Consider the following 56,790-nt stretch of genomic DNA (forward strand, 5'->3'; position numbering starts at 1 on the left):
GTCGCGAGGGGTGCGTCGATGGCCTGGATGAGCGCCGCGCCCGCCGGATCCGGACTCGCCTCCCACATCCGCGCGACCCAGGTGAAGAGCTTCGGTGCGCGCTGGCGCATGAGCTCCGCGGGCGTCGGGTCCTGCGCGAAGTGGCGGAGCATCGGCCCGACGAATCCGAAGTCGGCGATGGTGCGTCGCTCGCCGAGCAGGAAGGGCCGCTCTTCGAGAATCGCTTCGAGCTGGTCGTAGGACGCCATCGCGGTTGCTTCCACGTGCCCGCGCGTCGCGTCGGTCACGCCGTCCCGCAGGACGAAGCCGCCATGCTGACGCTCGACCATCATCGCGCGGAGCTCGTCGCGCGGCGTCGGGACGCCGGCCAGCATCTCGTCGACGAGGTGTCCGCTCGCGTGATCCCGGTCCTGAAGGAAGCTCCAGCGGTAGTGCATCGCCGGCCGCCACAGCCACTCGTCCGCATGGTCCTCGAGGAGCAGCGCCACGAAACGGAGCGCCGGGTCCTCGGGAAAGATCGACGGCGTTCCCGTCTCGGCATACTCGGTTTCGAACCAGCGGAGGATCGGCGTCGTGTCCGAGGCCCAGCGTCCGTCTTCGAGGCGCAGGACGGGGCTCTGCACGGCCCCGGCGCCTTCCCGGATCAGGGCTTCGTGCGGCGCGTGCGGCAGCAGCGCGTAGGCGTGTCCCCGATAGCGGAGGTACGCCTCGAGCTTGCCCGCGTAGTAGGAGATCGTCGAGCCGTAGAGCGTGTGCATCGCGACAGCCTAGCGGCTCGCGAACGGGTTCAGCGCTCGTCCGTATCCCAACGATAGACGCGCATGGGCGGCACGTTCAGCAGCTCGAGCTGGACGCTGGCCTTGCCGAAGACGCGCTTGCCGAGCGTGTGGACGACGTCGCGGAACTGGTACGCGACGAAGCGGCCGCCGGGTGCGAGGCTCTCCTTGACGGAGTGGAGGATCGCGAGCCCGACCGCCTTCGGCATCGTCGAGAAGGGGATGCCCGAGAGCACCGCGTCGGGAGCGTCGAGGCCGTTCTTCTCGAGCGCCTCCGGGATCTCGGCCGCGCTGCCGTGATGGACGATCAGGCGCGGGTCGTCGATCGTCGAGCGGAGCAGCTCGCAGAAGCCCGGGTTGATCTCGATTGCGAGGAGCTTCGCGTCGGGAGCCATCGCCTGGAGCAGCGCCTTGGTCGTTCCGCCGGTGCCCGGGCCGAGTTCGACGACCACGTGGGCGCTCGCGATCTCGGCGGTCCGGGTGATCCGTCGCTCCATCCAGCGGGAGCTCGGAATGATCGAGCCGACTTCCTTCGGTCGATCGAGGAAGCCCTTGAGGAAGGCGATCGGGTGGTCGGGCTGGGGAATCAACGACTGGGGGGGCTCGGCCCGCTCGGACCGACGAATCTCGGGCAACGTTCTCTCCTCGTTCCTTCGTGACGAAGGAAAAAGTCGACTCGCAGTCTAGTCGTACAACCCGTCGATCTGCCAGCGCTTCGTCTTCCAATCGAAGGCCAGCCGGAGGACCGTGCCGTCGTCGAGTTCGACGTCGTAGTGGTCGACGGCGAAGTGTGCGGCCTCCGACCACCAATGGCCGGTCGTTCGCCACGGCCCCGCCGTCTTCACGATCTCCCCCTGTCCGAGTCGGCAGCGGAGATGGGCCGGGCGTCCGTTCACGAGGTGGACCTGGGCACGAACGGCGGGGCGAAGTGCCCGCATCGAGAGGCGGGGCCCCCGCCGCGGCGGCGCGGAACGCGCGGGGGTGGCCTCGGACCTCACCCGCCGTGCGGGGCGCGCGCGCTTCGGGGCCGCGACGCGCGCAGGCTTTCGGAAGGGCTTCAGCCCGAAGGCGTCCGGGCGATGGGTGTCGACGATCTCCGGGGCGCCGACGCGACCCTCGCCACAGATCGAGGCGAGCTCGGCGAGGGTCTGGTCGAGATCGCTCGGGCTCGGTCCGCGCGGCAGGAAGAGGTCGAGCTGCTCCCGACGAAGCGGGAGCCCTTCGCAGAGCAGCGTCACGCTCTCGATGGGCGCCATCGGCGGGGCGCGCTCGACGGTCAGCCGCAGCAGGCGCAGGAGGACCCGTTCGTCCTGGGAGGGCGTCGCGACGCCGATCCGTCGGCTCTGCCGCGCGCCGTTCTCGAGCTGGAGCCCGAGGCGGAGCTCGGTGCAGCCGAGACCGCGCAGGGCGAGGCGTTCCGTCATGCGCGAGACGAGCCCGCGCAGGACGAAGGTGAGCGGCTCGAGGGAAGCGATCGGGGCTTCGAGGTCCTGCCCCTCCTCGAGGGTCGTCGTCCGGGGCTCCGGAATCGGGGGCTCCTGCTCTTCGCCGCGCGCGCGGGCGACGAGTTCCAGCAGCTGGGGGCCGACCCGCGCGGCGAGGTCGCGGCGGGGCAGGCGCAGCAGCTCGCGGACCCGGCGTACACCGAACCGTGTCAGTGCCTCCGCCGTCCGGTCGTCGGGATCGAGGAGGTCGATCGGAAGCGGTTCGAGGAATGCGACCTCGCGCTCGTGGGGGAGGACGCGCGTGGTCGGGACTTCCGGGGTCTCCGGGGTCTCCGGGGTCTTCGAGGTCTCCGAGGTGTTGGAGGCGAGCCGGCGATGCATCGCCGCGAGCGCGAGGTGTCGCGCGGCGAGGCGGGAGACGCCGCGGGTCGAGGCGATCGCGACGAAGCCCGGGATCCCGGCGCGCTCCGCCCGGGCGTGGAAGACCGAGGCGAAGCTCGACTCGTCGCCGTGGAGCGCGGTGGTCCCGCTGGCATCGACGAAGACGACGCCTTCGGAGGCGAAGATCCCCGAGGCTCTCGGCGCCGCTTCGGCACGCGGCGCGAGCGAGAGGGCGACGTCGAGCAGCGCTTCCCGGGCCGTGCGTTCGAGAACGGGAGAAGCGACCCGGACCTCGATGTCGGGACACACGGCCCGGGCCTGGGGCAGCGTCTGCCCGGGACGGACGGCCTGCTGCGCGGCCCGCTCGGCGACGGCGACGATCTCCGCCCGGTTCCCGGGACCGCTCGTGATCACGAGCGGCCGTTCCCGGAGCTCGGGCTCCGCCCGCAGTGCGGCCTGGAGGGGGAGGTCGGGGACGAGGAGACAGCCGACGCGCACGCCTAACGATCTCCGAGCGGAGAGGAAGCGAACGTCGCGCGGAGGGCGACCTTCTCGCCGGTCGGCCGGCTGCGGTGTCGTCGCAGGACCGCCTCGGTCTCGATCGATTCGAGGAGGTGGGGAGGCTCGCTCCAGCCGACGCGACGCGGGCGCATCTCGAGGACGAGCTCGGCGCGGGAGCCCGTGGAAGGCGCGTCCGAGAGGGCGACGAGGGTCGTCCTCGTCCCCGCGGCGAGGCGTGCGAGGCGCAGCCAGGTCACGTCCTTCGGAGCGGGCCGGCCCTCCAGGCGGAAGAGATCGAAGACCACGAGCTCGAAGCCCTCGGTCCGCATCACGCGTTCGCACGCGCGCAGAGCCTCGTTCTCGTCCCGCGCCCGGACCCAGAGCAGGCGGTCCAGGGTCCCGTCCTCGTCGCCGCGGGCGCGGATCGTCTCCAGGGCCGAGTCGGGATCGAAGGCGTCCGCCAGGTCGATCCAGGCCGCGAGAACGCCGCTCGCGAGCGCTTCCGCGACCAGCGCCTGGGCGACGGCGGTCCGGCCGGAGCTGGGCGCGACGGCGGCTCGAGGGGCACCCGGAGAGACCTCCGTCGGGCCACAGATCTCCGACAGGCGCCCGATCGGGAAGCCGCCTCCGAGCAGCCGGTCCAGGGGCGCCACGCCGGTCGGCTGCCAGCGCGGGGCGTCGGCGACCGCGCGTGCGGAGCCTTTCTGGATCTGGGAGCCGAGGTCGACGAGCAGGGCCTCGAGGGCTTCGCTGCGTCGTTCGGGGAGTGCGTTCAGGCTTCGACGGGCGGACTCGACCGACGACTCGGTCGATCCCTCCCGATTTCCTTCTCCTCGCCTTCTCCCTCCCTGCCTCCTCCGACCCGGGGAGAGACCCTCCCGACCTGCCGCAGTGGCAGCGCCGGGGTGGAGGGGGGCGGCGGAAGAGAGAGGGTCGGCGGAAGAAAAGAAACGGGGCCTGGGGGCACTCCTTCTCCGATTCCGATCACGGGGGGAGCCTTCGGGACCTCTGACCCGTCCGACCGGGGAGTCGGAGGGCGCGGGGGGCATGGCGCTATTTTCGCTTCGTTTTCGCCCCCGTCAAGGCCAGCAGGTAGAAAGCCAAGGCCAGGAGGTAGAAAACCAAGGGGAATGCAAGGCGTGAACGGCGGTGCTCAGCCCTCCGCGATTCGGGTCCGCCCGTCCTCGATCGTGACGCGTCCTTCGGCGATCAGCCGGATCGCCTGGGGGACGAGCTCGCGCTCCTTCGCCTGGACCCGGGCGGCGAGGGTGTCCGGCGTGTCGTCGTCGCGGACCTCGACCGTGCCCTGGAGCAGGATCGGTCCCTCGTCGTACTCCTCGCTCGCGTAGTGGACGGTCGCCCCCGTCAGCTTCACGCCCTTCGCGAGGACGGCTTCGTGCACGTGATGACCGTAGAAGCCCTTGCCCGAGAAGGCGGGGACGAGCGCGGGGTGCACGTTCAGGCACTTGCCCTCGTAGCGTCCGCGCAGCTCGAAGATCGAGAGGAAGCCGAGCAGGCAGACGAGGTCCGGGTCGTAGGGCGCGAGCGCCTCGTGGAGCGCGTCGTTGAAGGCGGCCCCGTCCGCGTACTCCCGTCGCGGGACCGCGATCGCCGGCACGCCGCGGCGTTCCGCCCGCTCGAGGCCGAAGGCACTCTTCTTCGAGGACACGACGCAGACGACCTCGGCGGGGAGACCGGCGTCGATGTGTTCGAAGAGGTTCTCGAGGCTCGTGCCGCTGCCGGAGAGCAGGACGGCGAGCCGCAGCGGAGGCGTCGCAATTCCAGCCACGGTCACCACTCCAGACGACGGCGCCACGCTAGTCGAAGAGGTTGTGGTGGATCTCGCGGGAGGCGGGAGATCGGTTCAGCGTGAAGAGGTGGATTCCGGGCACGCCGTGCTCGATCAGCTCGCGGCACTGCTCCGTCGCCCAGCGCACACCGAGGGCATAGGTCGCCTCGTCGTCCCCGTCGACGCGGTCGAGCTCGGCGTTCAGCTCGTCCGGGAAGGACGTGTTGTTGACGCCGGCCATGCGCCGGATCCCCGAGACCGTCGCGATCGGCATGATGCCCGGGATGATCGGGCACTCGATCCCCGCCGCGCGCGCCGCCACCTCGAAGTCGAAGAACTTCTGGTTGTCGAGGAAGAGATTGCTGATCACGAACTCGCAGCCGGCGTCGACCTTGCTCTTCAGGTGGATCAGGTCGGTCGCCAGATCCGGCGCTTCGGGGTGGATTTCGGGGGAGCAGGCCCCGCCGATCGTGAAGCCGCCGCGCGCGGCGATGAACTCGACGAGCTCGTTCGCGTAGTCGAAGGCCTCCGGCGGATTCACGAAGTCCGGGTCGTCCTTCGGCGGGTCGCCGCGCAGGGCGAGGATGTTCCGGACCCCGCCCGCTTCGAGCTGGTCGAGGATCGCGGTGACCTGTTCCGGGCGGTAGCCGGTGCAGGGGAGGTGACACATCGTGACGAGGCCGATGTCACGGGTGATCTCGATCGTCAGATCGACGGTCTTCTCGCGGGTGGTGCCGCCGGCGCCCATCGTGACCGAGACGAAGCCCGGATCGAGCTGCTTCAGCTCCTCGATCGTCCGGAAGAGGGAGCGGTAGCCGGCGTCGGTCTTCGGAGGGAAGAACTCGTAGGAAAGGATCGGTCCGCTCGCAGTGGCGTAGATCTCGGTGATGCCCATCCGGGAACCGTAGCATCGCTCTCGCCCGCGGTTCGCCGACCGTTGACGCCCCGCGCCCCACCGGCGAGACTGCCGCCCCTCGCGACGGTCCCGTCGCCGCTTCCCAGCCCATCCGATCGCCCTGGAGCCCCGCCCATGTCCGTTCTCGTCACCGGATCCGTCGCCGTCGATCACATCATGGTCTTCGAGGACCATTTCCGGAACCACTTCGTGAGCGACAAGCTCGAGAAGCTGAACGTCGCCTTCCACGTCCCCGAGATGACGAAGAAGTTTGGCGGGACCGGCGGGAACATCGCCTACAACCTGGCGCGGCTCGGAATCGATCCGTTGCTGCTCGCCGCGGTCGGTCCCGACCTCGGCGCCTACGGCGACTGGATGGATCGGAGCGGCGTGCGCCGCGACCACCTCTACGTGATCGAGGACGAGTACTGCTCGGCGTGCTTCATCACGACGGATGCCGGGAACAACCAGCTGATCTCGTTCCATCCCGGCGCGATGGATCGCGCGCACGAGAAGAAGATCGCGGACGTCGACGAGGACTTCTCGGTCGGCATCGTCTCGCCCAACGGTCGGCAGGCCATGATCGACTACGCGCGGGACCTGAAGGCCGCCGGCAAGCTCACGGTCGTCGATCCGGGGCAGGGCCTGCCGATCCTCGACGAGGACGACCTGATCACGGCGCTCTCCGGGGCCGCGGTCTACATCGTGAACGAGTACGAATGGGAGCTCACCCGCGAGAAGACGGGCCTCGACGAGGACGGTGTCGCGGAGAAGGTCGGCGCGCTGATCGTGACCCGGGGCGAGGACGGATCGCTGCTCCGCAAGGGCGGCCTCGACTGCGGGATCGTCGTCGAGAACGAACGGACGGAGATCGCGCCGGTCAAGGCGGCCGAGGTCGTCGACCCGACGGGCTGCGGCGACGCGTATCGCGCCGGCCTCCTCTACGGGATCGCGAACGGGCTCTCCCTCGAGACGGGCACCCGCCTCGGCAGCCTGATGGGCGCGCTCAAGGTCGCGCGCAGCGGGCCGCAGGGGATCGAGCTCGACCTCGCCGGGATCCGGAGCGAGTACCGGAGCGTCTTCGGCGAGGACTTCTGATTCGCTCTCCTCTCGCTCCTCTATTCGCTCTTCCGCGGGATAGGGTCCGGGCATGGCCGAGGACGGATTCGACGTCGTCGTGATCGGAGCCGGGGTGGTCGGCCTCGCGATCGCCGCGCGCCTCGCCTCGGAAAGGCGGTCGGTCCTCGTCCTCGAACGGGAGACCGGGATCGCGCGCGGGGTCACGAGTCGCAACAGCGAAGTGATCCACGCGGGGATCTACTATCCGGCAGAGAGCCTCAAGGCCTTGTCCTGCGTGGAGGGGCGTGAACGGCTCTACGCGTGGTGCGAATCGCGCCGCGTCGATCACCGCCGGACGGAGAAGCTGATCGTCGCGACGGCGCCCGCCGAGGTTCCCACCCTCGAGTCGCTCCTCGACAAGGGACGCACCAACGGCGTCGTCGGCCTCGAGCTGATCGACGCGTCCGCGTGTCGGGCGCTCGAGCCGAGCGTGCGCGCCCATGCGGCGATCCGCTCGCCGGTGACCGGGATCGTGGACGCGCACGGGTTCTGCGCGAGTCTGCTCGCCGAGGCGGAGGCGAAGGGCGCGATCCTCGCCGTGGCGAAGAACGTCGTCGGCCTCGCGCGAGGGTCGGCGGGCTGGCGAGTCGAGGTCCGAGCCGAGGGCGAGCCGAGCGTGGAGACGATTTCCGCGGGGAGCGTCGTCGACGCCGCAGGTCTCGACGCGGATCGGGTCGCCGCGCTCGCCGGTATCGACCTCGATGCCCACCGACTCCGGCAGCATCCCTGCAAGGGGGACTACTTCGTCCTCGGACCGGGCAAGGCCGTCTCCACCTCGCGGCTGATCTATCCGGTCCCGCAGCAGGCCGGCCTCGGGATCCATCTCACCCTCGACCTCGCGGGGCGGCCTCGCTTCGGGCCGGACGCGACCTATGTCGAGAGCCGGGACGACTTCGAGGTCGAAGCGACGAAGGCGCCGCGCTTTCGAGAGGCGGTCGCGCGCTACCTGCCGGACCTCGCCGACGCGACGCTCTCGCCGGACTACGCCGGCATTCGTCCCAAGCTGGCGGGCCCGGGGGAGGCGTTTCGCGACTTCGTGGTCGAGGAAGGCAGCGACTGGGGCGCCCCGGGATTCATCGGATGTCTGGGGATCGAGTCCCCGGGACTCACGGCCGCGCTCGCGCTCGCCGAGCGCGTGGCCGGCCTGCTCTCCGCTTGACGGCCTCGAGACGGGACCGTCCCGCTTCGACGCTCATTCCGTGCCGGCGGTCGGCCGATCCGGTCACCATGACGTCCGACGCCAGGGAATCCATTGTTCGACGGGCGCTCGGCGCCGACTTCGAGAAGCTCCATCCCGAGCTCCGAAAGCGACATGCGTTCGCGAGCGCCGACGGGGTCTACTCGGTCGGGACCGGAGTGATGGACCGGATCTGGACGGGGTCGATTATCTTCAGGCCCTTCCTGCTGATCGGTTCGATGCGGAACATCATGTTCCCCGAGAGCGGCGAGAACGTTCCGTTTCGGATCGAGTGTTGGGCCTACCGAGATCGATTCGATCGCGAGACGATCTCGCTCAACCGGAGCTATGGCCTGCGACGGGCCCGGCGCTTCGACGAGTACGTGGTCGACGTCCCCGATTCGCCCTCGCTGATCATCTACGTCGGCAGCCACCAGCACCTCGCCGTCGACATCGCGGTGTCCTCGAGCGAGCGAGGTGGAATCGAGTTCAGGACCGGGCGACAACGCTTGATGCTCGGGCCCTTCCGGCTTCCCTTTCCCCTCTTCGCCTCGGCGGAGGCCGTCGTCCACGAGTGGTACGACGAAGAGGCCGCCGAGTTCCGGATCGATGGGCGCGTCCGGAATCGTCTCTTCGGTGACGTGTTCGGAGCGGTGGGTCGATTCCAGGCCTCGGTCGAGGCGATTCCTGCGGAAGGCGTCCCGGCGCGGATTCGACCCGTGCGTGAGGAAGCGCGCTGGTAGGGGATCTCGCTCTACGAGCGGATCGGACGCCCCGCTCGGCGTCTAGCCCTCCAGCCAGAGCACCGAACAGCCCATGTTGTCGCCGGCCTTCTGGCTCCGGTGGGCGTGCATCGCGGTCTCGACGACCGTGCGGCAGGTGTCGACGGCGCATCGATCGGCCGGTGCCTCCAGGGCGACGTGGCCGACCGCCGTCTGCACCGCCGAGGCCGGGTCGGCGACGCCGATCCCCGGCTCCGAGAGGCCGTCGGTCGCGAGCACGACCGCGCGCAGGTCGGAGAGGCTTCGCATTCCGATCTTCGCGTACTGGTCGAGGAGCTCCGGACGGGCTTCCTCGTACCCGAGGAAGGGCGTGAACTTCCAGGACGGGTCGCGGCCGCCGAGCTCGATCGCGTAGCCGCTGTCGACGGCGAAGAGGTGGCTGTCGCCGACGGAAAGGTGGAGCAGGAGATCGTCCTGCGGCCGGACGAGGGCGGCGACGAAGGTCGTCGGGGCCGGCGGGAGCTGGTTGCGACCGGCGACTTCGAGGATCGCGCGGTTGGCGGCCATCAGCGCTTCGATGCCCTGTTCGCGCCAGGCGGCTTCCCCGACCGCCGGAGACGAGCCGCTCGTCCATGCGGACGCGAAGCGTTCGAGCAGGATCTCGACCGCCGCCTCCGAGCCGAGCTCGCCGTGGTGTCCGTCCGCCGCGATCGCGAGGCTCCCGCCTTCACCGAGCGCGAAGGCGACGCAGTCCTCGTTCGGATCGGTATGCGAGTAGGTCTTACGCGCGCCGCCGCGCGAGAGCGCAACGGCGGCGCGGGGCAAGCCTTCGAGCTCGAGTCGGCCGATCTGTTGATGGTCGCGTCCACGAAGGAAGGCGGTCTGCATGGTGGGGGTCGGCTCTCTCGAATCCATGTCGGTCGTGAGGAAGTCGGTTGCGAGCGAGGTAGTCGGTCGTGAGGAAGTCGGTTGCGAGGAAGTCGGTTGCGAGAAAGCGGCGCGAGGCCACGATGAACCGATCGGATCAGAGGCGTTCCTCTCGGGTCCATCGGGAGATTACCCCCGATGACGTCGATTGGGATCGCGCGACGCGGGATGCATCGGATATGTTGCGTCCACCGCCGCGCCGCCTCCCTCGCGCGCCGGATCGAGGAGCATCCCATGGGTGGCTCGAGCGACGCCGGAGTCGAGCTCGCTTTCGCGATTGCCCACGAGGTCGGCAACCACCTCGGCGGTATCCGTCTCCAGGCGCACATGCTCGACGACGAGCTCGGCGCGCGGGAGATGGCCGAGGCGTCGGTGCTGATCGACGCATTGGCGGGGCGATCCGGGCCGCTCCTCGCGTTGCTCCGGCCGCTGCTCTCCGACGATTGGCGCAGGGCAGGGGGAGACTCCTGGGCCGGCGTACTCGGTCGTGTGGCACGGCAGATCGAGGCCGAGGGGACGCGTGGCGTTCGTTTCGAAGTCGCGGGTGTCCTCGAGACCGAGGTGGCTGCTCCGGACTTCGACTGGGTCCACCCGCTCCTGATCGCCCTCGTCGAGTCGACCCTCGCCCACGTCGCGGATCGCGGCGCCGACGCGAGCGTTCGACTCGAGCTCGTCACCGAGGGGGACGGCGTCCGGCTGGACCTCGTCGACGATGGGGCGGTCGAGGATCTGTCGGCAGCCGCTGCACGACGAGGACGTCCGCTCGCGGTTGCGATCGCGCGCGAGCTCGTCGGTCGCAGCGGCGGTCGCGTCGAGACCGACACGAGTGAAGCGAGCACGCGCGTCGGCATCCATTTCTGAACCCGCCTGCGGCGGATCAGGCGGCGAGCGAGGTCCGGGCGGGCTTCTGCCTGGGGTGGACGACGCTCGTCGGGGGCTCGCGGATGTCCCAGACGAGGCCGACGGCCTGGAAGGCGCGCAGCACGTAGTAGGTGACGTCGATCTCCCACCAGAAGAAGCCCTGGCGTGCGGAGGCCATGTAGTGGTGGTGGTTGTTGTGCCAGCCCTCGCCGAGGGTGAGCAGCGCGAGCCAGAGGTTGTTGCGCGAGTCGTCGCCGGTCTCGTAGCGCTGACTGCCCCAGCGGTGGGCCAGCGAGTTGATCGTGTACGTCGAGTGCCAGAGCAGCACCGTCGAGACGCAGAAGCCCCAGACGAGTCCGGCAAGGCCGTCGATCGCATAACAGAGGAGCGCGAGGGAGATCGGCACGACGATGTGCCAGCGGTTCAGCCAGACGAGCTCCGGGTAGGCGCCGAAGTCGCGGATGCGATCGAGCTCGGTTTCCTCGAACTCCCCCGAGAAGATCCAACCCTGGTGGGACCACCAGAAGCCCTTGCGCGGGGAGTGGAGGTCGCCCTCCTGATCGGAGTACCGGTGGTGGCGGCGATGGCCGCCGGCCCACCACAGGGGTCCTTTCTGGACGGCGGCGCAGCCGAGAACGGCCAGGCCGAACTGGAAGGCGCGGCTCGTCTTGAAGGTCTTGTGTGCGAAGTACCGGTGGTAGCCGGCGGTGATCCCGAAGAGGCGTGCCCAGAAGAGGCCCAGGCAGAGGGCGATCTCGAAGGCGCCGACGCCGGTGTAGAGCGCGACCAGACAGCCGGCGTGGATCGTCCAGTACACCATCGACGGGATGGCACCGAGTCGGCTCCAGAGGCCCTCGGTCTCGACGTCGCCTTCGGGGCGCGGCGGGGCCTGCGGCGCGCTGCGCTTCTGCTCTTCATCGGAGATCGGGATCGAGGCGATCGCGGATTCGCTCACGGAAGCTCCTTCGGGGGCGAGCAGAACCTACGAATCCCATCGGGCGACAGCATCGCGGAGAGGGTGAAAGTTCCGTCAAAACGGGCTTTCCCGAGGCTTTACGCTACTTTGCCGCCGCCTCGACCGGGGGGACGAGGCCCACCCCGAAAACACTTCGCGCGCGACTCCGAGTCGATTCCCGTCCGAGCGGCGGCATCGACGAGCTTCGCCTTCGACCGCCTCCGACTCGGCCGCGCGTCCATCGCCCACGGCTCGCGCCCCCGCACGGGGCGCGTGCACCCTGCGAGATCCAACCATCATGTCCGAGTCCGGTGTCCGAGAGGACCTGCGCAACGTCGCGATCATCGCCCACGTCGACCACGGCAAGACGACCCTCGTCGACGGCCTGCTGAAGGCCTGTGGCGCCTTTCGCGAGAACGAGTCCGTCGAAGACCGGGTCATGGACTCGGGCGACATCGAGAAAGAGCGCGGGATCACGATCCAGAGCAAGAGTACCGCCGTCGTCTACGAGGGTGTGCGCATCCAGCTCGTCGACACCCCCGGCCACGCCGATTTCGGGGGCGAGGTCGAGCGCGTGCTCGGAATGGCGGATGCGGCGTTGCTCCTGTGCGACGCGTACGAAGGCGTCATGCCGCAGACGCGCTTCGTGCTCCGCAAGGCCCTCGACCACGGGCTTCGACCGATTCTGGTCGTGAACAAGATCGACAAGCCAGAGGAACGCGCCGAGCAGGTGGTCGACGAGGTCTTCGACCTGCTCGTCGAGCTCGGGGCCGACGACACGCAGCTCGAGTTTCCGGTCGTCTACGCCTCCGCCAAGCAGGGACTCGCGACGACCGAGTACGGTGGCGAGATGAAGGACCTCGTCCCCGTGCTCGAGACGATCCTCGAGCACGCCCCGCCGCCGAAGGTCGACGAGACCGCCCCGCTCCAGTTCCAGGCCGTGACCCTCGGCTACGACTCGTTCGTCGGCCGTCTCGTGATCGGTCGCGTGGTGCGCGGGAAGATGAAGCGCGGTGCGCCGGTGGTTCGCGTGGGCGAAGAAGGCGTCCTGGACAATTTCCGGATCACCAAGCTCTTCGGCACGCTGGGCACCGACCGCGTCGAGATCGAGGAAGCCCGCGCGGGCGACATCGTGATCGTCGCCGGCGTCGACTCCATCCAGGTCGGCGACACCGTCTGCGAGCCGAACCAGATCGACGCGCTGCCGCGGATCGCGATCGACCCGCCGACGATCCGGGTGAGCCTCTCGGTCAACAACTCGCCCTTCGCCGGGCGAGACGGCAAGTACGTCACGAGCCGACAGATCGGCGAGCGCCTCGAACGGGAGGGCATGTCGAACATCTCGATCGTGATCGAGCGGACCGACAAGCAGGACACGTTCGCGGTCTCGGGCCGTGGCGAGCTCCAGCTCGCGGTCCTGATCGAGACGCTCCGTCGCGAGGGCTACGAGTTCGCGGTCTCGCGTCCCGAGATCATCGTCCAGGAAGTCGCCGGCAAGCAGTGCGAACCCGTCGAGGAGGTGGTGGCCGATGTGCCCGAGACCGCCGCCGGCTCGGTCATGGAGAAGCTCGCCCAGCGCAAGGGCCGCATGGATACGATGGAGCACCACGGCGATCGTGTGCAGATGCGCTTCATCGTCCCCAGTCGCGGCCTCTTCGGCTATCGCGGCGAGTTCCTGACGGACACCCGAGGCGAAGGCATCCTCTACCGAACGGTCCAGGGATTCGAGCCCTTCGCCGGCGACCTGCCGGGCCGGAACGTCGGCCCGGTCGTCTGCACGGACCTGGGCAGGACGACGCCCCACGCGATCTTCAAGATCCAGGAGCGGGCGACGCTCTTCGTGCCGCCGGGCGTCGACGTCTACGAGGGCCAGATCGTCGGCGAGAGCCGCCGCGCCGGCGACCTCAACGTGAACCTCACGAAGGCGAAGAAGCTCGACAACATGCGCGCCTCCGGTCGCGACGAGAACGTGATCATCACGCCGCACAAGAAGCTCACGATCGAAGAGGCCCTCGGCTGGATCGAGGACGACGAGCTCCTCGAAGTCACGCCGGTCGATCTCCGCCTTCGAAAGAAGGTGCTCTCCCAGAGCTTCCGGAAGCGCTGAGGCGAAGCGGCCCGGGCTGGTCGTCCGACGACCGGAGCGCCGTCGCGAGGGCCGGAGGAGATCCGTCTCGGTGACGATCGCCTCGAGGCGCTCGGCGTCGTCGAGGATCGGCAGGCACCCGAAGCGTCCCTGCAGCATCCGGGAGACCGCTTCCTCGAGCGGCGCCTCGGGCGCCGGCGTGCTCTCGGGTCGCCCGCCGAGCGCCGGTCGTCCGTGCCTTGACCCCGGCCCGCGCCCGCGATTCACTCCGGGCCCCGGAGCCCCATTGGACACGCACCTCCTCGAGCTGACCGACGACGAACGCAAGCGCTACGAAGAAGACGGCTTCTTCGCGCGCGCTTCCGTGTTCGGTCCCGAGGATCTCGAGCGGCTCCGGGCGGCGGCCGAGCGCGTCGCCGCGAGCGCGAAGCGGGCGGCTCTCGCCAAGGCCGAGGCGGTCGAGCGCGCCGAGGCGTCCGAGGGCGACGACTATCGGATCGACGGCAACCGCTACGTCGAGGCCGCCGATGCGACGGTGCAGTACGAGCACGACGAAGGCAGCGAAACGATCCGCGTGATCGAGCCCTTCCACCACCTCGACCCGGTCTTCGAGACCCTCGTCGAGGATCCCCGGCTCGTCGTACCGCTCTGCGGCGTGCTCGACGCGGATCGGATCGCGCTCTGGACCGACAAGCTCAACCTGAAGCGTCCGCGCGAGGGCTCGGGCTTCCGCTGGCACCAGGACTCACCGTACTGGAGCCACGTCTGCTCCCACTGCGACCAGCTTCCGAACGTGATGATCACCCTCGACGACGCGGATCGGGGCAACGGCTGCTTTCGCGTGATCCGCGGGAGCCACGCGAAGGGCTTCCTGCCCGGCATCCACGACGGCACCGCCCTCGGCCCGCTCTTCACGGATCCCGAGGTCTTCGACGAGCGCGACGAGTGGCTCGCGGAGCTGCCGGCGGGCAGCCTCGTCGTGTTCAGCGCCCACACCGTCCACGGCAGCCAGCCGAACGAGTCCGACCGCGCGCGGCGCGCGATCGTCCTCACCTACCAGCCGGCGGACGAGTCGATGTTCAAGCTCGAGGGCGTGAAGAACTTCGAGAAGCCTGCCGCGCGCACCTGAGCGGGACGCGCGGCCCCTGACTCAGAGCAGCTTCCGGAGGTCCTTGAGGCCGGTCTTGATCTCATCGACGAGGAGCTCGGCGGCCTCGCCGATGTCTTCCAACGCCTCCGCGCCTTCGCGCCCGAGCCGTTGGAGATGGGCCTCGAGCTTCTGCCACTTCTGCTCCGCCTCGTGCCAGGCGTCCTCGGCGTCCTTCTTGCCGAGGTCGAGCTGTACGCGCAGCTCGTCGCGTTTCGTCTTGAGGTCTTCGAACTCCTGCTGAAGGCGTTCACCGAGATCCGACATGCTTCGCTCCTTTCGTCGCGGGACCCAGGGGCCTTCGCGTGGTCGCAGCATCGTTCCGGTCGGGCGGGCGTCAAGGGCCGTGCGATGGATCTTTCCCGGTGCCGAGGCGCTAGCCGCCGTCGATCTCGCGTCCGTGGAGCGGCTGCACCGGCCGCGCGTTGCCGCCCTCGAGGACGAGCAGGCGGACCACCTGCTCGGGCGAGACCGTCGGGTGCTCCGAGAGGATCAGCCACTGGATGCCTTCGTCGTAGGGCGCGGTCGTGAGCGATCCCTCGTAGGAGTAGAAGTGCGTCTCGTCGGGGAACAGCTTCGAGACGTCGAGATGGCCCTCCAGGTCGACGCGGCCGATGTCGCGCGGGGCGTCCTGCAGGATGCGCTCGAGGAACGGGTTCGGCGGGCCGACGTCGAAGAGGAGGCCGAGGACGAGCGCACGGCCCTCGCCGTCGTGGTGAACCAGATGGAGTTCGACCGGGAAGCGGCGGTGGGCGATCAGGTGCTCGGACGGCGTGTGGAAATGGAGCTGCTCGAGGGCGTAGTGGCGGCCGTCGAACTCGACCTCGCTCCCCGGGTCGTACTGCATCTCGATCGTGTGATCACGGTGGATCAGGTGCTCCGCCGTGTCGGCGTAGTGGATCGCGATCTCGTGCTGCTTCGCGCTCTTCGGGGGCGTCGCAGGCAGATCGATCGGAGACTGGAGATGGATCCCGTCTCGCGGCTCGATCGTCGCGGCGGCGAAGAGCGTCTCTTCGGCGAGGCTCGGGGTCGCGAGCGCCGCGCAGGAGAGGGCGAGGGCGGGGAAGAGCCGGCCGGGACGCGGCAGGCGGTGGCTTCGAGTCGGATTCGGCATGGATGGACTCCGGCGCGCGGACCCGGCGACTTGCATGGGCGCTCGCGCGACAGGCGCATCGCGACGGCATGAGCCGCACGCGAGCGAGGTCGTTCTGGGCGTGTTCCTGGCTGGGTGGGGCTCGCCGATCAGGCGAGGGGCGGGGCGCGCGGGATCATCCGTCGCAGGTGGCGACGGTCGATCAGGGTGCACACGCGGGCGAGGAGACTCGTCGCGCGGACGCGGACCAGGCGCTCGCTGAGACTCCGGTCGACGTGGCCGTCGTCCTCGAGCTCGACTTCGAACTTCTCGGTCTCGTCGTCCTCGGCGAGGACGTTCTCGGGCAGGTCGCTCGTCGCCTCGTCGGCGGCGAAGACCGGCGCGGCGAAGGCCAGCGAGAGCAGGAGGATCAGCCCGACCAGCAGCGGACGATCGGTGCGGAACCGTCTCTCGTCTCTCTGCATCCTCGTCTCCTGCCTCGACCCGCCCCGGCCCTAGAGGTCCCGGAGCGACGCCTTCGCGAACTCCGCCTGGAGCTCGTCGTATTCGCGCGCGACCGGGAATTGCGGGAACTCGTCGATCACGTTCTGCGGCGGTCGGAAGAGGATCCCGGCCTCCGCTTCGGAGAGCATCGTCGTGTCGTTGTACGAGTCGCCGGTCGCGATGCAGCGGAACTTGAGCGAGTGGAAGGCCTTCACCGAGGCCCGCTTGGGGTCGGGCTGGCGGATCAAGTAGTTCGTGATCATCCCCTCGCCGTCGATCTCGAGCTTGTGGCAGAGGATCGTCGGCCAGCCGAGCTTGCGCATGAAGGGCTCGGCGAACTCGTAGAACGTGTCCGAGAGGATCACGACCTGGAAGCGCTCGCGCAGCCAGTCGAGGGCCTCGGCGGCACCGGGAAGGGGATCCATCCCGTCGATCACTTCCTGGATGTCGCCGATCCCGAGCTTGTGCTCGCGCAGGATCTCGAGTCGCTGGGTCATCAGCTCGTCGTAGTCCGGGATGTCGCGGGTCGTCGCCTTCAACGCGTCGATTCCCGTTCGCTCGGCGAAGTTGATCCAGACTTCGGGGATCAGGACCCCTTCGAGATCGAGGCAGGCGATTTCCATGGGCCGGGTTTTAGCAAGCCGCTGGGGATTGCGCTTGAAAAACGCCGCCGGCCAACCGATTCGGTACGCTCGGCGTCGCGCCTCCCCCCGGCTGCGTTCCTGCCGCAACGATCCGTGGCAGATCGCCCCGTGCCTCGGCCGCGGCCGACCGGACGGACTGGAGAGAGGGAGAACGCTTGGACCCGATCGAAGCCCTGCTGCTCGGCCTCGCCCAGGGACTGACCGAGTTCTTTCCGGTCTCGAGCTCCGGACACCTGGCGATGCTGCAGGCCCTCTTCGGGGGGCGCGAGTCCGGCGGGCTGCTCTTCGAGGTCGGGGTCCACGTCGCGACCCTCTTCGCGATCGCGTTCTTCTATCGCGCCCGGATCGCGGAGCTCCTCCGCGGGTTCTTCGCGCGGGAGCGGGAGACCCTCGAGTACGTGGGGAAGCTGGCGGTCGGGACCGTGCCCGCCGTCGTCGTCGGACTCGGCGCGAAGGACTTCATCGATGCGCAGTTCTCGAACCCGTCGAGGGTCGGGGGGCTGCTCCTCACCACCGGCGTGATCGTGATGAGTACCCGCTGGACGGCGCCGAAGGCGACCGCGGAGGTCCCGTCCTGGGGAGCGGCGCTCCTGATCGGGTGCGCGCAAGCCTTCGCGATCCTGCCCGGGATCTCGCGCAGCGGCTCGACCGTCGCGATGGCGCTGCTGCTCGGCGTGGCTCCGCTCGCCGCCGCCGAGTTCGCGTTCCTGCTCGGGATCATCGCGATCGCCGGGGCGGCGGTCCTGATGCTCCCGGACCTCCAGAGCGCGGACCTCAGGGCCATGACGGATCTCGCGATCGGCGGTGCCGCGGCGCTCGCGTCGGGCCTCGTCGCGATCTGGCTCTTCGTGCGGATGCTCGATCGGAGCCTCTTCCACCACTGGGCCTGGTACTGCTGGGGGGTCGGCGGGGCGTTCGTGCTCTGGTCGCTCGGCTAGACCGGCCGCCTAGCGTCCCAGATACCGCGATTCCGAGGGCCGTCCCTCGGTCGGGAGTCCGGCGTCCCAGGCGGGCTCCCCGCCGAACTCATCCACCAGCCAGTCGATCATCGCGCGCACCTTCGGCGAGAGATGCCGGCTCTCCGGATAGACGGTGTAGACCGCGCTCGTGCGCGTGGTCTCCTCGGGCAGCACCGGGACCAGTCGTCCCGCCCGGATGTCGTCGGCGGTCAAGAACGTCGGCAGGTAGACGAGCCCGAGATTCGCGAGCGCCGCGTTGCGGAGAGCATCGCCGTTGTCGGCGTAGAACGTGCCGCGCGTCTCGATCCGGCGGCCGTTCCGGAAGGCCCAGGTCTCGCTCGGGCCGTGGTAGCCCATGCAGTTGTGGTGGGCGAGATCGTCGGGGCGCTCGATCGGCGCCGCGTTCTCGAGGTAGGTCGGAGAGGCGACGATCAGGCCGCGCATGGGGCAGACCTCGCGGAGGACGTAGCTCGGGGTCCGCGGGCGGCCGATCCGGATCGAGAGGTCGATCCGTTCGTGGACGAGATCGACGCTCCGGTCGGTCAGCTCGAACTCGACCTGGACGGCGGGGTAGCGAGCGAGGAAGCCCTCGAGCCGGGGCGCGACGACCATGTGCCCGAAGGACATGGGGGCGGCCAGGCGGATCACGCCGGAAGGCGCCGCCTCGAGGCGGCGGATCGAGAGCTCGGCGGCCTCGGCCTCCTCGCCGACGCGCTGGCAGTGGGCGAAGAAGATCTCGCCCACCTCGGTCAGGCTCATCGTCCGCGTCGTGCGCCGCAGGAGCTGGGCTCCCAGACGGGCCTCGAGACCCGAGATCTCCCGGCTGACGGAGGCCTTCGAGAGACCGAGACGGCGCGCGGCGGCCGTGAAGCTGCCTTCCTCGACGACGCTCGAAAACACGAGCATGGCCGCGACGTTGGCGACGGGGTTGCGTTCGATCACATTGTTGCTCAAGGGAAACAACCTTGTTCGAAAGGGCGCATTGTCTCGGGTGAAGACTAGGCCGAAATTCTTCCCCACGCGCCCCTTGATTCAAGGGGACCCCAATGAACCTCCAAAGCGAAATCCGATTCGCCTCCTATCCGGGCATCCGCCCGCCGCGCCTCCCGAAGCGCAGCCGAGCCCGGATCCGCCTCGCGACCGTCGCCCTCGTGGTCGGTCTGCTCGCGAGCCTCGCCAGCGCGGCCTCCGCCGGCGATTCGCTCTGCCCGATGGCGGAGACGCCCCACGCAGAGCCCGGCGCGCTCTTCGAGACGATCGAAGCCGCCGCCGTCGACGCGCTGGCCCACGCCCACCACACGGCGCGGCCCGGCGACCGCGGGCGACTCCTGCTCGGAACGATCTACCGCGTGGGGGAGGCCTACGCCTACAGCCCGCCGATCCGCTCGGACGGCACGGTCTGGTCGTCGCGTCCGCCGGTCCTGCGCTTCGCGCTCCGCCCGGCCGACGTCGCCAGCTACGTGCTCCATCCGCGCTCCGGCTCGACCCGGATCGACCGCGCCAACGAGGCGCCGAACGCCAGCGAGCGTCGCGTCGTCGACGTGCTCGATCCACAGGAACGTCCGCTCTTCGTGCTGACGCCGAGCCGGCGAGTCGTCCGCTACGGAGACCGGGTCACGACCGAGGTTGCGATCCGACCGGTCGAGCCGGTCCTGGTCGCCGCGGCGCGTTAGTCGAAGCGACGTAGCGGAGCCGATCGTGCGGATTCCCCCTGACCGGCTGTTTACCCGGTCGGGGGGTGTTCCGGCCTGCCTGGATGGCGGTCTTCGTCTCGTAAGGCGGGAAAACAGTGCCACGAGCGGCCGATCCTGGTCACTTCCTGGGGAGCGTTCCACCCCAGGAGACCGAGTCGACGTGCGAGTGATCCCCTCCCGCAGCCGAGCCAGGCTGCCGAGTACTCGATCCGCTTCCGGACGAACCGGTCGAGGGTGGAGCAGGACCGCTCTGCTCCCTGCCGTTCTCGTTGGACTGCTCATTTCGTCGGTCGCTTCGGCGCAGATTTCGAACGTCTCGTTCGCGATCAATACAGATCCCGCAGGTTCGGCTCCGCCCGAAACGGAGCTCGGCTCTCACAATGAGCATCTGTCTGGACTGGCCCCTCCCGTGTCCTACCAGAACCTGCTGACGTCGACGAACGGCTCCGGTGCCTTCATCAGCGGGTCGATCGACGCCTTCGCGGGGCTCTCGAGCGCGGGTGGCACCGGCAGTGCCAACCTGACCAACTCTGGACCGAGCTCCTACGAGTTCTACTCCGGCCTGTCGATCTTCGATTTCCTGGTTACGCCGACGGAGGACACCCTCACCCGTCTCCGGGGCAGCCTCGAGGTCTCAGGAGGGACGGGGGATCCGATCCACGGCAATCGACAGGTCGCTCGATACCAGGTTCACCAGGTCATCGTTCCCGACGTCTTCGAGACGCTCGTCGAGGAGCAGGAGATCACGGTTCCCGGCCAGCTCGCCTTCGATCGGCAGGTCTTCATGCAGGCCGGAAACACCTACAAGGTGACCGGCTACGCGTGGGTGTTCGCGGGGGCTCTCGTCAACTCGTTCGCGACCCACGCGACTGCGAGCTGGGACCTCACGTTCTCGGTGGTCCCCGAACCGTCGACGGCCCTCCTGCTCGGGCTCGGACTCGTTGCGCTGTCGAGCCGGCGACCTTCGGCGGGCGCGCGAATCCGCTGAGCGGAGTACTGGATCACCGGGGCAGGGCCAGTACTCTCGTGTGCATGCCTGCAAAGTCGAGCCCGAACGGAGGAACGGCCCCGCTCATCCGAGCGGGGGCCTTCATTCGTTAGGAGCAGGTCGGCGGCGGCCTCGACTCGTGGCGACGACCGCAACGATCGTGATCCACAGGGCGTGCCCGACCCGGGGCTCCGGTACGGTCAGCACGCCGTAGCCGTTCGCGTCCGCGCCCGTTCCGAGCGTCGGCCCGGTGCACGAGAGGGACGCCCAGGTCGTGCAACCGCTGATCGGCGTGCGTGCACCGGTCAGCGCGTCCACCCGGAAGATCCGATCCACTCCCCCGTCTTCCGACGTCACGAAGTCGAAGGAGGGCAGCGCGGCGAGCGCTTCGAGGTTGGCGAACGGATCCCCGACCCCGATCGGAGCGCAGGTCGGGTCGTCTCCGGAGAGCACGGCGCGATCGCCGGTCGCGCGATCGATCTCCATGACCGTCCCGCCGAAGCACGGAGCGCCGACGTGCGGCATGCGGGAAGCGACGGTCGTCTCCCCGGCGTCGAGGGGGACGACGCTGTGGGCGAAGCCCGGGACGGGTCCGCTGCCCACGATGCTGCCGATGCAGGCCCCACCGGACGTCGTTTCACAGCCGCTCAATACGGTCCGATTTCCGGTGGTCGGGTCGACCTCGATCAGCCGGCCGATTCCCGAGTCGCCGTCTGCGACGAGGAGGGTGCCGTCCCGGGTGGCGAAGAGGCCGTTGATTTCGACGAAGGGGTCGCCGGCGCCGCTGATCGTCTGGCAATCGATGTCGTAGCCGGAGAGGACGGTCCGGTCGCCCGTCGTCGGGTCGATCTGGAGCACTCCCTCGGCGGCGAATCCGCAGCCGGAATAGGACACGCCGACCACGAAGTCGCCCGCCTCGAGGGCGGGGGGATTCGCCGTGGCCGTCGTGATGGTCACGACGTCGCCGAGGAGCGTCCCGAGCGGTCCGGAGCCGATGACGCTCCCGCTGCAGGTTCCGGTGCTCGTGGTGTCGCAGCCCGACACGACGGTCCCCACGCCGTCCGGGAACGAGAGGCGAAGCAGGCGGCTCGGGAGTCCGTTGCCGTCCGCCACCAGGACGCTCCCGGTACTCGGCTCCCAGCCGAGTCGGTAGATGAAGGTCGGGAGCTCTCCGCTTCCGATCGACGTGCAGACGCCGCCGTCGTCGACGAGTCCGACGAGGATCCGACGATCGCCCGTCGTCGGGTCGACCTGCATCACGCCGTTGGAGAACGAGCCGCCGCAGCTGAAGGACGATTCGACGAAGACGAGCGGCGTCGTCTGGGCCCGCGCGGCGCCCACTGGAAGCAGCGCGAAGGAGAGCGACGCCACGCCCAGAAGGAGCAGAAAGTTGAATCGCATCCGCCTAGCGTGAGCCCTCCGACCTTCCGCTGTCAAGCAGATCCTCCACTGCTCCAACCCCATCCGATCCGAAACAAAGAACGCCCCCGCTCATCCGAGCGGGGGCGTTCGTTCGTTCTGGCTTCCGAGCCCTCAGCGCAAGAAGCGCCGCCGCCAGGCGGCGCTTCGAGAGGCGCGCAGCGCCGATCGGTAGATCAGGGCTCGAGAATCGGATGAAGCCGCTGCGCCGGCTGCGTCTCGCGCAGCTTCTTGAGCGCTCGCGCCTCGAGCTGCCGTACGCGTTCTCGAGACAGCCCGAGGGACTGGCCGATCTGCTCGAGGGTGTGCTCCTCCTCGCCGCCGAGGCCGTAGCGAAGGCGGAGGATGAGCTGCTCGCGCGGGGTGAGGCTGCCGATCAGGGAGCCGACGCCCATGCGCATGCGGTCGCCGTCGATGTCGCCGTCGGGGCGATCCGCGGTCGCGTCCGGCACGAAGTCCTCGAGGCGCTTCTCCGTCCCGGCCACGTTCGATTCGAGGGAGATCGCCTCTCGGCTCAGCCGGTCGAGGGCCTCGAGCGAGTCCGTGTCCGTCCCGAGCGCCGGAGCGAGCTCCGCCGGGGTGGGCTCACGACCGAGCTTGCCGGTGAGCTCCGCACGCACGCGCTGGCTCCGCTGGAGCCGGTCGTGCACGTGAGAGGGCAGGCGGATCGTGCGCGAGTGGTTCTGGATCGCCCGGACGAGCGCCTGACGGATCCACCACACGGCATAGGTCGAGAACTTGAAGCCGCGGCGGTGGTCGAACTTCTCGACCGCGCGGATCAGCCCCAGGTTGCCTTCCTGGATCAGGTCGGGAAACGACAGACCCAGGTTCCGGTAGTCCTTGGCGATCGCGACGACGAGCTTCAGGTTGTGCTCGATGAAGCGGTTCTTGACCGTCGACATCTGGTCCTGCGCGTCCTGGACGGCATTCGTCAGCTCGATCATCCGCTTCTTCTCGACGCCGGCTTCGACCTCGAGCTCCGCGAGCTTCTTCGTGCGCTTGCGCGCCCGTCGCATCTCGCGCGTCAGATCGATCGACTTCTCGCGAAGCTCATGCAGGACCGCCAGCGAGAGCTGCGCGGAGTGCATCTCCTTGGCGATCTTCACGTCGACCTTCTCGAGGGTCGCCGTATAGGCGAGTCCGGACTTGTCGATCTTCTTCTCGCGGTCGTTCAGCTGGGTCCGGAGCTTCTTCACAGCGCGCTCGACGCGTGCCGCGATCTCGCCGGTCTCCTCGTCGCCGACCGACTCGGAGAGCTTGGCACCGGTATGGGAGAGCGCGCGCAGCGCGTCCCAGCGCGCGACCACGTGCTTGGCCGAGACCGGAATCGCGTACAGCGCATCACGCAGCGCGGCCGTCGCGGCCTCGAGATCCTTCGCGAGGACGACTTCTTCTTCGCGCTTGAGCGTGCGCGTGCCGCCGATCTCCTGGAAGTAGGACTCGAGCGGGCGCCGCTCGCGGCCGGGATCGAGCTCCTCGGCCGAGACCACGGCCTGCGCGCCCATCGTGGGCTGCGCCGCCTTCTCGTCCTTCTTCTTGCCGTCGTCTTCGGTCGCGGCGGCGGCCGCTTCCTTCTTCGTCACTTCCTTCTTCGCAGCGGCCTTCTTGGGGGCCGCCGCCTTCGACGAGGCCTTGGCCTTGGCCTTGGTCTCGGCGGCAGGTGTGGCCTTCGCCTTGGCGGCCGCCTTCTTGGCCGGAGCCTTCGAAGCGGAAGTGGTGCTCTTCTTCTTCTGGGTTGCCAACGGGGATCCTCTCAGTCCGGTGTGGCTCTCTATGGATACCACCCGGAGGGGTCTGGTTCGACACATCCGTCATCGGGAAGGGCGCGTGGTGCCATTTTGGCAGGACGCGACCGGTGCGGGTGCATTTTCTGCAGGTTCGAACGCGCGAAACGCCTGTTCGGGAATGAGTCACGTCATACGAGTGCGCAACTCGGTTGAAGTGTCCGACTTCAGTCGGGCCCGCTTCGGTGCTCCGGGTCTTTGCTTCCGCGCGGTCGGTGATGTCGCGCCGGGAGAGCAGAGGAACCGTCGAGAGCAGAGTGCTCCGGAGAGCGGGGCCTGGGGGAAGTTGGGGTCCGGGTCGATCGAGAGCGGCCCGCAAGGGGTCGACTCGCCGCTCGAGCCCTTCCTCAGAGGATGTCTAAGTAGCCTGATAATGATTGAATTTCACCTATTTAGCCAGCGAATTTCTTGTCTGGGCCCGGATTGATTCGTTCGATCGTCGAATCCCGGGGCGGGACCCTCGCGCCTCAGAGCGCAATCTCGAAACCCATCCGGAAGGTCTCGCCCAAGTCAGTGCGCCAGAGCGGCTCGGAGGTGATGGGGGACGCCCTCGATTGCCGACACCGGACCACCGCGGAAGACGATTTCCTTTGATTCGGTGTGGTTCCCCGATCAGCGATGTGGCGGATTCCCCGACGAGACGGCTCGGCCTGCGCCGGGGCTGCCTGTCCGGCACGCCTCCGCTGCCTGAGTCGGCACCCGACCGGCAACGGTTCCGCCCGAATCGCCCGTTCGAGACCCCGATTCGCCCGAATCGCCCCCGAAGAACCCCCGACGACCTGATCTGCACCCTAGCCGCCGATCCGCGCGCAAGAAGTGCAGTCGGGCCTCTCGGCGCCCCAGCGTTTCGAGCCGTCCCTTCCCGAGCGCTCAGCGCGAGCGGCCACGAATCGCCCCTCCAGAGCCTTCAGCGCAACACGAGTCCCATGGAGGGACTCGTCGAGAGGCGCCCCGCGCCGACCAGGAAGGCGCGCCCCGCGCCGACCCGCCTCAGAAAGGCCAGATCCGCGGGATCGCCGTCAGGGCGACGGCCATGCAGACCAGATCGAGGGGGATCCCGATCCGCAGGAAGTCGCCGAAGCGGTGGGCGCCGGCGCCGTACACGATCAGGTGGGTCTGGTAGCTGATCGGGAAGGCGAAGGCGCAGGCGGAGCCGATCGCGACGGTCATCACGAAGGGCATCGGGTCGACGCCCAGCTGCTGCGACGCGGCGAGCGAGATCGGGAACATGATCGCCACGGCGGCGTTGTGATGCAGCGTTTCGGCCATGACGAGGCAGAGCGCGTAGATCGCGATCAGGGTCGCCATCGGTCCGACCTGGCCGACGAGCTTCACGAGACCCGACGCGACGAACTGGGCGGCGCCGGACTTGTCCATCGCGTTGGCGACGCCGAGCCCGCAGCCGATCGTGATCAGCACCGACCAGTCGACGGCTTCCCGCGCCTCCGAGGCGGAGATGCAGCGCGCCCCGATCAGCGCCGCGACGGTCACGAAGGCGGCGATCGAGATGTGGATCCCGCCGACGCTCACCGCGAGGACCATGGCGACGAGGATGCCGAGGGCGGTCCGGGCGTGCTCGAAGGCCGGGGCCGGGGCGCCCGGGAGCTCGCTCGCGAGATAGAAGTCGCGGCTGTTGCGGTGGAGCTCCATGAACTTCGGCGCGCACTGCATGAGCAGCGTGTCGCCCGGACGGAGCTGGATGTCGCCGATCTTGCCCTGGACGCGCTCCGCATTGCGGTGGACGGCGATCACGACCGCGTCGTAGACCGCGCGGAAGTTGCTCTGCTTGACGGTCTGGCCGATCAGCGGCGACGAGGCCGAGACGACGGCCTCGACCATCGGCCGATTCCGGCCGCCGGGGAGGCTGTCGAGCAGCTCCTCCTTCGCGGCCGGCTCGAGTCCTCGCGTGCGCTGGAGGTCGAGGATCGTGGACACCACGCCCGCGAAGACCAGGATGTCGCCGCTCTGCAGGATCTGATCGGGTGAGACGGGTGTGATCAGCCGGTCGCCGCGGTCGATCTCGACGAGGAAGAGTCCGGGCAGGTTCCGGAGGTTCGCCTCTTCGACGGTCTGGCCGTCGAGCGGGCTGTCGCCGGTCACGCGCATCGCCGCGGTGTACTCCCGGGTGCGATCGTTCAGCTCCTCCGGCGCGTCCATCCGGTTCGGCAGGAGCGAGGGCGCGACCAGGACGAGGAAGAGCAGGCCGACGGTGGCGATCAGGATCCCGACCGGGGCGGGCTCGAAGAAGCTCCAGCGCGGCAGGCCGGCTTCGTGGACGAGGCCCACGATGGTCAGGATCGTGCTCGTGCCGATGATGGTGCAGGTGCTGCCCAGGATCGAAGCGTACGACAGCGGGATCAGGAACTTCGTCGCCGGGCGCTGATTTCGCTGGGCCCAGTCGATCACCGTCGGCGTCATCATCGCGACGATCGGCGCGTTGTTGAGGAAGCCCGAGAGCGCCGCGACGGGGATCGTCATCCGGCTGAGGGACCGCCGCGTGCCCTTGAAGCGGCCGAGCACCCGGCCGAGGGTCATCTCGAGGGCACCGGTCTCGCGCAGCGCGGCGGAGACGATGAAGAGGGCGCCGATCGCCGCGACGACCGGGTTCGCGAAGCCCGCGAAGGTCTCGACAGGGGACAGGATTCCGGCGGCCCCGAGACAGATCAGCGTCGCCATCAGCACCAGATCCGGTGCGGCGAGTTCGCGGACCATCGCCGTGAGGGCCAGCGCGACGAGCCCGAGGGTGAAGACGATCTGCCAGTCCATCCGGCCCGCACGATACCGCAGTTGCCCCCCGCGGAAGGCCAATCTGGCGCGGCGGGCGGATCTCCCCGGCGCCCAGAGCGCGGGCTCCGGGGATCCGTCAAACTCCCGCCGTCATGCGCGACGTCCTTCGAACCTTCAGTGAGCGCGAGTTCTATCTCGGCGAGTTTCGGGGGCGGACGATCGGGATCGCGTGGCCCGCGACCGAGGTGCCCGCCGAGCAGCCCCTCGCCGGGGTGGTCGAGGAGCTGTCGTCGAACGGGTCCCGGGTCGTCGTGCTGAGCCCGGTCGAGGAGGTCTTCGTGGTGGCCGGGCTCGGGGCGCCGGTCGATGCGTCGGCTTCCGCCTACGCCCCGGCCGTATGGCGCGACCTGCGCGAGCGCGGCGCGGCAGGGCTGCGGGTCGCCGCGGAGGGATTCGCATCGAGCTGCGTGGAGATCGCGCGGACGCTGCGGCTCGCCAAGGTGGTCTGGATCCAGTCGAGGCCGCCGGTCGAGCGGATCGCGGGCGACGGGCGCGTGTCCGTCGTCGATCTCGCGCATCTGGCGCCGCTGCTCGATTCGGAAGCGGGGGAGATCGACGGGACTCCCGTGCATCGCGCCGGGGAGGACGCGCGGGAGCTGCTGGTCTCGATCCGCGACCTGATCGACGGGGGCGTGCCCTCCGTGAACGTCTGCGCGGCGGCGGACCTCGCCCGCGAGCTCTTCACCTACAACGGGGCCGGGACCTTCTTCACGCGTGATCGCTATGCGGAAGTCCGGCCGCTCGCGATCGACGACTACGATCTGGCGAACGACCTGATCGAGCGAGGGGAGGCGGATGGCTACCTGGCGCCGCGCAACGCGACCGCTCGGGACGCCGTGCTCGCCCACGGCGTCGGCGTCTTCATCGAAGGACGCTACCTCGCCGGGATCGGCGCGATCCTGCCCCATGCCGCCGACAACGCGGCGGAGCTCGTTTCGCTCTTCGCGCTCACCCGCTACGTCGGCGAGGGCGCGGGCGGCCAGATCGTGCGATACGCGATCGAGCGCGCGCGGGAGCAGGGCCTCGACTACCTGTTCAGCTGTACGACTTCCGAGCGGGTCGTGACCTTCTTCGAGCGGCACGGCTTTCGGCGCGTCGAGCCCGACGCCGTCCCGAAGGCGAAGTGGGACGACTACGACCCGGCGCGGCGGGCCCGGGTGCGTTGTCTCCGATTCGATCTCGGCTGATCCTTCGCCTGCGGGCGCGCGGCGGCGGGCGGGTTGCCTGCGCGCGCATCCGGTGCGGCTTCGATGCCCGTCGAAGCGCTCCGGGGATGGCCGAAGCTTCCTCCCGGAGGTCCGGTCGAGGACCGGAGCGGCCTGTAAGCCGGGTTCTGTCTCCGCGTCGGGTTGCCCCGACGCGGGAGAAGGTCATTCCTCTAGGCCGTCCATTGCTGGGCGGCTCGAGCACTCTCACCCGGACACCGCGCGAGACCGAGGCCTCGCGATCGGGCGGACCGCCCTCGACGATGTCCCTATTCGAGCTTGCTCCGGGAGGGGCTTGCCCCGCCGCCGGTCACCCGGCTGTCGCGCGTGGGCTCTTACCCCACGATTTCACCCTTACCTGTGACGGTCCCTCCCGTGAAGGAGGACGACGTCCATCGGCGGTGTGGTTTCTGCGGCGCTTTCCCTCGGGTCACCCCGGGTCGGCGTTACCGACCTCCCTGTCCTGCGGAGCCCGGACTTTCCTCCCGTGAACGTTCCGTGTTCACCGGCGACCTTCCGGCCACCTTCGGCGGGCGGCCGCATCCTATCTCGGGGTTGGAGGCTCGGCACCCGCTGCTCGAGGACGGGAGGCTCGGACTGACGCCGGTCCCGCACTGACTCGGAGTTTTCTGTGGCAAGTCTAATCAGTATCCATAAGATACTGCCCGCGATGTCGGAAGCGCTCCCCGAACAGACAGCCGAGACCCGCGAGACGGAGACCCCCGCCCGCCGAGGCGAGATCCTGCGGCCGAGCCAGATCTTCGATCCGGTGGCCCGGGCCCTCGACGTGCTGGGGGACCGCTGGACCCTGGTCCTGGTGCGCCAGCTGCTGAACGGGCCGAAGGGCTTCCAGGAGCTCCGCGTGCGAACCGGGATCGCGCCGAAGGTGCTGTCCAGTCGCCTCCGTCAGCTCCGCGCGGACGGCTTCGTCGACACCGAGGAACAGGGCAGCCGCTCGCTCTACCGCGTGACCCACAAGGGCGAGACCCTCGCGCCGATCATCGCCTCGATCGCGCGCTGGTGGGTCCGTGAGGGCATCGCCGTCCGCGACGTCGACGCGACCCAGTTCACCGAGACCTCGGCGCTCTCGGTCCTCGAAGTCCTGCCGAACCTGCTGCGCGAGGACCGCGCGCGGGACGCCCACGTCGTCTTCGAGATCCGGCTGACGGGCGAGGGCGGCGGCGTATGGACGGTCGAGATCGACGATGGCGTCTGCAGCGTCCGCGAGGACTTCGCCGCCGGCGCCGACGTCCGGTACACGGCGACCGCCCGCGACTGGTGCGCGGTCGCGATCGGCCTCCTCGACGCGAAGGAGGCCGTCAAGCGCGGCCTGCTCCACAAGGAGGGCGGTCCGCAGGCGATGGACGAGTTCTTCTTCCAGGTCGCGCGGCCCGCGGGCGCGGCGAAGGATTGATTCTGCGCCCGGCGTTCGGGCGAGAGCGATGATCAGAACCGGGTCGACCCATTCCGGGCGGCCACGAAGAGGAGAATCCCCCGTGATCTCATTTGGAATGTCCGAAGAGCAGGAGCTCGTGCGCGACGCGATGCGCGAGTTCGCTGCCGACGCGATCCGGCCGATCGCGCGTGAATGCGACGAGGCGGCGGCCGTCCCCGCCGACTTCCTCGAGACGGCCTGGATGCTGGGCCTGACCAGCACCCAGATCCCGGAGCAGTACGGCGGCGCCGGTGAAGAGCGCTCGCTCGTGACCAACGCGATCCTGCTCGAGGAGCTCGCCCACGGCGACGCCTCCCTCGCGATGGCGGCTCTCGCGCCTTCGCTCTTCGCCAACGCAATCCTCGACCACGGCACCGACGAGCAGAAGGCGGCGCTCCTGCCGCTCTTCTGCGGCGAGTCCTACGCCACCGGCGCGGTCGCGCTGACCGAGGCGGGGCCGCTCGCCGACGCGTCCCAGCCGCGCACGGAAGCCGAGCAGAAGGGCGAGAGCTTCATCCTCTCGGGTCGCAAGACGTTCGTCGCGATGGGCGACCGGGCGAGCCACTTCCTGGTGACGGCGCGCCTCGGCGACGACGTCGCCGCCTTCATCGTGCCTCGCGACGCCGCCGGCCTCGAGGTCACGGACGTCGAGCGCAAGATGGGCCTGCACGCGCTGCCGACGACCGGTCTCGAGCTCGAGCGGGTCGAGGTCGGGCAGGATGCGCTCCTCGGTGGAACGGAAGGCGCGGACGTCCAGGCGATCCTGAACGCGTCGCGGGTCGGCCTGGCGGCGGTGATGCTCGGCATGTCCCGCGCGGTGCTCGAGTACTGCGTGCCCTACACGAAGGATCGCGTCGCGTTCGACGAGCCGATCTCGAAGAAGCAGTCGATCGCGTTCCGCCTCGCCGAGATGCACGTCGAGCAGCACGCGCTTCGCCAGCTCGTCTGGCAGGGCGCGAGCCTGCTCGAGCACGGAGAGGACGCGACGAAGGCGGCCTGGCAGGCGCGGGCCTACGCGGCCGAGAAGAGCATGTGGATCGCCGACAACGGCGTCCAGATCCTCGGCGGCCACGGGTTCATCCGCGAGCACCCCGTCGAGATGTGGTTCCGCAACGCGCGAACCCTCGGCGTCATGGAAGGACTGGTTTCTCTCTGACGAGGCGGCGCGTGCGCGCCTCTTTCGGTCGGTGCTGACGCACCTCTCGACGCGTCCCTGAGCGGGACACGTCTTGCGCTGAGGGCTCATCTCAGGACCGAGGACCAATGATCCAGATCGCGACCGAGCGTCGCGATGGAGAAAGACATGATCGATTTTCGACTGACTGAGACGGACGAGGCGCATCTCGCGCGGACCTTCGCGGAGGGCGAGATCATTCGCCGCTACGCGCGCGAGGTGGACGAGAACGAGGCGGAGATGCCGCCGAACGTGCTGCCCGAGGCGGACGAGTTCTACGCGAACGCCCCGGCGCTGCCGGAGGTGGGCCCGGAGGACACCCAGGGGCCGGTGATGATGCTGCTGCAGATCATGGCCGGGAACTGGGGCGACTACTCGGTCCGCCTGCGCCGCAACACGAGCGGCGGTCTCGGAAACGCGGCGCTCTCTGCCGCCGGGACCGACGAGCAGAAGGAGAAGTGGGGCGGCCTGCTCCTCTCGATGGCGATCACCGAGCCCGGCTGCGGCTCCGATCCCTCGCGTGTGTCGACGACGGCGGTGCTCGACGAGGAGACCAACGAGTGGGTCCTGAACGGCGAGAAGATCTTCGTCACGACGGGCATCCGTGCCGACGGCGTCGTCATGTGGGCGACGATCGACAAGAGTGCCGGCCGGGCCGGCATCAAGTCGTTCCTCGTCGAGAAAGGCACGCCCGGCTTCGAGGTCCCGCACAAGGAGAAGAAGCTCGGCATCCGCGCGGACGACACCGCGGCCTACGTCTTCAGCGACTGCCGCATTCCGCGCGAGAACCTGCTCGGTCTCGACGAGACGATCCCGAAGGCGAGCTCCGGTGGCTTCCGCGGCGTCATGAAGACCTTCAACATGACGCGGCCGGCGACGGCGGCGATGGGTCTCGGCTGCGCCTGGGCGGCCATCGACCTGACCCGGGAGGCCCTCGAAGAGGCGGGCGTCGTGCTCGACTACACGACGGGTCCCGGCGGCCTCGGTCGACTCTCCGCGGCGGCGGAGAAGTTCATGCGCCTCGAGGCGCTCTTCGAAGCGTCGAAGCTCGCCACGCTCCAGTGCGGTTGGATGGCCGGCAAGGGTCTTCCCAACAACATGGAATCGTCGGTCTGCAAGGCGCACGCAGGCGGCGCGGTTCGCCAGATCACCCAGGGCTGCATCGAGATCCTGGGCTCGATCGGCGCTTCGCGTGAGCTGCTCCTCGAGAAGTGGATGCGCGACAGCCGGATCACGGACATCTACGAGGGCACGGGCGAGATCCAGCGCCTGATCATCGCCCGCGGTCTGCTCGACTACACCCGCCAGGACCTCAAGTAGAAGCGCTAGGCTCCCTACAGGCGAGTGTGTCAGCGGGCCTCGTGTCTACTGACGTGCGAGAGACCCCGTCCGGATTCCGGGCGGGGTCTTTGCGTCGTGAGTAGAGCGTCGTCCGCGCCACGCGCCGTCCTCGTGGCGAGCGTTGCTCGCCTGGGCGTCACTCGAGGCGAGGTCGGCCGACTCTGCGCCGGCTGGGGTGGAGTTCGTCCAGGGACTCGGGGTTTCGCCTGGTTTCCGGGTCAGAGCGGCCGGGAGGCTCAAGTAGGTCACCTACGCAATCGATGTGAAGACCACGCGCAACCGGGATGGATGAAGGCCAGCAGTCTCGAAGCCGGTACGCGATCTCCCGGGCAGAGTAGGACGAGGAAGCAGATGGTCGCGTCGACGAGCCTCGAGATGAACGCATTCTCGCTTCTCAATGCGACATTCAAGAGGCTGGGTTGGTCGAGGGGCTGGCAGCGCGCTTCGTCGGGCTTCGTCTTCGATTCCACGAAGCTGGCGTCGATCGATGACTCCGAGAAGCGTGTCTTCCAGATCGTCGGCGTGGCGAGGTCCGGCACGACCCTGCTGTGCCGCGCCATCGACCTGCATCCGGGCCTCGTTTGTTTCAACGAGCCCTTCAGCGATCTCTATCGCCACAATGAGTTCGCGAGATTTTCGGACGGTGACCGGTATCGAGCGTTCCCCACCGAGACCCTGGCCCGGCTCGCGAAGCGGGAAGGGAACGAGATGGTCGGCTTCAAGGAGACGTTTCGTGATCGGGCCGGCATCAGTCATTCGCTGATTTCCGAGCGGTTTCTGAAGGCGAACGAGAAGGACGGGGCGTGCAAGACGATCGCGGTCATGCGAGATCCCCGCGACGTGTGGTGTTCGCTCCTGGCCAACAACGAGCGTCTCGGTTCGCCGAGGATCTCGATGTCGGCGACCTTCACCGATACGTGGCTGAAGCTGGCGAAGTGGGTCGTCGAGCAGGACCTCTTTTTCGTGCGGTATGAGGACCTCGTCGAGCGATACGAGAGCGAGCTTCGCAGGGTCGTGCAATTCCTCGGGGTCGAGTTCCATCCCGAGATGCTCGACCGCAGCCTGGATCTGACTCTTCCGCCGAGTGGGACCGCTCCGACGAGTGGCGATCCACGAGCACTGAGCAGTCGACCGGTGACCGCGACCTCCGTGAACCGATTCGTCGATGACATCGACCATGAAGAGCGGAGCTTCATCGAGGCGGAGTGTGGCGAGGCCATGAGGGAGTTCGGTTACCCGGCCTAGGTGTCGCGCGCGCCGCTCGCCGGTATTCGACTCGATCTGGGCGCGCGGCTCTCGGCCAGATCGGCGGCAGGTCGTCGTCGGCTGCGCCGGAGACGCTTGCTGGCTCGCCCGCCAGGGGTATCGTCGCAGTCCTCGCGTCCGCCTCGGGCACGAGTGCTCGACGGAGCCGCCTTGTCGCCTCTCGATCCGCCCAGTTCGCCCCCGCCCCCGCAGTCGGCGCCGGACGCCCCCTACGGCTCACGCTATACGCTCTACGTCCTGGTGATGGTCCTGCTCACCATGGTCTTCAACAACATCGATCGCACGATGTTGTCGATCGTCGTCGACGACGTGAAGGCGGAGTTCGCGCTCTCCGACACGGAGCTGGGATTCCTGCTCGGTCCGGCCTTCGCCGTCGTCTACATCTTTCTCGTGCTCCCGCTCGGCCGCTACGCCGACACGACCGGCGTCCGCCGTACGATCATCTCCACCTGCCTGTTCGTCTGGAGCCTCTTCACGGTCACGACCGGATTCGTGACCTCGTACGCCCAGCTCGCCCTCATGCGGATGGGCGTCGGGGTCGGGGAGGCCGGGGCGACCGCGCCCTCGGTTTCCATGTTGGCGGACTACCTGCCGCCGGAGCGTCGGGCTTCGGGGATGTCGGTGATCTCGATGGGGGCCGTGATCGGGATGGGCATCGGGATGATGGCCGGTGGCTGGATCTCGGAGAGCTTCGGCTGGCGGGGCTCGTTCATCGCCGCAGGCGTCCCCGGCATCGTCCTCGCGATCCTCTTCCGGCTGACGATCCGGGAGCCCGCACGAGGCGGGAGCGAGGGGCGCACCACGACGACGGCGGGCGCGTTCCTGCCGAACCTGCGCGCGCTCTTCGGAACACGGACCTACCTCTACATCCTGTCCGCGAACGCCTTCACGCTCTTCGCGTCGATGGGCCGAAATCTCTGGGAGCCGGCGTTCCTGATGCGGACGTACGAGATGGGGCAGTTCCACGCCGGAACCTGGTACTTCCTCACGAGCCCGCTGCCTTCGATGCTCGGCATCTTTCTCGGAGGCTTCCTGGCAGATCGGTACGGCGAGCGCGACAAGCGTTGGTACTTGTGGGTGCCGGCGCTCGGTCTCCTCGCGAGCCCGCCGATCCTGGTCGCGTTCCTGCTCTGGCCGACGAGCGACGTGATCACGATGCCCGCTTTCCTCGCCGGGTCGATGTTCTCGGTCATGCCGGTCGCGCTCGTCTGGAGCCTCGTCGGGTCGATCTTGGGAGGCTTCTTCACGGCCCCGTTCATGTCGACGACGCAGGGCGTCGTGCCGCTCCGAATGCGCGCGTTCGCCGCGGCGATCTCGACCCTGCTCAGCACGCTGATCGGTCTCGCCGGGGGGCCCCTCGTCGTGGGCGCGCTCGCGGATGGGCTCGAACCCGAGTACGGGCGGGACGCGCTTCGCTACGCGCTGCTCTTCCCGACCCTGATCCCGATGATCAGCGGCGTGATCTGCCTCGCCGGGGCGCGCGAGGTCGCGGCGGATCTGGAACGGTCTCGCGATCTCGACGTCTGATCTGCGCCGCGGACGCACCGACCGTTCCGCCCGGTCCCCTCAGGCGAGCCCCGGCCAGAGTCGCCTCGCCGTCCCGGAGAGACAGGCCTCGGCCTGCGCAGCGGGGAGCGACTCGAAGGCCCGGCATCCGAGCGCGACGAGGTCCGCGTAGGGACGATCATGGGTCTGGCAATAATCCGAGCCCCACATCAGGCGCTCCGCGCCGAACCGGTCGACGAGCTCCCGGATCAGCGATGTCGCGCCCTCGGTGCGTTCCGCGTCGTCGAGATTGTGGGTCGAGACCTTGAGGTGGAGCGCTTCGAAGCGGGCGAGCGCGAAGAGCGCCTCTCTCGCCTGCGCATCCGCGAGTGCGAAGCCACAGTGGTCGAGGGAGATCGCCGTGTCGGGCTCGCGTTCGAGTACGCGTTCGAGCTCGGGGAGCTGTGGCGGCAGGATCGTGACGATCACGTGGGCGCCGCGACTCCGCGCGATCTCGAAGAGCGGGATCGTCGTGGGCTCCGCGAGCCAGGACGGACCCTCGCGGGCGAGGGCGAAGAGCCGGACGCCCTGCATCCCGCGATCGTCGAGCCAGTAGGCGAGGGTCTGGGCCGCGTCGCCGGCTTCGGCATCGATCGCACAGGCGGAGACGAAGCGCCCGGGCGTCGCGCGCGCGGCGTCGGCCGCGTAGTCGTTCTTCCAGGTATAGGCGCCGACGCCCTGGACGAGGATCGCCTGCGCTACGCCGCTCCCGTCCATGTCGCGGGCGAGGTCCTCGGCGCTCGCCGGTGCCTCGCGATACCACTCGCCGGACAGGTCACGCGGGTTCAGCGGGTAGCGATCAAGGTCGGGCGAGACGATGTGGGTATGACAGTCGACGATCGACGGGCGTGCGGACATCGGCCTCGGCTCAGAGCTCCGTGGTCGCTTCGCCGAGCCGGATCGTCAGGAACTCCATCCCCTCCGGTCCGCAGGTGAATCCGTACCGGTTCTTCGCCGGGATGACGATCGTGTCGTCCGCGCGGGCCTCGCCGAAGTCGCCGTCGAACGTGCACCCGCCGGAGAGCACGATCAGCATCTCGTCGTAGCTGTGGTGATGGGTCGGCACGCGGTAGCCGGCGGGGAGCTGCGATCGGTTCATGAAGAACCCGCCCTCGCCGCGCACGATCTTCTTGCGCCGCGCCCCGACCTTCTTCGCTTGCTCCACCAGCTCCTTCGGCGGCGCCGTCCCCGGCGCCGAGCTCTCGAGCGGCTTGTCCCAATCGATCTCGCGATACGCCAGAATCTTCGCCGGCGGCGGCGCCGTCGTCTCGTCACTCATCGAAATCTCCTCCCGCCCCGGATCCACCCCCGGAGCCCTCAGCGCAAGAAGCGCCGCCCCAAGCGGCGCTTCGAGAGGCGCGTCCGCGCCGACCTGAAATCGAGCCCTCAGCGCAAGCCCGCGCCGCCGAAAGCGCGGGCGAGAGGCGCGCAGCGCCGACGGTTTCAGTTCCTCGTGTCCTCGATCCAATCCGGCATGTCGATCGGGGGGTTCGGCAGCCGCTTCGCATTCTTCTCCGCGAGCAGCTTCTCGAAGCCCTCGGTGTCCGCCGGAAACGAGCGCGGATCGCCCATCATGACCTCGAAGAGCTCGACCCCGTCGGGTCCCGCGACGAAGGGACCGAAGGCCGCGCCCTGCTCGAGGGTGATGTGCATGCCCGGCGTGCATTCGACATCGCCGCAGGTCATCGATCCGGAGAGCACGTAGACCACGTGTTCGCTGTTGTGTCCGTGCTTGTGGATCATCATGCCCGGGTCCCACTTCGCGTAGAGCGAGAGGCACTTGTCACTGAACTCGAGCCACTTCTCCCGGACGTAGGCGGGGCCGGTCGGCAGCTCGATTGCGCGGACCTCCTGCCACTTCTCGTCGTCGAGGTGTCGGAACTTCACGCGCGGCTCACGCGATTCGTCGGTCATGGATGGTGTCTCCTCGGGGTGCCCGCAGGCGGTGTGTCAGACGACCTTCTCGCCGGCGATCGTCACGCGATTCATGATGCGGCGGGTGTCGTAGTCGGGAACGGCGAAGTGCTGGGTACTGCGATTGTCCCAGAACGCGACGGAGTTCGTGTCCCAGGTGAAGCGGCACTGGAACTCCGGCGACCGGATGTGGTCCATCAGCATCGGCAGCAGCGCGTCGTTCTCGGACTCGGTCAGCCCCACGATGCGCGTGGTCGAGTTGCGGTTGACGAAGAGCGCCTTCTTGCCCGTGATGGGGTGGGTCCGGACGACCGGGTGCTCGACCGGGGGCCACTTCGCCTGGATTTCGGCGAGGTCGACGTCGGCATGGCCGGCGGCGATCCCCTTCAGGAGCGGCTTCGTGATGTCGTGTACGGCCGTCAGGCCGTCGACGAGTCGCTGGATCGGGGGAGAGAGGGCCTCGTAGGCGGCGACCGCGCTGGCGAAGCAGGTGTCGCCACCGACCTTCGGAATCTGGACGGCGTGCAGGATCGAACCCATCGGCGGCTCGGCCATGAACGTGTTGTCCGAGTGCCACTGGTCGGCGCCCTCGCCGCGGGGACTGGTCTGGTCCAGGACGATGTATTCCGGGTCGTCCCCGTATTTCGGGGCGAAGGGGGGGATGCTGATCGGGCCGAACTGCTTCGCGAACGCGACCTGCTGCTCCGGCGTGATGTCCTGGTTCCGGAAGAAGAGCACGTGGTATTCGGTCAGGGCTTCGAGGATCCCTGCGCGATCCTCTTCGGCCAGGGGCGCGCGAAGATCGACGCCTTCGACGTTCGCGCCGATCGCCGAAGTGACGGGCTGGAAGTGCAGCGAGCTCATGGAGGGTCTCCTGGCCTGGGGGCTCGGGCGGTCGGCCTAACGTAGTCCGGCCGCGGCGCCGCGGTCGGCCGCGCGTCGTTCGAAGAGTTCGAGCAGCGAGCCGAGGCTCTTGTCGGCGGCGTCGACCTGGTGGGCGGTGAGCGGCGCCATGAGGCTCGTCGTCGCGGTGAGGAACGCGTGGAAGACGCGCTCCTGGAGCGAGCGGCCGCGATCGGTGAGGGTGACCCGCATGCCGCGGCCGTCGTCGGGGTCGGGGGAGCGCGAGACGTAGCCGGCTTCCTCGAGGCGCTTCAGGATCTTGGTCATCCCGCCGGAGGAGCGTCGCAGCCGGCTGTAGAGCTGGCTCGGTTTGAGCGTGTAGGGCGGGCCCGCGCGCCGGAGGGCGGCGAGGACGCCGTAGTCCGACGGGGTCAGCTCGAAGGGCTCGAGGACGTCGTGTTGGAACGCGTCGAGGAGGACGCCGAGGCGCGCCAGGCGCACGAGGGGCGGGAGGTTGGCGATGTCCAGATCGCCGTACTCGGATTCCCAGCTGCGCGTGAGATCTTCGAACCAGTCCATCCGTCCCTCGTCGTCGAGGGCGTCAGACTAGCTGCGTCGATAGCTTTCTGGCAAGAGAGAATCGATCCGGCGCGATTCAGTGCGTGATCCGGATCATCGCCCCCACGATCTGTCGGCCGAAGGCCATCGGATCGCGGCTGGTGACCCGATTCCGGCTCTCCCAGGCGAACTCGAGCTCGATGCCCTCGGCGAGGGGGCGGGTCAGGGCGACCCGGCTCTGGATGTGCCGCTCGAAGCGGAGGCCCGGGCCGACGTCGGAGACCAGAGGCGCCGCGAACTGGTCGGGCCGGGTCCGGAAGCGGCCGTAGCTCGCATCGAAGCGGGCGCGGATCTGGAGGGGCAGGTCGATGAACGCGATGCCCTCCGCCCGCCAGTCTTCGTTGGGCCGGAAGAGCGGCTGGTCGAAGCGCGCGCCGAGGGCCTCGATCCAGGCGAGACGGTCGTCCTCCGCGCTCGCGACGGGGGCGGCGAGCAGGATCAGGAGAGCGAGCGCGGCGACCCACGGACGCACGGCGCCGCGGGTCGATGTCGAGCGGGGGGAGCGAGACATTGGAAGGCTCTTCGGGCGTCTCCGGGGAATCCCTGAGTGATCGGGATCACCCATTCCCGCTCGCTGCCGTGGGAGTGGTCACCCTGCCGCCGGACCTCGCGTCTCCTGCGGGCGATCTGCGCTGGGCCCGGCCGCGGCCTAGACTCGCGCGCCATGAGAGCCATCGTGATCGAAGAGCCTGGAGACGAGAGCTGCATGCAGCTCGGAGACGCACCGACGCCCGAGCTTCGGCCGGGTGCGCTGCGGATCGAGAACCACGCGGCCGGCGTGAACCGTGCCGACCTGATGCAGCGTCGCGGCCTCTATCCGCCGCCGCCCGGGAGCTCGCCGCTCCTGGGGCTCGAGTGTGCCGGGATCGTGACCGAGGTCGGCGTCGGCGTGTCGGGCTTCGCGGTCGGCGATCGCGTGATGGCGCTGCTTCCTGGCGGTGGGTATGCGGAGGAGGTCGTCGTCGACGCCGGCTCGGCGATCCCGCTGCCCGAGACGCTCTCCTTCCACGAGGGGGCCGGTCTGACGGAGACCCTCCTCACGGTCCACCTCAACGTCTGGCGTCTCGGCGGTCTACCGGAAGGCGGAAGCGTGCTCGTTCACGGCGGAGGCAGCGGCATCGGGACGACGACGATCGATCTCGTGAAGCGTGCCGGCGGGACCGTCATCGCGACCGCGGGCAGCGCGGAGAAGTGCGCGCGCTGCAAGGAGCTCGGAGCGGACGCCGTCGCGAACTACAAGGAAGACGACTGGGTCGCGATCGCGAAGGAAGCGACCGGCGGCAAGGGCGTCGATGTCGTCCTCGACTCGATCGGGGCGGCCTACCTCGAGAACAACCTCGCGACGCTGGCCAACGACGGCGCGCTCGTGCTGATCGGCCTGATGGGCGGGGCCAAGGCCGAAGTCAACCTCGGTCTGTTGCTCACCCGACGGCTCAAGATCGTGGGCTCGACCCTCCGGACCCGCAGCAACGAAGAGAAGGCGTCGATCGTCCGGGACTTTCTCGCGCGCTTCGGGGACGACCTCGCCGACGGCAAGATCCGCCCGATCCTCCACGAGGTACTCCCCCTGGCAGAGGCGCCGGAGGCGCACCGCATGCTCCAGGCGAGCACGCATTTCGGGAAGGTCGTGCTGGCGGTCCGTTAGGCGGCCCGGGACGCGCCGGCGGATTTCGCGGTTTCACCTCGCGATCGCGGGGGCCGCGCGGACTTCGCGGTTTCAGCTCGCGATCGCGGTCTGCGCGCCGACCTCACGGTTTCAGCTCGCGATCGCGGTCTGCGCGCCGATGAGCTCGGCGTAGACGCCGCCGCGGGCGAGAAGCGTCTCGTGGTCGCCGGTCTCGGCGATCCGGCCTTCTTCGAGAACCACGATCCGGTCGGCGTGCTGGATGGTCGAGAGGCGGTGGGCAACGAGGAAGATCGTGCGCTGCCCCCGGAGACCGTCGATCGCGGCCTGCACGGCCCGCTCGGTCTGGGCGTCGAGGGCGCTGGTGGCTTCGTCGAAGACCAGGATCGACGCGTCGGCGAGGATCGCCCGGGCGATCGTCACCCGTTGCCGTTGGCCGCCGGAGAGCCGGAGCCCGAACTCGCCCGCGAGGGTGTCGTAGCCCTCGGGCAGGCCCTCGATGAACTCGTCCGCGGACGCAGCGGCGGCGGCCGCGCGGACCTCGTCGTCGGTCGCGCCGGGTCGCCCGTAGCGGATGTTCTCCATCAGGGACTCGTCGAAGAGGAAGGGCTCCTGGGTGACGAGAGCGACGTGCTCGAGGAACGAGGCCCGCTCGAGGTCCCGGAGGTCGACGCCGTCGATCTCGATCGCGCCGCGCGTCGGGTCGTGGAAGCGCAGGACGAGGTCGACCAGCGTCGATTTGCCGGTGCCGGTCCGGCCGACGATCGCGACGACCTCGCCGGCGCGGACTTCGAGGTCGATGCCGTCGAGGACCGGGGCGCCTCCGTAGTCGAAGGCGACGTCCCGGAAACGGATGTGCTCGCGCAGGCCGGTCATCGGTCGCGCGCCGGGTCGGTCCGGGATCTCTTCGTCCATGTCGAGAACCGCGAAGAGCCGGGCCGCGCTGCTCGCCGCTTCGACCAGACGGGGCACGCTCTGGATCAGGCTCTTCAGGGGCTTGTACGCGAGCCCCAGGATCGCGCCGAAGGCCATCACGTCGCCGATCGTCAGCCCGTCGATCCCGTGGACGACCGCGTAGCCTCCGATCCCGATCACCCCGGCGAAGAGGGCCGGCCAGATCGCCTCTCCCGAGGCCTTCACCAGCGCGCCGTTCTTGATCACCTTCATGTGGCGCCGGAAGTACTTGTCGGTCTCGTGATCGTAGGCGGTCGTCTCCGCGTCCTCGCCGCGAAAGGCCTTGATGACCTTGATGCCCGAGAGGATCGCGATCAGGCGATCCGAGAGCTGGCCCTGCGTTTCCTGGCGACGGGTGGAGACGTCGAGGATGCGCCCCATGAAGGTGGAGACCAGTAGATAGAAGGGCGGGACGCCGAGGAGGACGACCCCCGTGAGCGGAACGCTGATCCAGAGCATCATGGCGACGCCGATCAGGATCATCTCCGCGTGCAGGATCACGTCCTTGTAGAAGACGACGATCATCTGGCACGCGATCTGGGCGTCCGCCATGGAGCGCGAGAGGAAGTCACCGCTCGAGCCTTCGCGGAAGGTCCGGAGGGGGACGTGGAGGAGCTTGCGGGCGATCGCGATGTCGACGCGCTGGCGGACGCGTCCGGCGACCCATTCGGCGAGATAGGAGCGGCCGAGCACGGCGAGGGGGGACACGATCAGCGTCGCCCCCACGATCCCCGCGATGGGGCGGATCAGCGGCCAGAGCTCGTCCATGTTCAGCTCGCCGGCGGTCTTCGGCAGGACGATGTCGTCGAGCAGCGGCTGGATCAGCGACACCCGGATGAAGCCCGCGCCCGCCACGACGGCGCCGAGCAGGACGACTCCGAGCACGCGTCCGCCGTCCCCCTTCGAGAGGGCGAGCAGTCGGCGCAGCGCGCGAGAGGCCGAGATCCGCTTCGCGGGCTCGGCCGTCCCGTTCGAGGACCGGATCTCGGGGTCTTCGTTCGGCATCGACAAAGTCGGTCGGTTCCTGTCGGGGGGGGCGCGACGGCGGGCGGTCACGCCGTTGGCGGGCGGGCGACCGTTAGGGTCGCAGGTCGGGTCGAAAGCGGCCAACCGGCGAGGTGCCCGGGCCCGGGAGCGGCGTTCTCGAGTGCATTTTCCGTCGATGCAGCCAAGACTTGCGCGGAATCTCCGCTACGCTCCCGCCGCCTCGATCACGGGGACCGGCGAGGCTCGCCGCTCACAACGACTGCGCGCAGAGCCCGCTCCATTCGCCGATCAGAACACCAATCAGAGCACCGCTCAGACCACGACACGGACGACCCGCCTCGCGCGTGTCCCGTATGCAATCAGGAGAGCCCATCATGGCCGTGGAACGCACCTTCGCCATCATCAAGCCCGACGCCGTCCGCAAGAAGGTCGCCGGCCAGATCATCAACCGGATCGAAGAGGCTGGCCTCGAGATCGTCGCGATGAAGAAGATGCAGCTGACCGAGCAGGGCGCGCAGGGCTTCTACGCCGTCCACAAGGAGCGCCCGTTCTTCAAGGATCTCGTGGCCTTCATGACCTCGGGACCGGTCGTCGCCCTGATCCTCGAAGGCGAGGGCGCGATCAAGCAGTGGCGCGATCTGATGGGCCCGACGAACTCGAACGAGGCCCCTGCCGGCACGATGCGCGGCGACTTCGGCACCGACATCGAGCAGAACGCCACCCACGGCTCCGACGCCCCGGAGACCGCGAAGCTCGAGACGTCCTACTTCTTCAGCCACACCGAGATCATCGGCCTCACCGAAGCGCTGTAACCATCGGCGCTGCGCGCCTCTTTCGCCGGCGGACGCCGGACGGCGCTGCGCGCCTCTCGAAGCGCCGCTTTGCGGCGGCGCTTCTCGCGCTGAGGGCTCTGTTTCGCCGGCTGACGTCGGACGGCGCTGCGCGCCTCTCGGCGGGCTCTTTCGCGGGGGGAGGCGCGAGCGATGAGCGAGTGCCGAGCATGAGATCCTCTGCGCGCGACCGCGCGCGGAGGATCGAAGGGAATCGACTTGCGCCGAGGGCTCTGGCGGGTGCCGCCGGAGCGCCGAATTCCGTGACGGGTCCTTCTCTCGAGGGGCCCGTTCCGCGTTCAGGGCCCCGAGCGCGCAGGAGCGGAACCAGAAGCCGGCGTCGAGACGGACGTCCGGAATGCGCAGCCACCCCGTCGCGCTCGGCGTCGCCATAGGGGCAAGGCGCCACGCGGTCGCCCGACCGCCCCGCGGCCGCAAAAAGAGAAGCCCGATCTCGCCTCCGGCGAGATCGCTCTGGCGGCGGGATGCAGAGGCCGTGGCTTAGGAGCTCAGCCCTTTCGCCACGAGCACGAGCAGTCCGAAGTAGGTAAGCACCAGCCAGAGCTGATGGTTGGTGAGAGCGCGGGTCATGGGGTCGTTCCGTTGGGTTGGGCGCTTTGGACGAGGGGGGCGGGACTCGGGGATTCGCCCGGGCCCTTGTCTCTTCTATCGAACGGGGGCGGTGGGACTTGAGACCCGCGGCGAGCTTCCGCGGTTCCCGGGGCCCCGGCTGTGTCGGCGGTCACCGGATCGGGCGGCGGGCGGTCGCGGAATCGGGAGGGACACGGGCTAGCGACCCTGGAATCGGGGGGCGCGCTTCTCGCGGATCGCGGCGAGGCCCTCGTGGGCGTCGGCCGACTCGAAGTTCCTGGCCTGCTCGCTCGCCTCGAACTGGAGCTGGTCTTCGAGCGAGCTGGTCTCGCTCCGGCGGAGGGCCTGCTTGACGGCGCGGACGGCCAGCGGGGCGTTGGCAGCGATCTCCGCGGCGGCGGCCTGGGCCGAAGGCAGCACTTCGTCCCGGGGCATCGCCCGGTTCGCCAGACCGACCCGGACGGCCTCGTCCCCGTCCACCAGGCGGCTGGTGTAGAGCAGCTCCGCCGCGAGACCCGGGCCGACCAGCCGGGGCAGGTTCCAGGTCGCCGCCATTCCGGGGTGGACCCCGACCCGGGTGAAGTTGAGGCCGAGCTTCGCCTCGTGGGCGGCGTATCGGAAGTCGCAGCCCAGGGCGACGCAGAACCCCGCCCCGATCGCCGCGCCGTTCAGCGCGGCGACGGTCGGGAAGGGCAGGTCCCGGATCGAGAGGAAGAGGCGGTAGAAGCTGCTCATCTCGTCTCGGATCCCGCGCCACGCCTGGCCCGGGGCCGCGGCCCCGGCGTCGGCCTGGTCCTGGAGCATCTCGAGGTCACCGCCCGCCGAGAAGGCGCGACCGACGCCCGTCAGGACCAGGGCCCGGATGGAGTCCTCGAGGGCGAGCCGCCCGACGACGTCGCGGAAGGCGAGGCCCATCTCACGACTCATCGCGTTCAGCTTGTCGGGATCGTTGAACTGCAGGGTGACGACGTCGCCGTCGCGGGATTCGAGGATCAGGTCGGACATGGTCGGTCTCCGGGGCGCGCCCGCGCGATTCAGAACGTGAGGGTCCAGACCCCCTTCACGAGGAGTTCGCTGCGCGAGAGATTCGCCCGGTTGTCGTCGGTGTCGACGTTCTGGTTCACGACGAGGAAGAACTCCCGGCCGTCGCGCAGGATATAGCGGAAGCGGCTGTTGATTCCCGCATTGTCGCTGCGGTTGTCGTACTGGACGAAGTTCGACCACACCACGTTCGGCGTGAACAGGAGGTCGACCTTCAGCCGCACGAGCTGGGTGTCCCGGTCGTTGCGGTCGGGTTCGCCCGAGGCGAGTCCCCGCCGCTTGGGCAGATTGATGTCGCGGAGCTCGTACTCGACCTCGAAGAAGAGGTAGTGCGAGGGGCGGAACTCGAGGACGAGGTCGAAGCGGGTGCGCGTCCCGTCGAAGAAGCTCCCCCAGCCGATCTCGGTTTCGACGCGGACCGGCCGGTTCCGGCTCGTGAAGATTCGCAGAGCGGCTTCGTGGAAGGTGTAGTCGTCGGCAGGGATCGCGACCGTCGGAATGAAGTCGTTCGGACGGACGAGCTCGTGGCGAAGCCGGTACCGAACGTCGAAGCCGTCTTCGATCGGCGTCGTGAACTCCGCGGGAATGATCCGCAGGTTCACGGTCTCGAGCTGGTTTCCCGAGTCGACGAAGACCTGCCCGAAGACCTCGTTGTCGATCGTCCGGAAAGGGCCTCTCGACGGACGGGTCCGGTAGCGAAACGAGTTGAACGTGTGTCGGATGTCGTTCCGGTTCACGAAGCCGATCCGAGGCGCGTAGTCTTCCTGGAGCTCCTCGAAGCCGACGAGCCAGTTGAAGCGGTCGTTCGGGTATTCGAGCTTGACGCCGTAGCCGTTGTTGCGCCCGGCGCTCAGGTGGTTGTCGTCGATGCTCTTCGCCCACCAGAGACTCGCGCGAAAGACCTGACCGGTATCGCGGAAGTTGGTGTTGCGGTAGAGAAAGTCGGTGCCCACGGTCGTCGAGTTCCGTCCGCCGCCGGTTCCGCTGGTCTCGTCGTAGGCGCGGCCGCGGGTCGGGTTGCTCGCTGCACTTCCGTCCGGATTGCCGCGGGTGAGGATCATCCCGAGCGTCGATTCGCCGAACACGTTGACTGCGGCGCGGCCGACGAAGAGATTGCGGGCGTCGATGTCGTTCGCCTCGTCGATGTAGGTGTCGAGGACGCCGAATTTCACGGGTCCGAGGCGGCCGGTCAGCTTTCCTCCGCCCAGGATCCGGGCCGGACCTCCGCCCGCGACGCTGTTACCGGGGTTGAACCCGATTCGGCGTGAGAAGAAGGGGCGGCCGTTCTGGCTGATGTCTCCGAAATCGAAGATCAGACCGTCCTCGAGGAAGAAATCCCGCTTCTCCGGGAAGAACAGGGCGAAGCGGTCGTCCTGGATCTGGATGTCGTCTACTTCGACCTGACCGAAGTCGGTGTTCGCCGTGACCGAGGTCGTCACCGAGGGCAGCACCTTGTAGTAGCCGTCGAAGGTCGGGTCGAACTCGAATCGGTCCTGGACCGCGCGCTCGTCGCGCCGACGGATCGTCATGCCGGGCGTCAGCTCGAAGCCGAGCCCCTGGTCGAGGTCGTCCACGCCTTCGAGGGTTCCGGCGACCCCCATCGAGCTGACGAAGTTCTGGGGCTGCCAGTCCGACCACCGCGCCGTCTCGTCGCTGCGGCGGATCCCGCGCTCGAAGTTCAGGCCCCAGGCGTCGACCTCGGGGTCGAATCCGATCGAGGCGAAGGGAATTGCGAACTCGGCCGTCCACCCCTCGGCGTCGATCGATGTCTCGACGTACCAGATGGTGTCCCAGCTCACCTCGAACTCCTCCGCCTCGAGAAGGACGTCGTGGCGCATCGCGTTCGGGTTGGTCTGGAAGAAGTAGCCGTTGCGTTTCGTGTTGAACGTATCGAGGGAGAAGCCGACGCGGTCGTCCCAGAACGGGAATGTGTCGCGTTGCTTGCGGTTGCGAACGATCTGGTCGGGGTCCGAATCCCAGCAGCGGAAGCCTACGTAGAGGGTCTGTCCGTCGGTCACGATCCGGATCTCGGTGCGCTGGGTGGGTGTGGCGCCCGGCGTCGGCAGGACCTGGGTGAGCTCGTCGACGAGGCCGCCATCGAGCCAGCCGGGGTCGTCCATCACGCCGTCGATGACCGGAGGAAGATCCGTCCAGCCGAGCGTGACCCGGAAGTCCGACGGCGATCTGTCCCCCTCGGCGAAGGCGAGGACGGGCGCTGCGAGGACGACGAGGGAGGCGGCGAGGGAGGCGGCGATGGAGACGGCGATGGAGGCCAGCCGGCACCGTCGCAACGCGGGCAGGGCGGGACGGCCCTGAGCGATCCGACGCTGCGCCAGGGTTCTTTGGTGGGGCGCGGGCATCGAGGGACTCTCGGAAGACGGGCCCGGAAGCCGGGCGGCGCGCAAGATAGGCACTTCGCGTTCGCGTCGCATGGCACGGCGGGTTCCTGTCGCGTGGCGGGACGCGTCTCGCTGGGCCAAGTTCGTCAGACGCCCGAGCGGCGAAGGAGGTCTGGCAGATGGGCGACGAACACCTACAGCGCTGGGAGCCGATCTTTCCCTGGATCGAGGAGCAGCTCGGCGGCCGGATCGTTCGGCGGGAGCGTCAGGGGCGCGAGTCGGGCGGACGTTATGCGTGGTTCGTCGATCTCGAGAAGGACGGAGCGCTCCTCCAGACCTACGTTCGTGGGACGCGCGACGATTCCTTCTCGTACGTCGACGTCTACTCGACGCGCCGGGAAGCGGAGATCCTCCGCGTGCTCCACCGCGAGGGCGTGCGCGTCCCGGAGGTGCTCGCCTTCCACGAGGATCCTCAGGCGGCGGTGCTCTCCCACGTCGTCGGCGAAGACAATTTCAATCTCTGCACCGATCCGGAAGAGCGCGAGTCCGTCGTCGAGGACTTCCTTCAGGCCCTCGTCCAGCTCCACGCGGTCGACGTGTCGCTCTTCGAGAAGGCGGGCGTATTCATCCCGAAGACGCCGGAAGAGGTCGCCCTCAACGACCTCGACGTCTGGCAGTCGACCTACGAGAAGGGGGTGAAGGAGCCGCTCCCGATCCTGACCTTCGCGTGCCAGTGGCTGCGCCGGAACGTGCCACAGAAGCAGGTCGATCCCGTCCTCTGCCAGGGCGACACCGGCCCGGGCAACCTGCTCTTCCACGAGGGCCGGGTCACGGCGCTGGTCGACTTCGAGCTCGCCCACGTGTCGGACCCGATGACCGACCTGTGCTGCGTGAGGTCCCGGGACCTCTACACGCCGATCGATCGTTTTCCGGAACGGCTCCAGCGCTACGGCGAGCTCTCGGGCCGCGAGATCGACTTCGACACGCTCGCCTTCTACAACGTGAAGACCCAGGCGCTCGTCCCGATGTCGCTCGCGCCGGTCATGGAGAACCTCCACGCCGGGACCGAGCACGCGGAGTGGATCGCGCAGCACGTCTTCTATCTGCGGACGACGGCCCAGGCCCTCGCGGAAGCGACGGGCGTCGCACTCGAAGAGCCGGAGCTCCCCGCGCCGCGCCCGACCCGCTTCTCGCACTACTACGACATGCTGATCGAGAACCTCGAGGAGGAGCAGTCGCCGGCGATCGAGGACCCCTTCCTGAAGAACCGGATGTGGTTCGCTTCGCGCCTCGCTCGGCACCTGCGGCATGGCGACCGATTGGGCATCGCGTTCGAGGAGCAGGAGCTCGACGACCTGGGCGAGCTCCTGGGCTCGCGGCCGACGGACGTCAAGGAAGGCCATCGGCAGCTGCACCGGCTCGTGCTGGATTCCGGGCCGGACCGGGACGAGGCGTTCATCCGCTACTTCTATCGGCATGCGAAGCGCGAGGAGATGCTGATGGAGGGCGCGCTCGGGATGTGTGAAGGCGCGCAGCTGGCGCCGCTGCGATAGGAGGGTGGGCGCCGTCGGCTCCCTCTGGCCAGAACCGGCGAAGCGCGTCATGGTTGCGGCCGAATGTCCTTGCAAGCGCTTTTCTTCGACCTCGACGGCACCCTGACCGACCCGAAGCCCGGCATCACGGGCTGCATCCAATATGCCCTCGAAGGGCTCGGGCAGCCGGTTCCCGGCAAGGACGAACTCGAGTGGTGTATCGGTCCGCCGCTCCACGAGAGCTTCGCGAGGCTCGTCGGCTCCGAGGAGGCCTGGCGGGGCGTCGCTCTGTACCGTGAGCGCTACGGAGAGATCGGTCTCTTCGAGAACGAGGTCTACGAAGGGATCCCCGACGTGCTCGCTGCCCTGGCTGCGCAGGGCGGCGAGCTCTTCGTCGCGTCGAGCAAGCCGAAGGTCTACGTCGATCGCATCCTCGACCACTTCGACCTGACCCGATTCTTCGTCCGCACCTACGGAAGCGAGCTCGACGGGACGAACACCGACAAGCGCGACCTGCTCGCGGTCGCCCTCGCGGACAGCGGGATCGCCCCGATCGACGCGACGATGATCGGCGATCGCGCCCACGACGCGATCGGGGCCGCCCACAACGCGTTGGACTTCGTCGGCGCTCTCTACGGCTACGGCTCCCGCGAAGAACTCGAAGACGAAGGCACCACCCGCTTCGTCCACGAACCGACCGAGCTCGTCCGCGCCCTCGTCCTTCCCTGACCAGGCCCCCCGGCGAGGCCCCGCAAGAGGCGACGGATCGACGCCCCGGACGCGCGGGCAGAAGAGGCGCAAAACGAAAACGGCCCGCTCTGCAGAGCAGAGCGGGCCGTTTGGTTGATGAAGCCTGTGCAGCAGCGGGTCGACCGCCGCACCCCGGTGCCGCCATGGTGGCTCGTCGCTACGAATCCACCCCGGCGCCACCCGGCCGCAAGTCAGTTGCCTCCCCGACGCATGAACGAAGGGGCGTCCGAGTCGTCCCCACCCGTCGTCCGCTTTCGCAGGAACGCGGGCGTATCGAGCTCGTCCTCGAAGGGCGACTCGAAGCCGGTCTGGGCCATCTCCTCGGCGGTCTGTCCGCCCGCCGCAGCGAGCTGCTGCTGTTCCGGCTCGACCCGCTCCTGGGTGCGCGCCTGCGCCGGGATCGGCTCGGGCTCGCGTAGCGGCATCACGTTCGGTGCATCGACCATCGCGCGCTCGCGCTCGATCTCCTCCACCGGGTCCGGGATCCGCTGGCGCGGCTCGGGAGTCGGACGCGCAGGCGGCGTCGGCGGCCGCCGTCGCGCTTCCTCGCTGTCGAGGCCGGTCGCGATCACGGTCACGCGCAGCTCGTCTTCGCCGAGCTGGTCGTCGATCACGGCGCCGACGATGATGTTCGCATCCTCGTGGGCCGCCTCGTGCACCAGCGACGAAGCTTCGTTGACTTCGAAGAGCGTCATCTCCGAGCCGCCGGTGATGTTGATCAGCACGCCGCGCGCGCCCTCGATCGACAGATCCTCGAGCAGCGGGCTCGAGATCGCCGCCGCGGCCGCGTCGATCGCGCGGGTGTCGCCCTGGCCGATGCCCGTACCCATGAGCGCCGTGCCCGCCTCGTTCATCACCGTTCGAACGTCGGCGAAGTCGAGGTTGATCAGGCCGTGGATCGTGATCAGGTCCGAGATCCCGCGGACCGCGTTGAGCAGCACCTGGTCGGCGATGCTGAACGCGTCCTTCATGGCGGTCCCCTTGCCTGCGAGGGCGAGGAGCCGCTGGTTCGGGATCGTGATCAGCGTGTCGACGACGCCGTGCAGCTCTTCGAGACCGTGCCCCGCGTGCTTCATCCGCACGCGTCCCTCGAAGGGGAAGGGCTTGGTCACGACGCCCACGGTCAGCGCGCCGACTTCACGCGCCACCTCGGCGACGATCGGCGCCGCACCGGTTCCGGTTCCGCCGCCCATGCCCGCGGTCACGAAGACCATGTCGGAGCCTTCGAGGAGCTCGCGCAATCGGTCGCGGGCTTCGAGCGCCGAGGCGCGTCCGCGATCCGGGTTGGCCCCGCATCCGAGTCCGCGCGTGATCTCCGCGCCGAGCTGGACCTTGGTCACCGCCTTGTTATGCGTGAGTGCCTGGGCATCCGTGTTGGCGGCGATGAACTCGACGCCTCCGAGGCCCGACTCGATCATGGTGTTGAGGGCGTTGCCGCCGCCACCACCGACACCGATCACCTTGATGACCGCTTCCTGATGAGAGGAGCCCTCGAATTCGAGCAGCTCCTGCCCGTCTTCGGGTCCCAGCTCGAGAAGGTCGACACCGTCTTTCTCGGTGTTCCCGGACTCAGAGCGATCGTTCTTCTTCTTAGCCATGCTTTCACCCCCCGACGATGCGTGGCAGCACCGCGGAATGTAACACGAAACTGTTCGTTTTGTGCTGGTTCGCGCGCCCTGATAGGCGCCTTTTTCCGTTTAATTTCGGGTGACTCGAACGGCGCGACGGGGATGCGACGCACCGTTCCGGCCTCCCGGTGGTCGGTCCCGATCAGTCGAACTCGGCGTAGAACCAGTCGCGCATGCGCTGCTTCACCCTTCCGAAGATCGACTCGTCGCGGATCCGGAAGCGGCTGCTCCGGGCCGACCGCTGCTGGTCGAGTCCGAAGAGCACGAGTCCGACGCCCGTCGAGTACATGGGACTCTTCACCACGTCCTGGAGTCCCCCGATCGACTCGGGGAGACCGCGCCGGACGGGGGCCTCGAACACCTCCTCCGCGAGCTCGGCGATCCCGGAGAGCGCCGAGGCGCCACCCGTGAGCACGAGACCGCTCGGGATCTTGTCGATCAGCTCCGCCCGGACCAGCTCCTGGCGCGCGAGGGAGAGGATCTCCTCCACGCGGGGCTCGATGATCTCGCACAGGACCTTCCGGGAGATCTCCCGGGGCCGGCGACCGCCCACCGACGGGACCGAGATGTGGTCGTCGGAGCCCAGGAAGCGCGCCGAAGCGACCCCGAACTTCTTCTTGATCCGCTCCGCCTCGTCAAACGGCGTTCGTAAACCGACCGCGATGTCGTTGGAGAAGTGGTAGCCGCCCAGACCGAGCACCGACGTGTTCTTGATCGACCCGTCCGCGAACACCGCGATGTCCGTGGTGCCACCGCCGATGTCGATCATGCAGACGCCGAGATCCTTCTCGTCCTCTGCGAGCACGGCGCACGCCGAGGCCAGGGGCTCGAGGACGATGTCCATCACGTTGAGCCCGGCCTTGTTGCAGCACTTCACGATGTTCTGGGCGCTGGTGACGGCCGCGGTCACGATGTGGATCTTGGCCTCGAGCCGGACCCCGCTCATGCCGAGCGGCTCCCGGATCCCATCCTGGTCGTCGATGATGAACTCCTGGGGGATCACGTGGATCACCTCCCGGTCCATCGGGATCGCGACGGCCTTCGCCGCGTCGATCACCCGCTTGACGTCGCCGTCCCGGACCTCCCGGTCCTTCACCGCGACGACGCCGTGCGAGTTGAACGCGCGGATGTGACCGCCCGCGACGCCGGTGTAGACGGACGTGATCTCACAATCCGCCATCAGCTCGGCTTCCTCGACCGCGTGTTTGATGGAATCGACGGTCGCGTCGATGTCGACGACGACCCCCTTGCGGAGACCGCGGCTCGGGTGGGTCCCGATGCCGACGATGTCGATGCCATTCTCCGTTTCCTCTGCGACGACCGCGCAGATCTTGGTGGTCCCGATATCGAGACCGACGATCAGCTCGTCCTTTCTGGACATGCTTCACCCCCCGCTCGTGCGTTCCGTGTCACACGAGCTCTGAACGACTCCATCCGGAGCCACTCTGTTTGGACGGCCTCACCCATCCGGGCTCGACCGCCGCTTGTTGCCTACTCCTACCCAGAAGCAGGCGCGGTACGCAGAACCGCACGGTCCGCGTACCGGAGATCGATCAGCCGGGCCGTCGCGAGCGCCTCCTCGTCGTGATCGAGGAGGACCGCAAGACGGGCCACGCGCTGGGAAAGCAATCGGCGGCCGAGGAGGGCGCGCGGTCCCTCCTGGCCTATCTGCAGGACGAAGCCCGCCGGGCTGTCGCGCAGCACGCCATCGGCGTCCGCCTCGAGGGCCGGCAGGTGGAGCGTGAGCGCGTCGAGCTCGCTCGTGAGCTCCGGATGGCGCTTCAGCGCGTCGAGGATCTGGAGTGCACCGTCCGGCAGCGCACCCGGCTCGAGGGAAGCGCCAGCGACCGTCGGGACGAGCATCCGGTCGCTGCCCGTACCGCTGAAGCGGCGACCGGTCGCATCGACCCAGGCCATCTCCTCGTCGATCCGCCAGCGGGCGATCGCGTCGCGCTCGACGACGCGCACGAGGAGCGTCCCCGTCGGCAGTCGCAGCACGCCGGCGTCCTCGATCCACGGATCGGCGACGAGCATCGCCTCGATCGACGCCGGGTCGAGGTCGTCGAGGGGCTGGCCGGCGATCGCGCCGGTGGAGGCGGCGATCAGCGCGGCGGGCAGCGCCGCGGCGCCCTGGACGGCGACGCGTTCGAGGCGCGCGTCGCCGAGGACGAGGAACTCGGTGACGGGCAGCGCGAGGTGGGATCCGAGCACGATCGCCGCGACGAAGGCGACCGGCGACAGCACGCGGAAGAGCCGACGGCGGCTCGCGAGCAGCTCGGGCCGGACCCGGTCGCGCTCGAGGCGCAGGCGCTCCTGGTCCCGCTTGTGGGCGAGATGGTCCCGGGCGCGCTTCGCCCGGGCGGCGGCGACGGCCTGGGGCGTGCGTCCACGGCGACCGGCACCGTCACGAGAGAAGAGCCGCACAAAGGGATTCATCGGGCCGCACCTCCGTCGTCCGCGTCTTCCAGATTGGCGCGGCCGATCAGCTGGACTTCGGTTTCGAGCTCGACGCCCGAGGCTTCGCGGACGGTCGCCCGGGCACGTTCGATCAGGGCGAGCACGTCCTTCGCGGTGGCGCCGCCGTGGTTCACGATGAAGTTCGCGTGGACCGTCGAGATCTCCGCGCCGCCTTCGCGCGTCCCCTTCAGCCCGGCCGCCTCGATCAGTCGTCCAGCGAAGTCGCCGGTCGGGTTGCGGAAGACCGAGCCGCAGCTCGGGATGTCGGTGGGCTGCGTCTGCGTGCGGTGGGCCAGGAGGCGATCGATCTCGGCCTTCACCGTCGCCCGATCGCTCGCTGTGACGGAGAGCTCCGCCCCGACCAGCACGCAGCCGGCGGGCAGCCCCGCGAGTGCGCGGTAACGGAAGTCGAGTTCCGCGCGGGCGACGGGCGCCGCGAGCTCGCCGCGGGAATCCATCCAGGTCACGGTCCGGACGACGTCCTTCAGCTCGCGCACGCCGATTCCGGCGTTCATGGCGAGCCAGCCGCCGAGGGTGCCGGGGATGCCCGCACCGAACTCGAGGCCCGAGAGGCCGTTCTCGATGGAGTACTTCGTGATGGTCGCGTGGGAGGCACCGGCCTCGACGGCGATCGCGTCCTCCGCGACGCGCTCGATCCGTCGCAGCTTCTTGAGCCGGAGCACGACGCCGTCGAGGCCCGCGTCGGAGACGAGGACGTTGAAGCCGGCGCCGAGGACCCGGGTCGGCACACCGTGTTCGGTACAGAGCGCGAGCAGGCGGCCGAGCTCGTCGCGGTCGGCGGGGGTCGCCATCGCGTCGGCGGGACCGCCGATGCGAAGCGACGTGTGGCGAGAGAGCGGCACGTCGAAATCGATCCGGTCGCCGAGGAGCGCTTCGAGGGCCGCGCGGGCGTTCGCGTCGATCATGCGTCGGCTCCCGCTTCGAGGGCCTCGAGCAGGCGCGGGCCCAGGGAGACGACGTCGCCGGCGCCGAGGGTCAGGACGAGGTCGCCGTCCTCGAGCTCCGCCGGGAGCGACGCGGCGATCGCGTCGAGGGGTCCGCCGTGTCGGACGTCGGGATGTCCGGTCGCGCGGACGGCGTCGGCGAGGCGCGCGGCGTCGATCCCTTCGAGGGGCGTCTCGCTCGCGGCGTAGACGTCGGCGAGGACGACGCGGTCGGCGTCCTCGAAAGCGGTCAGGAACTCGTCCCAGCAGTCGCGGGTCCGCGTGTAGCGGTGGGGCTGGAAGATCGCCGTGATGCGGCCCGCATGGAGGCTGCGCGCGCCGGCGAGGGCGGCGCGGATCTCGGCGGGATGGTGGGCGTAGTCGTCGACGACCTGCACGCCGGAGGCTTCGCCCTTGCGCTCGTAGCGACGCGACACGCCGGCGAAGCTCGCGACGGCCTCGGCGAGGATCGCCGGGTCGACGCCCTGCTCGACTCCGACCGCGATCGCGGCGAGGGCGTTCAGCACGTTGTGTCGACCGGGCATCGGCAGGTCGAAGCTGATCTCGCCGCGGTTGCGGAGCGAAGCCTTCACGCGCTGGCCGCCGGAGATCGGTTCGACGCGCTCGGCGCGGACGTCTGCGCTCGCGTCGAAGCCGAAATGGACGATCCGCGAGGTGATCCGCGGCGCGATCTCCTGCACGCCCGGGTGGTCGATTCCGAGGACGCAGGCGCCATAGAAGGGCACGCTGTTGGCGAAGTCGACGAAGGCATCGAGGAGCGCCTCGCGCGTGCCGTAGTGGTCGAGGTGTTCCGGGTCGACGTTGTTCACGACCGCGAGGACCGGCCGGGTCAACAGGAAGGAGCCGTCGCTCTCGTCGACTTCCGCCACGATCAGGTCGCCCTGGCCGAGCTTGACCGGGCTCGCGCCGCCACTCGCGCGGGGCACGCGGCCGCCGATGAGCGCCGTCGGATCGAGGCCCGCCGCTTCGAGCAGGTGCGCGGTCATCGCCGAAGTCGTCGTCTTGCCGTGGGAGCCGCCGATCGCGATCGCGTCGCGGGTGCGCATCACCTCTGCCAGCAGCGCCCCGCGGCCCACGATCGGGATGCCGGCGTCGCGGGCTGCGGCGATCTCGGGGTTGTCCTCGGAGATCGCCGACGAACGCACGACGGTCTCCGCGCCCTCGACGGCCTCCGCGTCGTGACCGAGTCGTACGTCCAGGCCGAGCTCGCGCAGGCGTTCGAAGGTCGGGCTCGCGACCAGGTCGGAGCCCGAGACCGCGTGGCCCTGCGCGTGGAAGAGCTCGGCGAGGGCGGCCATGCCGATCCCGCCGACGCCGACGAAGTGGAGGGGACTCAGACGTCGCTGCACGCGTCCTCCTTCCGCTCTTCGTTCGCGTCGTCGCGCTGGAATACCGGCAGACGTCCTTCGAGGTCCGCGCGGCAGTGTTCCAGGATGTCTTCCGGGGCGAAGGGACGCGCGAGGCGCTCCGCGGCTTCGCGCATGAGCACCAGGCGCCCCGGCGTCGTCACGAGCTCCGCGACCGCCTGGGCGAGGGCGTTCACGTCGAGGGGACGGGCTTCGAGACAGCGCGCCGCACCGGCCTCCTCGAGAGCGCGGGCATTCGCCGCCTGGTGATCGTCCGCGGCGAAGGGATAGGGCACGAGCAGCGCCGGCATCCCGGCGAGCGCGAGCTCGGCGACGGTCAGCGCTCCCGCACGGCAGATCGCGAGGTCCGCCCACGCATAGCGCCCGGGCATGTCGTGCTCGAAGGCGACGACCTCGGCGGGCAGGCCGAGCTCCGCATAACGCGCCTCGACGAGCCCCCGTTCCGCCTCGCCGGTCTGGTGGAAGATCTCGACGGATTTCTTGCGCAGGCGGGAGAGGGCTTCGGGCACGTTCTCGTTCAGCTGGCGTGCGCCCTGGCTGCCACCGAACACGAAGACCTTGAGCGGCGTCGCCGGCACGGCCTTTTCGGGCCGATCGGCGAAGGCGCGATAGAGCGCGCGGCGCAGCGGCACGCCGAGGCAGACGCTGTCGGCCTTGGCCGGGAGCGTCCCCCGCGTCGACTCGAAGCCGACGAAGACCCGCCGGGCGAAGCGGGCGGTGAGCCGGTTCACGCGGCCGGGAATCGCGTTCGGTTCGACCAGGAAGAGCGGGGTCCGGCGCAGGCGTGCGGCGAGAGCCGCCGGCATCGCTGCGTAGCCGCCGACCGAGATCACGGCGTCCGCACCGAAGCGCTTCAACACGCGGCGGGCGATCCATGCGCTGCGCAGGATCGAGAAGGCGCCCTTGAGACGGCCGATCGGGTTGCGACCCATCACCTGCTCGGAGGGCAGCTGCGTGAGCTCGAAGCCTGCGTCGGGGACGAGCTTCGACTCGAGTCCGCGCGCGGAACCGACGAAGAGGACCTCGTCGCCCTGGCGCCGCAACGCTTCGCCGAGGGCGAGGGCAGGCGTGACGTGCCCGCCCGTGCCGCCGCCGGCGATCACCCAGCGCCTGCGCGCTGCGCTGCGTTTCTGCGCGCTGCCTACCATCCGTCCTCCTCGGTCGGCGCGGGTGCCGGCCGCGCGGGATGCCGTCGAGCGACGCCGAGCAAGAGCCCGAGGGCCAGACAGCTCACGACCAGCGACGTGCGTCCGTAGGAGAGGAAGGGCAGCGTGAGCCCCTTGGTCGGGACGAGTCCCATCACCACCGAGGCGTTGAGGAACGCCGGGACCGTGAGGAGTGTGACCATGCCGAAGGCCAGATAGAGATCGAAGCGATCCTTGGCCCGGCGCGCCGCGCGCGTACCCGTCACCCAGAGCGCCGCGAAGGCACCGAGGACGAAGAGCACGCCCATCAGGCCGAGCTCCTCGGCGACGAGGGCGAGCACGAAGTCGGTGTGGACCTCGGGCAGGTACTCGAGCTTCTGTCGACCGTTGCCCAGTCCCTGGCCGAAGAAGCCGCCGTGGCCGAACGCCACGTAGGACTGGACGAGCTGCCAGCCCGCGCCCTTCGCTTCCCGGAACGGATCGAGGAAACCCGTCACGCGTCGCCAGGCGTAGGCGTTGTTCACGATGTAGAGGCCGACGAGGAGGACGCCGGCAATCCCGGGCAGCACGAAGCGAGGCCACGGCGTGCCCGCGATGAAGAGGAGAC

Annotated in this window: 51 protein-coding genes and 1 other RNA gene (2 of these 52 running past the window's edge); 19 read left to right on the forward strand and 33 right to left on the reverse strand. The window is 69.0% G+C overall.

Annotated features, from left to right (window positions below):
* The 6 genes from NXI30_25005 to metF form a co-directional block, all read right to left on the reverse strand.
* Positions 1-758, reverse strand: partial view of a glutathione S-transferase C-terminal domain-containing protein gene (locus NXI30_25005; GenBank protein ID MCR9097490.1) — the 5' portion only. It extends 337 nt beyond the left edge of the window; only the first 758 of its 1,095 coding nucleotides appear in the window; its start codon is at positions 756-758; its stop codon lies beyond the left edge, outside the window.
* Positions 759-787: 29 nt separating this feature from the next.
* On the reverse strand, positions 788-1,411 hold the full coding sequence (locus tag NXI30_25010; protein ID MCR9097491.1) for a methyltransferase domain-containing protein: 624 nt from the start codon (positions 1,409-1,411) through the stop codon (positions 788-790).
* Positions 1,412-1,459: 48 nt separating this feature from the next.
* The gene (locus NXI30_25015) at positions 1,460-3,100 is read right to left on the reverse strand and encodes a hypothetical protein (GenBank protein ID MCR9097492.1); all 1,641 of its coding nucleotides are present in this window, start codon (positions 3,098-3,100) and stop codon (positions 1,460-1,462) included.
* 2 nt (positions 3,101-3,102) lie between these two features.
* Complete coding sequence (locus NXI30_25020) at positions 3,103-3,756, reverse strand: hypothetical protein (protein MCR9097493.1); 654 nt, start codon at positions 3,754-3,756, stop codon at positions 3,103-3,105.
* 500 nt (positions 3,757-4,256) lie between these two features.
* The gene (purN, locus tag NXI30_25025) at positions 4,257-4,892 is read right to left on the reverse strand and encodes a phosphoribosylglycinamide formyltransferase (GenBank protein MCR9097494.1); all 636 of its coding nucleotides are present in this window, start codon (positions 4,890-4,892) and stop codon (positions 4,257-4,259) included.
* A gap of 28 nt (positions 4,893-4,920) precedes the next feature.
* Positions 4,921-5,787, reverse strand: a complete 867-nt coding sequence (metF, locus tag NXI30_25030) for a methylenetetrahydrofolate reductase [NAD(P)H] (protein MCR9097495.1) — start codon at positions 5,785-5,787, stop codon at positions 4,921-4,923.
* A gap of 135 nt (positions 5,788-5,922) precedes the next feature.
* On the opposite strand from metF, the gene NXI30_25035 reads away from it, so the two are divergent.
* The 3 genes from NXI30_25035 to NXI30_25045 all read left to right on the forward strand — a co-directional run bounded on the left by NXI30_25035 (position 5,923) and on the right by NXI30_25045 (position 8,826).
* A complete protein-coding gene (locus NXI30_25035) occupies positions 5,923-6,885 on the forward strand; it encodes a carbohydrate kinase family protein (GenBank protein MCR9097496.1) in 963 nt (320 codons plus the stop codon).
* Positions 6,886-6,937: 52 nt separating this feature from the next.
* Positions 6,938-8,065 (forward strand): NAD(P)/FAD-dependent oxidoreductase, encoded by a 1,128-nt coding sequence (locus NXI30_25040; protein ID MCR9097497.1) that lies wholly within the window; start codon positions 6,938-6,940, stop codon positions 8,063-8,065.
* 68 nt (positions 8,066-8,133) lie between these two features.
* On the forward strand, positions 8,134-8,826 hold the full coding sequence (locus NXI30_25045) for a DUF4166 domain-containing protein (GenBank protein MCR9097498.1): 693 nt from the start codon (positions 8,134-8,136) through the stop codon (positions 8,824-8,826).
* A 42-nt stretch (positions 8,827-8,868) separates the two neighbouring features.
* Here NXI30_25045 and NXI30_25050 read toward each other — a convergent pair whose 3' ends face one another.
* The gene (locus NXI30_25050; GenBank protein ID MCR9097499.1) at positions 8,869-9,693 is read right to left on the reverse strand and encodes a protein phosphatase 2C domain-containing protein; all 825 of its coding nucleotides are present in this window, start codon (positions 9,691-9,693) and stop codon (positions 8,869-8,871) included.
* A gap of 177 nt (positions 9,694-9,870) precedes the next feature.
* Between NXI30_25050 and NXI30_25055 the strand changes: the two genes are divergently transcribed.
* A complete protein-coding gene (locus NXI30_25055; protein MCR9097500.1) occupies positions 9,871-10,593 on the forward strand; it encodes a hypothetical protein in 723 nt (240 codons plus the stop codon).
* A 16-nt stretch (positions 10,594-10,609) separates the two neighbouring features.
* Here NXI30_25055 and NXI30_25060 read toward each other — a convergent pair whose 3' ends face one another.
* Positions 10,610-11,548 carry an acyl-CoA desaturase gene (locus NXI30_25060; GenBank protein MCR9097501.1) on the reverse strand — a complete coding sequence of 313 codons (939 nt, stop codon included), beginning with the start codon at positions 11,546-11,548 and terminating at the stop codon, positions 10,610-10,612.
* Positions 11,549-11,846: 298 nt separating this feature from the next.
* Between NXI30_25060 and typA the strand changes: the two genes are divergently transcribed.
* Both typA and NXI30_25070 read left to right on the forward strand, forming a co-directional pair.
* On the forward strand, positions 11,847-13,655 hold the full coding sequence (gene typA / locus NXI30_25065) for a translational GTPase TypA (GenBank protein MCR9097502.1): 1,809 nt from the start codon (positions 11,847-11,849) through the stop codon (positions 13,653-13,655).
* A 265-nt stretch (positions 13,656-13,920) separates the two neighbouring features.
* The gene (locus NXI30_25070) at positions 13,921-14,763 is read left to right on the forward strand and encodes a phytanoyl-CoA dioxygenase family protein (protein MCR9097503.1); all 843 of its coding nucleotides are present in this window, start codon (positions 13,921-13,923) and stop codon (positions 14,761-14,763) included.
* Positions 14,764-14,784: 21 nt separating this feature from the next.
* Here NXI30_25070 and NXI30_25075 read toward each other — a convergent pair whose 3' ends face one another.
* From NXI30_25075 to thrH, 4 genes are all read right to left on the reverse strand, one after another.
* Complete coding sequence (locus tag NXI30_25075) at positions 14,785-15,048, reverse strand: hypothetical protein (protein MCR9097504.1); 264 nt, start codon at positions 15,046-15,048, stop codon at positions 14,785-14,787.
* Between the two features lie 109 nt (positions 15,049-15,157).
* Entirely contained in the window at positions 15,158-15,895 is a 738-nt protein-coding gene (locus NXI30_25080) for a carbonic anhydrase family protein (GenBank protein ID MCR9097505.1), read from the reverse strand.
* A gap of 128 nt (positions 15,896-16,023) precedes the next feature.
* The gene (locus tag NXI30_25085) at positions 16,024-16,338 is read right to left on the reverse strand and encodes a hypothetical protein (GenBank protein MCR9097506.1); all 315 of its coding nucleotides are present in this window, start codon (positions 16,336-16,338) and stop codon (positions 16,024-16,026) included.
* 30 nt (positions 16,339-16,368) lie between these two features.
* Entirely contained in the window at positions 16,369-16,980 is a 612-nt protein-coding gene (thrH, locus tag NXI30_25090; protein MCR9097507.1) for a bifunctional phosphoserine phosphatase/homoserine phosphotransferase ThrH, read from the reverse strand.
* Between the two features lie 176 nt (positions 16,981-17,156).
* On the opposite strand from thrH, the gene NXI30_25095 reads away from it, so the two are divergent.
* Positions 17,157-17,939: an undecaprenyl-diphosphate phosphatase gene (locus NXI30_25095; GenBank protein MCR9097508.1), complete on the forward strand. Its 783-nt coding sequence runs from the start codon at positions 17,157-17,159 to the stop codon at positions 17,937-17,939.
* A gap of 9 nt (positions 17,940-17,948) precedes the next feature.
* Here the strand turns inward: NXI30_25095 and NXI30_25100 are convergent, their stop codons facing one another.
* A complete protein-coding gene (locus tag NXI30_25100; protein MCR9097509.1) occupies positions 17,949-18,914 on the reverse strand; it encodes a LysR family transcriptional regulator in 966 nt (321 codons plus the stop codon).
* A gap of 92 nt (positions 18,915-19,006) precedes the next feature.
* On the opposite strand from NXI30_25100, the gene NXI30_25105 reads away from it, so the two are divergent.
* The gene (locus NXI30_25105) at positions 19,007-19,633 is read left to right on the forward strand and encodes a hypothetical protein (protein ID MCR9097510.1); all 627 of its coding nucleotides are present in this window, start codon (positions 19,007-19,009) and stop codon (positions 19,631-19,633) included.
* A gap of 430 nt (positions 19,634-20,063) precedes the next feature.
* Positions 20,064-20,642 (forward strand): PEP-CTERM sorting domain-containing protein, encoded by a 579-nt coding sequence (locus NXI30_25110; GenBank protein MCR9097511.1) that lies wholly within the window; start codon positions 20,064-20,066, stop codon positions 20,640-20,642.
* Between the two features lie 102 nt (positions 20,643-20,744).
* On the opposite strand, the gene NXI30_25115 is transcribed toward NXI30_25110, so the two are convergent.
* From NXI30_25115 to NXI30_25125, 3 genes are all read right to left on the reverse strand, one after another.
* Entirely contained in the window at positions 20,745-22,043 is a 1,299-nt protein-coding gene (locus NXI30_25115; GenBank protein ID MCR9097512.1) for a hypothetical protein, read from the reverse strand.
* A gap of 194 nt (positions 22,044-22,237) precedes the next feature.
* Complete coding sequence (locus NXI30_25120; GenBank protein MCR9097513.1) at positions 22,238-23,803, reverse strand: sigma-70 family RNA polymerase sigma factor; 1,566 nt, start codon at positions 23,801-23,803, stop codon at positions 22,238-22,240.
* 1,032 nt (positions 23,804-24,835) lie between these two features.
* The gene (locus NXI30_25125; protein MCR9097514.1) at positions 24,836-26,611 is read right to left on the reverse strand and encodes an SLC13 family permease; all 1,776 of its coding nucleotides are present in this window, start codon (positions 26,609-26,611) and stop codon (positions 24,836-24,838) included.
* A 113-nt stretch (positions 26,612-26,724) separates the two neighbouring features.
* Here NXI30_25125 and NXI30_25130 point away from each other — a divergent pair, with 113 nt between their 5' ends.
* Positions 26,725-27,819, forward strand: coding sequence for a GNAT family N-acetyltransferase (locus NXI30_25130; protein MCR9097515.1), 1,095 nt, complete (start codon positions 26,725-26,727; stop codon positions 27,817-27,819).
* A 120-nt stretch (positions 27,820-27,939) separates the two neighbouring features.
* Here the strand turns inward: NXI30_25130 and rnpB are convergent.
* Positions 27,940-28,365: RNase P RNA component class A (gene rnpB / locus NXI30_25135), an RNA gene on the reverse strand.
* 142 nt (positions 28,366-28,507) lie between these two features.
* Between rnpB and NXI30_25140 the strand changes: the two genes are divergently transcribed.
* The 5 genes from NXI30_25140 (at position 28,508) to NXI30_25160 (ending at position 34,580) form a co-directional block, all read left to right on the forward strand.
* A complete protein-coding gene (locus tag NXI30_25140) occupies positions 28,508-29,251 on the forward strand; it encodes a winged helix-turn-helix transcriptional regulator (GenBank protein ID MCR9097516.1) in 744 nt (247 codons plus the stop codon).
* Between the two features lie 82 nt (positions 29,252-29,333).
* Complete coding sequence (locus tag NXI30_25145) at positions 29,334-30,428, forward strand: acyl-CoA dehydrogenase family protein (GenBank protein ID MCR9097517.1); 1,095 nt, start codon at positions 29,334-29,336, stop codon at positions 30,426-30,428.
* 147 nt (positions 30,429-30,575) lie between these two features.
* Positions 30,576-31,766, forward strand: coding sequence for an acyl-CoA dehydrogenase family protein (locus NXI30_25150; protein ID MCR9097518.1), 1,191 nt, complete (start codon positions 30,576-30,578; stop codon positions 31,764-31,766).
* A gap of 372 nt (positions 31,767-32,138) precedes the next feature.
* Positions 32,139-33,032 carry a sulfotransferase gene (locus NXI30_25155; GenBank protein MCR9097519.1) on the forward strand — a complete coding sequence of 298 codons (894 nt, stop codon included), beginning with the start codon at positions 32,139-32,141 and terminating at the stop codon, positions 33,030-33,032.
* A 171-nt stretch (positions 33,033-33,203) separates the two neighbouring features.
* Positions 33,204-34,580: an MFS transporter gene (locus NXI30_25160; GenBank protein MCR9097520.1), complete on the forward strand. Its 1,377-nt coding sequence runs from the start codon at positions 33,204-33,206 to the stop codon at positions 34,578-34,580.
* Positions 34,581-34,619: 39 nt separating this feature from the next.
* Here the strand turns inward: NXI30_25160 and NXI30_25165 are convergent, their stop codons facing one another.
* The 6 genes from NXI30_25165 to NXI30_25190 form a co-directional block, all read right to left on the reverse strand.
* On the reverse strand, positions 34,620-35,456 hold the full coding sequence (locus NXI30_25165; GenBank protein MCR9097521.1) for an amidohydrolase: 837 nt from the start codon (positions 35,454-35,456) through the stop codon (positions 34,620-34,622).
* A 10-nt stretch (positions 35,457-35,466) separates the two neighbouring features.
* Positions 35,467-35,877, reverse strand: a complete 411-nt coding sequence (locus NXI30_25170) for a cupin domain-containing protein (GenBank protein MCR9097522.1) — start codon at positions 35,875-35,877, stop codon at positions 35,467-35,469.
* Positions 35,878-36,041: 164 nt separating this feature from the next.
* Complete coding sequence (locus NXI30_25175) at positions 36,042-36,512, reverse strand: hypothetical protein (protein MCR9097523.1); 471 nt, start codon at positions 36,510-36,512, stop codon at positions 36,042-36,044.
* Positions 36,513-36,548: 36 nt separating this feature from the next.
* The gene (locus NXI30_25180; protein ID MCR9097524.1) at positions 36,549-37,376 is read right to left on the reverse strand and encodes a TauD/TfdA family dioxygenase; all 828 of its coding nucleotides are present in this window, start codon (positions 37,374-37,376) and stop codon (positions 36,549-36,551) included.
* Between the two features lie 36 nt (positions 37,377-37,412).
* Positions 37,413-37,934, reverse strand: coding sequence for a MarR family transcriptional regulator (locus NXI30_25185; protein ID MCR9097525.1), 522 nt, complete (start codon positions 37,932-37,934; stop codon positions 37,413-37,415).
* A 76-nt stretch (positions 37,935-38,010) separates the two neighbouring features.
* Positions 38,011-38,484: a hypothetical protein gene (locus NXI30_25190; GenBank protein ID MCR9097526.1), complete on the reverse strand. Its 474-nt coding sequence runs from the start codon at positions 38,482-38,484 to the stop codon at positions 38,011-38,013.
* A 153-nt stretch (positions 38,485-38,637) separates the two neighbouring features.
* Between NXI30_25190 and NXI30_25195 the strand changes: the two genes are divergently transcribed.
* The gene (locus tag NXI30_25195) at positions 38,638-39,618 is read left to right on the forward strand and encodes an NAD(P)H-quinone oxidoreductase (GenBank protein MCR9097527.1); all 981 of its coding nucleotides are present in this window, start codon (positions 38,638-38,640) and stop codon (positions 39,616-39,618) included.
* A gap of 111 nt (positions 39,619-39,729) precedes the next feature.
* Here NXI30_25195 and NXI30_25200 read toward each other — a convergent pair whose 3' ends face one another.
* A complete protein-coding gene (locus NXI30_25200) occupies positions 39,730-41,556 on the reverse strand; it encodes an ABC transporter ATP-binding protein/permease (GenBank protein MCR9097528.1) in 1,827 nt (608 codons plus the stop codon).
* Between the two features lie 356 nt (positions 41,557-41,912).
* Here NXI30_25200 and ndk point away from each other — a divergent pair, with 356 nt between their 5' ends.
* Complete coding sequence (gene ndk, locus NXI30_25205) at positions 41,913-42,350, forward strand: nucleoside-diphosphate kinase (protein ID MCR9097529.1); 438 nt, start codon at positions 41,913-41,915, stop codon at positions 42,348-42,350.
* Between the two features lie 807 nt (positions 42,351-43,157).
* On the opposite strand, the gene NXI30_25210 is transcribed toward ndk, so the two are convergent.
* Both NXI30_25210 and NXI30_25215 read right to left on the reverse strand, forming a co-directional pair.
* Positions 43,158-43,964, reverse strand: coding sequence for an enoyl-CoA hydratase/isomerase family protein (locus NXI30_25210; protein ID MCR9097530.1), 807 nt, complete (start codon positions 43,962-43,964; stop codon positions 43,158-43,160).
* 29 nt (positions 43,965-43,993) lie between these two features.
* Complete coding sequence (locus NXI30_25215; GenBank protein MCR9097531.1) at positions 43,994-46,360, reverse strand: carbohydrate binding family 9 domain-containing protein; 2,367 nt, start codon at positions 46,358-46,360, stop codon at positions 43,994-43,996.
* 158 nt (positions 46,361-46,518) lie between these two features.
* Between NXI30_25215 and NXI30_25220 the strand changes: the two genes are divergently transcribed.
* Positions 46,519-47,892 (forward strand): phosphotransferase, encoded by a 1,374-nt coding sequence (locus NXI30_25220; GenBank protein ID MCR9097532.1) that lies wholly within the window; start codon positions 46,519-46,521, stop codon positions 47,890-47,892.
* Positions 47,893-47,961: 69 nt separating this feature from the next.
* Positions 47,962-48,600 (forward strand): HAD hydrolase-like protein, encoded by a 639-nt coding sequence (locus tag NXI30_25225; GenBank protein MCR9097533.1) that lies wholly within the window; start codon positions 47,962-47,964, stop codon positions 48,598-48,600.
* Between the two features lie 212 nt (positions 48,601-48,812).
* Here the strand turns inward: NXI30_25225 and ftsZ are convergent, their stop codons facing one another.
* The 7 genes from ftsZ to ftsW all read right to left on the reverse strand — a co-directional run.
* On the reverse strand, positions 48,813-50,219 hold the full coding sequence (gene ftsZ, locus NXI30_25230) for a cell division protein FtsZ (protein MCR9097534.1): 1,407 nt from the start codon (positions 50,217-50,219) through the stop codon (positions 48,813-48,815).
* A gap of 172 nt (positions 50,220-50,391) precedes the next feature.
* Positions 50,392-51,630: a cell division protein FtsA gene (gene ftsA / locus NXI30_25235; GenBank protein ID MCR9097535.1), complete on the reverse strand. Its 1,239-nt coding sequence runs from the start codon at positions 51,628-51,630 to the stop codon at positions 50,392-50,394.
* Between the two features lie 116 nt (positions 51,631-51,746).
* Positions 51,747-52,685, reverse strand: a complete 939-nt coding sequence (locus tag NXI30_25240) for an FtsQ-type POTRA domain-containing protein (GenBank protein MCR9097536.1) — start codon at positions 52,683-52,685, stop codon at positions 51,747-51,749.
* Complete coding sequence (gene murB / locus NXI30_25245; protein MCR9097537.1) at positions 52,682-53,632, reverse strand: UDP-N-acetylmuramate dehydrogenase; 951 nt, start codon at positions 53,630-53,632, stop codon at positions 52,682-52,684. The genes NXI30_25240 and murB overlap by 4 nt, the downstream gene beginning before the upstream one ends.
* Positions 53,629-55,020, reverse strand: a complete 1,392-nt coding sequence (murC, locus tag NXI30_25250; GenBank protein ID MCR9097538.1) for a UDP-N-acetylmuramate--L-alanine ligase — start codon at positions 55,018-55,020, stop codon at positions 53,629-53,631. Before murC ends, murB begins: the two co-directional genes overlap by 4 nt.
* Positions 55,005-56,186 (reverse strand): undecaprenyldiphospho-muramoylpentapeptide beta-N-acetylglucosaminyltransferase, encoded by a 1,182-nt coding sequence (gene murG, locus NXI30_25255; GenBank protein MCR9097539.1) that lies wholly within the window; start codon positions 56,184-56,186, stop codon positions 55,005-55,007. The genes murC and murG overlap by 16 nt, the downstream gene beginning before the upstream one ends.
* Positions 56,180-56,790 carry the 3' portion of a putative lipid II flippase FtsW gene (gene ftsW / locus NXI30_25260; GenBank protein MCR9097540.1) on the reverse strand. The gene runs 565 nt beyond the window's last position, so 611 of the gene's 1,176 nt are visible here — the last part of the coding sequence; its start codon lies off the right edge, out of view; it ends in the stop codon at positions 56,180-56,182. The genes murG and ftsW overlap by 7 nt, the downstream gene beginning before the upstream one ends.

The organism is bacterium (assembly GCA_024742285.1).
In the GTDB taxonomy this organism is placed as follows: domain Bacteria; phylum Myxococcota_A; class UBA9160; order UBA9160; family UBA4427; genus UBA4427.

Coding starts and splice junctions, on each gene's coding strand:
- metF (MCR9097495.1), bottom strand. CDS start 5,787: ATGGGCATCACCGAGATCTACGCCACTGCGAGCGGACCGATCCTTTCC.
- NXI30_25035 (MCR9097496.1), top strand. CDS start 5,923: ATGTCCGTTCTCGTCACCGGATCCGTCGCCGTCGATCACATCATGGTC.
- NXI30_25040 (MCR9097497.1), top strand. CDS start 6,938: ATGGCCGAGGACGGATTCGACGTCGTCGTGATCGGAGCCGGGGTGGTC.
- NXI30_25045 (MCR9097498.1), top strand. CDS start 8,134: ATGACGTCCGACGCCAGGGAATCCATTGTTCGACGGGCGCTCGGCGCC.
- NXI30_25050 (MCR9097499.1), bottom strand. CDS start 9,693: ATGCAGACCGCCTTCCTTCGTGGACGCGACCATCAACAGATCGGCCGA.
- NXI30_25055 (MCR9097500.1), top strand. CDS start 9,871: ATGACGTCGATTGGGATCGCGCGACGCGGGATGCATCGGATATGTTGC.
- typA (MCR9097502.1), top strand. CDS start 11,847: ATGTCCGAGTCCGGTGTCCGAGAGGACCTGCGCAACGTCGCGATCATC.
- NXI30_25075 (MCR9097504.1), bottom strand. CDS start 15,048: ATGTCGGATCTCGGTGAACGCCTTCAGCAGGAGTTCGAAGACCTCAAG.
- NXI30_25080 (MCR9097505.1), bottom strand. CDS start 15,895: ATGCCGAATCCGACTCGAAGCCACCGCCTGCCGCGTCCCGGCCGGCTC.
- NXI30_25085 (MCR9097506.1), bottom strand. CDS start 16,338: ATGCAGAGAGACGAGAGACGGTTCCGCACCGATCGTCCGCTGCTGGTC.
- thrH (MCR9097507.1), bottom strand. CDS start 16,980: ATGGAAATCGCCTGCCTCGATCTCGAAGGGGTCCTGATCCCCGAAGTC.
- NXI30_25105 (MCR9097510.1), top strand. CDS start 19,007: ATGAACCTCCAAAGCGAAATCCGATTCGCCTCCTATCCGGGCATCCGC.
- NXI30_25115 (MCR9097512.1), bottom strand. CDS start 22,043: ATGCGATTCAACTTTCTGCTCCTTCTGGGCGTGGCGTCGCTCTCCTTC.
- NXI30_25125 (MCR9097514.1), bottom strand. CDS start 26,611: ATGGACTGGCAGATCGTCTTCACCCTCGGGCTCGTCGCGCTGGCCCTC.
- NXI30_25130 (MCR9097515.1), top strand. CDS start 26,725: ATGCGCGACGTCCTTCGAACCTTCAGTGAGCGCGAGTTCTATCTCGGC.
- NXI30_25140 (MCR9097516.1), top strand. CDS start 28,508: ATGTCGGAAGCGCTCCCCGAACAGACAGCCGAGACCCGCGAGACGGAG.
- NXI30_25150 (MCR9097518.1), top strand. CDS start 30,576: ATGATCGATTTTCGACTGACTGAGACGGACGAGGCGCATCTCGCGCGG.
- NXI30_25155 (MCR9097519.1), top strand. CDS start 32,139: ATGGTCGCGTCGACGAGCCTCGAGATGAACGCATTCTCGCTTCTCAAT.
- NXI30_25165 (MCR9097521.1), bottom strand. CDS start 35,456: ATGTCCGCACGCCCGTCGATCGTCGACTGTCATACCCACATCGTCTCG.
- NXI30_25170 (MCR9097522.1), bottom strand. CDS start 35,877: ATGAGTGACGAGACGACGGCGCCGCCGCCGGCGAAGATTCTGGCGTAT.
- NXI30_25175 (MCR9097523.1), bottom strand. CDS start 36,512: ATGACCGACGAATCGCGTGAGCCGCGCGTGAAGTTCCGACACCTCGAC.
- NXI30_25180 (MCR9097524.1), bottom strand. CDS start 37,376: ATGAGCTCGCTGCACTTCCAGCCCGTCACTTCGGCGATCGGCGCGAAC.
- NXI30_25185 (MCR9097525.1), bottom strand. CDS start 37,934: ATGGACTGGTTCGAAGATCTCACGCGCAGCTGGGAATCCGAGTACGGC.
- NXI30_25190 (MCR9097526.1), bottom strand. CDS start 38,484: ATGTCTCGCTCCCCCCGCTCGACATCGACCCGCGGCGCCGTGCGTCCG.
- NXI30_25195 (MCR9097527.1), top strand. CDS start 38,638: ATGAGAGCCATCGTGATCGAAGAGCCTGGAGACGAGAGCTGCATGCAG.
- NXI30_25200 (MCR9097528.1), bottom strand. CDS start 41,556: ATGCCGAACGAAGACCCCGAGATCCGGTCCTCGAACGGGACGGCCGAG.
- ndk (MCR9097529.1), top strand. CDS start 41,913: ATGGCCGTGGAACGCACCTTCGCCATCATCAAGCCCGACGCCGTCCGC.
- NXI30_25210 (MCR9097530.1), bottom strand. CDS start 43,964: ATGTCCGACCTGATCCTCGAATCCCGCGACGGCGACGTCGTCACCCTG.
- NXI30_25215 (MCR9097531.1), bottom strand. CDS start 46,360: ATGCCCGCGCCCCACCAAAGAACCCTGGCGCAGCGTCGGATCGCTCAG.
- NXI30_25220 (MCR9097532.1), top strand. CDS start 46,519: ATGGGCGACGAACACCTACAGCGCTGGGAGCCGATCTTTCCCTGGATC.
- ftsZ (MCR9097534.1), bottom strand. CDS start 50,219: ATGGCTAAGAAGAAGAACGATCGCTCTGAGTCCGGGAACACCGAGAAA.
- ftsA (MCR9097535.1), bottom strand. CDS start 51,630: ATGTCCAGAAAGGACGAGCTGATCGTCGGTCTCGATATCGGGACCACC.
- NXI30_25240 (MCR9097536.1), bottom strand. CDS start 52,685: ATGAATCCCTTTGTGCGGCTCTTCTCTCGTGACGGTGCCGGTCGCCGT.
- murB (MCR9097537.1), bottom strand. CDS start 53,632: ATGATCGACGCGAACGCCCGCGCGGCCCTCGAAGCGCTCCTCGGCGAC.
- murG (MCR9097539.1), bottom strand. CDS start 56,186: ATGGTAGGCAGCGCGCAGAAACGCAGCGCAGCGCGCAGGCGCTGGGTG.